The organism is Paraburkholderia sediminicola, from assembly GCF_046030555.1.
GTDB classification, from domain to species: Bacteria; Pseudomonadota; Gammaproteobacteria; order Burkholderiales; family Burkholderiaceae; genus Paraburkholderia; species Paraburkholderia sediminicola_E.
In genome coordinates this window covers 1-57,671 of the sequence record NZ_JAQQCH010000031.1, presented here as the reverse complement: position 1 = coordinate 57,671, position 57,671 = coordinate 1, and the positions used below count along the sequence as shown (strand labels likewise).

49 protein-coding genes and 1 riboswitch (1 of these 50 running past the window's edge) are annotated in these 57,671 nt (G+C 61.2%); of the genes, 29 read left to right on the top strand and 20 right to left on the bottom strand.

Annotation, left to right across the window (positions count from 1 at the left end):
* The 3 genes from PQQ52_RS30700 to PQQ52_RS30690 all read left to right on the top strand — a co-directional run.
* Window positions 1–446: the final stretch of an aminotransferase class V-fold PLP-dependent enzyme gene (locus PQQ52_RS30700; protein ID WP_408220051.1), read on the top strand. The gene continues 757 nt to the left of window position 1, outside the view; 446 of the gene's 1,203 nt are visible here — the last part of the coding sequence; its start codon lies off the left edge, out of view; the stop codon is at window positions 444–446.
* Window positions 447–604: 158 nt separating this feature from the next.
* Complete coding sequence (locus tag PQQ52_RS30695; protein WP_494478225.1) at window positions 605–1,723, top strand: porin; 1,119 nt, start codon at window positions 605–607, stop codon at window positions 1,721–1,723.
* A gap of 80 nt (window positions 1,724–1,803) precedes the next feature.
* Window positions 1,804–3,174 (top strand): GntT/GntP/DsdX family permease, encoded by a 1,371-nt coding sequence (locus PQQ52_RS30690; protein WP_408220048.1) that lies wholly within the window; start codon window positions 1,804–1,806, stop codon window positions 3,172–3,174.
* A gap of 211 nt (window positions 3,175–3,385) precedes the next feature.
* Here PQQ52_RS30690 and PQQ52_RS30685 read toward each other — a convergent pair whose 3' ends face one another.
* The 4 genes from PQQ52_RS30685 to PQQ52_RS30670 all read right to left on the bottom strand — a co-directional run bounded on the left by PQQ52_RS30685 (window position 3,386) and on the right by PQQ52_RS30670 (window position 7,996).
* Window positions 3,386–4,216 carry an alpha/beta fold hydrolase gene (locus PQQ52_RS30685; protein WP_408220045.1) on the bottom strand — a complete coding sequence of 277 codons (831 nt, stop codon included), beginning with the start codon at window positions 4,214–4,216 and terminating at the stop codon, window positions 3,386–3,388.
* 8 nt (window positions 4,217–4,224) lie between these two features.
* A complete protein-coding gene (locus PQQ52_RS30680) occupies window positions 4,225–5,817 on the bottom strand; it encodes a benzoate-CoA ligase family protein (protein WP_408220042.1) in 1,593 nt (530 codons plus the stop codon).
* Window positions 5,818–5,912: 95 nt separating this feature from the next.
* Window positions 5,913–7,511: a 3,4-dehydroadipyl-CoA semialdehyde dehydrogenase gene (locus PQQ52_RS30675; RefSeq protein WP_408220040.1), complete on the bottom strand. Its 1,599-nt coding sequence runs from the start codon at window positions 7,509–7,511 to the stop codon at window positions 5,913–5,915.
* 8 nt (window positions 7,512–7,519) lie between these two features.
* Window positions 7,520–7,996: a DUF4863 family protein gene (locus tag PQQ52_RS30670; RefSeq protein WP_408220037.1), complete on the bottom strand. Its 477-nt coding sequence runs from the start codon at window positions 7,994–7,996 to the stop codon at window positions 7,520–7,522.
* A gap of 184 nt (window positions 7,997–8,180) precedes the next feature.
* Between PQQ52_RS30670 and PQQ52_RS30665 the strand changes: the two genes are divergently transcribed.
* The 4 genes from PQQ52_RS30665 to boxA all read left to right on the top strand — a co-directional run bounded on the left by PQQ52_RS30665 (window position 8,181) and on the right by boxA (window position 13,791).
* Window positions 8,181–9,185 (top strand): helix-turn-helix transcriptional regulator, encoded by a 1,005-nt coding sequence (locus PQQ52_RS30665; protein ID WP_408220034.1) that lies wholly within the window; start codon window positions 8,181–8,183, stop codon window positions 9,183–9,185.
* Window positions 9,186–9,302: 117 nt separating this feature from the next.
* On the top strand, window positions 9,303–10,973 hold the full coding sequence (gene boxC / locus PQQ52_RS30660; protein ID WP_408220031.1) for a 2,3-epoxybenzoyl-CoA dihydrolase: 1,671 nt from the start codon (window positions 9,303–9,305) through the stop codon (window positions 10,971–10,973).
* Window positions 10,974–11,067: 94 nt separating this feature from the next.
* The gene (gene boxB / locus PQQ52_RS30655; protein WP_408220028.1) at window positions 11,068–12,495 is read left to right on the top strand and encodes a benzoyl-CoA 2,3-epoxidase subunit BoxB; all 1,428 of its coding nucleotides are present in this window, start codon (window positions 11,068–11,070) and stop codon (window positions 12,493–12,495) included.
* 57 nt (window positions 12,496–12,552) lie between these two features.
* Window positions 12,553–13,791 carry a benzoyl-CoA 2,3-epoxidase subunit BoxA gene (boxA, locus tag PQQ52_RS30650; protein WP_408220025.1) on the top strand — a complete coding sequence of 413 codons (1,239 nt, stop codon included), beginning with the start codon at window positions 12,553–12,555 and terminating at the stop codon, window positions 13,789–13,791.
* Window positions 13,792–13,876: 85 nt separating this feature from the next.
* Here the strand turns inward: boxA and PQQ52_RS30645 are convergent, their stop codons facing one another.
* Window positions 13,877–14,641 (bottom strand): TetR/AcrR family transcriptional regulator, encoded by a 765-nt coding sequence (locus PQQ52_RS30645; protein WP_408220022.1) that lies wholly within the window; start codon window positions 14,639–14,641, stop codon window positions 13,877–13,879.
* A 302-nt stretch (window positions 14,642–14,943) separates the two neighbouring features.
* Between PQQ52_RS30645 and PQQ52_RS30640 the strand changes: the two genes are divergently transcribed.
* The 8 genes from PQQ52_RS30640 (at window position 14,944) to PQQ52_RS30605 (ending at window position 24,896) form a co-directional block, all read left to right on the top strand.
* Window positions 14,944–16,224, top strand: a complete 1,281-nt coding sequence (locus PQQ52_RS30640) for a Zn-dependent hydrolase (RefSeq protein WP_408220019.1) — start codon at window positions 14,944–14,946, stop codon at window positions 16,222–16,224.
* Between the two features lie 134 nt (window positions 16,225–16,358).
* Window positions 16,359–17,708, top strand: coding sequence for an NAD(P)-dependent oxidoreductase (locus PQQ52_RS30635; protein ID WP_408220016.1), 1,350 nt, complete (start codon window positions 16,359–16,361; stop codon window positions 17,706–17,708).
* Window positions 17,709–17,801: 93 nt separating this feature from the next.
* Window positions 17,802–19,130: an NAD-dependent dihydropyrimidine dehydrogenase subunit PreA gene (preA, locus tag PQQ52_RS30630; RefSeq protein WP_408220013.1), complete on the top strand. Its 1,329-nt coding sequence runs from the start codon at window positions 17,802–17,804 to the stop codon at window positions 19,128–19,130.
* A gap of 130 nt (window positions 19,131–19,260) precedes the next feature.
* A complete protein-coding gene (locus PQQ52_RS30625; protein ID WP_408220010.1) occupies window positions 19,261–20,772 on the top strand; it encodes an NCS1 family nucleobase:cation symporter-1 in 1,512 nt (503 codons plus the stop codon).
* Window positions 20,773–20,835: 63 nt separating this feature from the next.
* Window positions 20,836–22,287 carry a dihydropyrimidinase gene (gene hydA, locus PQQ52_RS30620; RefSeq protein ID WP_408220007.1) on the top strand — a complete coding sequence of 484 codons (1,452 nt, stop codon included), beginning with the start codon at window positions 20,836–20,838 and terminating at the stop codon, window positions 22,285–22,287.
* 353 nt (window positions 22,288–22,640) lie between these two features.
* Window positions 22,641–23,423, top strand: coding sequence for an amino acid ABC transporter substrate-binding protein (locus tag PQQ52_RS30615; protein ID WP_408220004.1), 783 nt, complete (start codon window positions 22,641–22,643; stop codon window positions 23,421–23,423).
* Window positions 23,424–23,445: 22 nt separating this feature from the next.
* Window positions 23,446–24,123, top strand: a complete 678-nt coding sequence (locus tag PQQ52_RS30610; protein WP_408220002.1) for an amino acid ABC transporter permease — start codon at window positions 23,446–23,448, stop codon at window positions 24,121–24,123.
* On the top strand, window positions 24,123–24,896 hold the full coding sequence (locus tag PQQ52_RS30605) for an amino acid ABC transporter ATP-binding protein (protein WP_408219999.1): 774 nt from the start codon (window positions 24,123–24,125) through the stop codon (window positions 24,894–24,896). The genes PQQ52_RS30610 and PQQ52_RS30605 overlap by 1 nt, the downstream gene beginning before the upstream one ends.
* Before the next feature lie 527 nt (window positions 24,897–25,423).
* Here PQQ52_RS30605 and leuA read toward each other — a convergent pair.
* The 3 genes from leuA to PQQ52_RS30590 all read right to left on the bottom strand — a co-directional run bounded on the left by leuA (window position 25,424) and on the right by PQQ52_RS30590 (window position 29,158).
* Window positions 25,424–27,142 (bottom strand): 2-isopropylmalate synthase, encoded by a 1,719-nt coding sequence (gene leuA, locus PQQ52_RS30600; protein WP_408219996.1) that lies wholly within the window; start codon window positions 27,140–27,142, stop codon window positions 25,424–25,426.
* Between the two features lie 319 nt (window positions 27,143–27,461).
* Complete coding sequence (locus tag PQQ52_RS30595; protein WP_408219993.1) at window positions 27,462–28,340, bottom strand: class I SAM-dependent methyltransferase; 879 nt, start codon at window positions 28,338–28,340, stop codon at window positions 27,462–27,464.
* Window positions 28,341–28,522: 182 nt separating this feature from the next.
* The gene (locus PQQ52_RS30590; protein WP_408219990.1) at window positions 28,523–29,158 is read right to left on the bottom strand and encodes a cadmium resistance transporter; all 636 of its coding nucleotides are present in this window, start codon (window positions 29,156–29,158) and stop codon (window positions 28,523–28,525) included.
* A 338-nt stretch (window positions 29,159–29,496) separates the two neighbouring features.
* Here PQQ52_RS30590 and PQQ52_RS30585 point away from each other — a divergent pair, with 338 nt between their 5' ends.
* On the top strand, window positions 29,497–30,081 hold the full coding sequence (locus PQQ52_RS30585; protein ID WP_408219987.1) for a hypothetical protein: 585 nt from the start codon (window positions 29,497–29,499) through the stop codon (window positions 30,079–30,081).
* Between the two features lie 126 nt (window positions 30,082–30,207).
* Here the strand turns inward: PQQ52_RS30585 and PQQ52_RS30580 are convergent, their stop codons facing one another.
* The 3 genes from PQQ52_RS30580 to PQQ52_RS30570 form a co-directional block, all read right to left on the bottom strand.
* Window positions 30,208–32,082: a glycosyl transferase family 1 gene (locus PQQ52_RS30580; protein WP_408219984.1), complete on the bottom strand. Its 1,875-nt coding sequence runs from the start codon at window positions 32,080–32,082 to the stop codon at window positions 30,208–30,210.
* Window positions 32,083–32,345: 263 nt separating this feature from the next.
* Window positions 32,346–33,626, bottom strand: a complete 1,281-nt coding sequence (locus tag PQQ52_RS30575) for a DUF3443 domain-containing protein (protein WP_408219981.1) — start codon at window positions 33,624–33,626, stop codon at window positions 32,346–32,348.
* Window positions 33,627–33,672: 46 nt separating this feature from the next.
* Window positions 33,673–34,137, bottom strand: coding sequence for a DUF2844 domain-containing protein (locus PQQ52_RS30570; protein WP_408219978.1), 465 nt, complete (start codon window positions 34,135–34,137; stop codon window positions 33,673–33,675).
* Between the two features lie 460 nt (window positions 34,138–34,597).
* On the opposite strand from PQQ52_RS30570, the gene bamC reads away from it, so the two are divergent.
* The gene (bamC, locus tag PQQ52_RS30565; RefSeq protein WP_408219975.1) at window positions 34,598–35,830 is read left to right on the top strand and encodes an NlpB/DapX family lipoprotein; all 1,233 of its coding nucleotides are present in this window, start codon (window positions 34,598–34,600) and stop codon (window positions 35,828–35,830) included.
* Window positions 35,831–36,684: 854 nt separating this feature from the next.
* On the opposite strand, the gene PQQ52_RS30560 is transcribed toward bamC, so the two are convergent.
* The 6 genes from PQQ52_RS30560 to PQQ52_RS30535 form a co-directional block, all read right to left on the bottom strand.
* The gene (locus PQQ52_RS30560) at window positions 36,685–37,611 is read right to left on the bottom strand and encodes a DMT family transporter (protein WP_408219973.1); all 927 of its coding nucleotides are present in this window, start codon (window positions 37,609–37,611) and stop codon (window positions 36,685–36,687) included.
* Window positions 37,612–38,145: 534 nt separating this feature from the next.
* Window positions 38,146–39,744 (bottom strand): L-lactate permease, encoded by a 1,599-nt coding sequence (locus PQQ52_RS30555; RefSeq protein WP_408219970.1) that lies wholly within the window; start codon window positions 39,742–39,744, stop codon window positions 38,146–38,148.
* Window positions 39,745–40,148: 404 nt separating this feature from the next.
* On the bottom strand, window positions 40,149–40,664 hold the full coding sequence (locus PQQ52_RS30550; RefSeq protein ID WP_408219967.1) for a hypothetical protein: 516 nt from the start codon (window positions 40,662–40,664) through the stop codon (window positions 40,149–40,151).
* A 253-nt stretch (window positions 40,665–40,917) separates the two neighbouring features.
* Window positions 40,918–41,130, bottom strand: coding sequence for a YMGG-like glycine zipper-containing protein (locus tag PQQ52_RS30545; protein ID WP_408219965.1), 213 nt, complete (start codon window positions 41,128–41,130; stop codon window positions 40,918–40,920).
* A gap of 160 nt (window positions 41,131–41,290) precedes the next feature.
* Window positions 41,291–43,222: a phosphomethylpyrimidine synthase ThiC gene (thiC, locus tag PQQ52_RS30540; protein WP_408219962.1), complete on the bottom strand. Its 1,932-nt coding sequence runs from the start codon at window positions 43,220–43,222 to the stop codon at window positions 41,291–41,293.
* 89 nt (window positions 43,223–43,311) lie between these two features.
* A riboswitch (TPP riboswitch) is annotated at window positions 43,312–43,430 on the bottom strand.
* 154 nt (window positions 43,431–43,584) lie between these two features.
* Window positions 43,585–43,995: a GreA/GreB family elongation factor gene (locus tag PQQ52_RS30535; RefSeq protein WP_169487852.1), complete on the bottom strand. Its 411-nt coding sequence runs from the start codon at window positions 43,993–43,995 to the stop codon at window positions 43,585–43,587.
* A 538-nt stretch (window positions 43,996–44,533) separates the two neighbouring features.
* On the opposite strand from PQQ52_RS30535, the gene PQQ52_RS30530 reads away from it, so the two are divergent.
* The 6 genes from PQQ52_RS30530 (at window position 44,534) to PQQ52_RS30505 (ending at window position 49,209) form a co-directional block, all read left to right on the top strand.
* Window positions 44,534–44,986 (top strand): hypothetical protein, encoded by a 453-nt coding sequence (locus tag PQQ52_RS30530; RefSeq protein WP_408219959.1) that lies wholly within the window; start codon window positions 44,534–44,536, stop codon window positions 44,984–44,986.
* Between the two features lie 192 nt (window positions 44,987–45,178).
* Window positions 45,179–46,009 (top strand): DUF1223 domain-containing protein, encoded by an 831-nt coding sequence (locus PQQ52_RS30525; protein WP_408219957.1) that lies wholly within the window; start codon window positions 45,179–45,181, stop codon window positions 46,007–46,009.
* 44 nt (window positions 46,010–46,053) lie between these two features.
* Window positions 46,054–46,692: a cytochrome b/b6 domain-containing protein gene (locus PQQ52_RS30520; protein ID WP_408219954.1), complete on the top strand. Its 639-nt coding sequence runs from the start codon at window positions 46,054–46,056 to the stop codon at window positions 46,690–46,692.
* A gap of 42 nt (window positions 46,693–46,734) precedes the next feature.
* Window positions 46,735–47,538: a molybdopterin-dependent oxidoreductase gene (locus tag PQQ52_RS30515; protein WP_408219952.1), complete on the top strand. Its 804-nt coding sequence runs from the start codon at window positions 46,735–46,737 to the stop codon at window positions 47,536–47,538.
* A gap of 126 nt (window positions 47,539–47,664) precedes the next feature.
* Window positions 47,665–47,913 carry a pentapeptide MXKDX repeat protein gene (locus tag PQQ52_RS30510; RefSeq protein WP_408219950.1) on the top strand — a complete coding sequence of 83 codons (249 nt, stop codon included), beginning with the start codon at window positions 47,665–47,667 and terminating at the stop codon, window positions 47,911–47,913.
* Window positions 47,914–48,279: 366 nt separating this feature from the next.
* The gene (locus PQQ52_RS30505) at window positions 48,280–49,209 is read left to right on the top strand and encodes an EamA family transporter (protein ID WP_408219947.1); all 930 of its coding nucleotides are present in this window, start codon (window positions 48,280–48,282) and stop codon (window positions 49,207–49,209) included.
* Between the two features lie 102 nt (window positions 49,210–49,311).
* On the opposite strand, the gene PQQ52_RS30500 is transcribed toward PQQ52_RS30505, so the two are convergent.
* On the bottom strand, window positions 49,312–51,411 hold the full coding sequence (locus PQQ52_RS30500; RefSeq protein WP_408219944.1) for an oxidoreductase: 2,100 nt from the start codon (window positions 51,409–51,411) through the stop codon (window positions 49,312–49,314).
* A gap of 359 nt (window positions 51,412–51,770) precedes the next feature.
* Between PQQ52_RS30500 and PQQ52_RS30495 the strand changes: the two genes are divergently transcribed.
* Window positions 51,771–52,568: a DUF4397 domain-containing protein gene (locus PQQ52_RS30495; RefSeq protein WP_408219941.1), complete on the top strand. Its 798-nt coding sequence runs from the start codon at window positions 51,771–51,773 to the stop codon at window positions 52,566–52,568.
* A 243-nt stretch (window positions 52,569–52,811) separates the two neighbouring features.
* Here the strand turns inward: PQQ52_RS30495 and PQQ52_RS30490 are convergent, their stop codons facing one another.
* Window positions 52,812–52,946, bottom strand: coding sequence for an entericidin A/B family lipoprotein (locus tag PQQ52_RS30490; protein WP_007181189.1), 135 nt, complete (start codon window positions 52,944–52,946; stop codon window positions 52,812–52,814).
* A 234-nt stretch (window positions 52,947–53,180) separates the two neighbouring features.
* On the bottom strand, window positions 53,181–54,641 hold the full coding sequence (locus PQQ52_RS30485) for a sensor histidine kinase (protein WP_408219938.1): 1,461 nt from the start codon (window positions 54,639–54,641) through the stop codon (window positions 53,181–53,183).
* A gap of 256 nt (window positions 54,642–54,897) precedes the next feature.
* Here PQQ52_RS30485 and PQQ52_RS30480 point away from each other — a divergent pair, with 256 nt between their 5' ends.
* The 5 genes from PQQ52_RS30480 (at window position 54,898) to PQQ52_RS30460 (ending at window position 57,496) form a co-directional block, all read left to right on the top strand.
* Window positions 54,898–55,074 (top strand): DUF1328 domain-containing protein, encoded by a 177-nt coding sequence (locus PQQ52_RS30480; protein WP_132373772.1) that lies wholly within the window; start codon window positions 54,898–54,900, stop codon window positions 55,072–55,074.
* A gap of 121 nt (window positions 55,075–55,195) precedes the next feature.
* Window positions 55,196–55,357: a DUF1328 domain-containing protein gene (locus PQQ52_RS30475; RefSeq protein ID WP_006052455.1), complete on the top strand. Its 162-nt coding sequence runs from the start codon at window positions 55,196–55,198 to the stop codon at window positions 55,355–55,357.
* A gap of 86 nt (window positions 55,358–55,443) precedes the next feature.
* Complete coding sequence (locus PQQ52_RS30470) at window positions 55,444–56,016, top strand: ferritin-like domain-containing protein (RefSeq protein WP_408219935.1); 573 nt, start codon at window positions 55,444–55,446, stop codon at window positions 56,014–56,016.
* 398 nt (window positions 56,017–56,414) lie between these two features.
* Window positions 56,415–57,047 carry a response regulator gene (locus PQQ52_RS30465; RefSeq protein ID WP_408219929.1) on the top strand — a complete coding sequence of 211 codons (633 nt, stop codon included), beginning with the start codon at window positions 56,415–56,417 and terminating at the stop codon, window positions 57,045–57,047.
* Between the two features lie 20 nt (window positions 57,048–57,067).
* Entirely contained in the window at window positions 57,068–57,496 is a 429-nt protein-coding gene (locus PQQ52_RS30460; protein WP_408219926.1) for a response regulator, read from the top strand.
* The last annotated feature ends 175 nt before the right edge of the window (window positions 57,497–57,671 follow it).

Sequence of the window (57,671 nt, the reverse complement as noted above, 5' to 3'; positions counted from 1 at the left end):
CGATCGCCGCGCTTGAACAATGGCAGCAGCGCGACCATGCTGCGGTTCGCGCTCGCGAGCGTGGCTACCTCACGCTGTGGCGCGAGACCCTGAGCCGATGCGACGGTGTACGGGCGGAGATTGATGCCGACCCGACCGGCAATCCGCTCGAGCGTCTGAAACTGCATATCGATCCAAAGCAGGCTCGGATCACTGCGTGGGATCTTGCCGATGCGCTCGCGCGGCCGCCCGAAGGCGAGGCGCCGGTGATCGTGCGCGATCATGAAGCGGAACTGCATTTCTTTTTCCTCGACCCGTGCAACCTGCATCCGGGCGAAGAACAGATCGTCCTGGCTCGACTCATTGCTGAGTTGGAGTGCGCGCGACAGTTGCCCGAACCCATCGTAACGCCGTTTTATCAGCGAGACGCGCGCCGTATTGCCGCGCGTCGGAATTGGCCTGATTGATTTTCTCCTGCTTCATATCGATTCACCGATGACTGTTGTTTGACCGTAGCACCGGACTTCGTTTCGGTGCCGTTTTGACTTGCCCGCTTAGTACTACTTATATCGCCGGAACATCACCGTGTAACCGGCGTTCATTTCTCTATCGACTTGAGGAAACCATGATGCACAAGCAGATTCTTCGTACGGCTATCGCATTCGCTGCCGCCGGACTCGCCGCGCAGGCCGCCCACGCGCAAAGCAGCGTGACGCTATACGGCATTGTGGATGCCGGCTTTACGTTCACCAATAACCAGAAGGGTGAAAAGGCGTATCAGGCGACGCAGGGCAATGTGCAGGGTTCGCGCTGGGGTCTGCTCGGCACCGAAGATCTGGGCGGCGGCAACAAGGTCATGTTCAAGCTCGAAAATGGCTTCAGCCTCGAGAGCGGTGCATCCGGTCAGGGTGGTCGCATATTTGGCCGTAGTGCATGGATCGCGCTCTCCAACAACACGGCGGGCACGATTACGCTCGGTCGTCAGTACAACAGCGTGCAGGACTATCTGTCGAACATGCAGATCAATGGCGTCGGCGCAATGAGCCAGTACGGCAACGCGATCTACGACAACGACGATATCAACAACACGTATCGCACCAACAACGCGGTCAAGTACACCACGCCGACGTATGCAGGGTTCACCGCGAACGCAATGTACGCGTTCTCGAACACCGCGGGCGAGTTCGCCAACAACCGCGCATGGAGCGTCGGCGCAGATTACGTAAACGGCCCGCTCCACCTGGACGCTGCTTACTCGCTGGTCAATCAGCCGGCCACCGGCACTGCGGGCGCGGCACCGTCTGACAACTACTACAGCACCAGTTCGTCGATCATCAGCGGCGTGAAGCGCAACCAGGTGTGGGGCGCGGGCGGTTCGTACGTGTTTGGCCCAGCCACCGTCGCGCTGCTGTACACGAACTCGCAATTCCAGTTGCTCAGCGGCGGCAGCCTGCGTTTCGCCAACTATGAAGCCAGCCTGAAGTATCAGTTCACGCCGGCTACGCTGCTCGCGCTTGGCTACATCTACACGACGCAGAACACCAGCGGCACCACGGCCACCAATGCTCACTACAACCAGTTGAGCGTCGGCGGCGAATACTTCCTGTCGAAGACCACCGACCTCTACTTGAACGGGATCTACCAGCGCGCCTCCGGTTCGCACGCATGGGTCGAAGGCATTTCGAATCCGTCGAGCAACAACGGCCAGTTCGTGACCGTCGCCGGCATCCGCCACAAGTTCTAAGTACGCCGCCCGCGCCGCTGCTCGTACAACATTCCGCTTAACGGAAGCTGCGGCGCGGATCTTTCTCTTCAGGAGCACCTATGGCGACCGTTCAAGGAAGTCTGTTACTCGTCTATGCATTGATTGCCATCATCGCGCTGGTCGTACTGATCGCGCGCTTCAAGATGAATCCCTTCATCACGTTGATGATGGTGTCGGTGGCGTTGGCGCTGGCCGTCGGTATGCCGGCGACGTCGATTCTCAAGTCCTTCGAAACCGGCGTGGGGGGCACGCTCGGTCACATTGCCATCGTCGTCGGTCTCGGCACGATGCTCGGCAAGATGATGGCAGAGTCGGGCGGCGCCGAACGTATCGCGCGCACGCTGATCAGCCTGTTCGGGCCGAAGAACGTGCATTGGGCGATGATGTGCATCGCGTTTCTCGTCGGCTTGCCGGTGTTCTTTGAAGTCGGTTTCGTGCTGCTGATTCCGATCGCGTTCAATGTCGCCCAGCGAACGGGTACGTCGATGATTCGCGTCGGCATTCCGATGGTGGCGGGCTTGTCTGTCGTACACGGTCTGATTCCGCCGCATCCGGCTGCGTTGCTCGCGGTCACTGCGTACAACGCGGATATCGGTCACACGATTTTCTACGCGCTGATCGTCGGCATTCCGACGGCGGCCATTGCGGGTCCGCTGTTTTCCAAGCTGATCGCTCGCTTTGTCGTGCTCGACGGTTTCAACCCGATGGCGCAGCAGTTCATCGAACAGGACGCAAAGCGCTCGCATCAGGAACTGCCGGGCTTCGGCATCACGTTGTTGACGGTGCTGTTGCCAGTGTTGTTGATGCTGGTCGGCAGCTGGGCCGATGCGATCGTGCCGGCCAAATCGTCGCTGAACAGCGCGCTGCGCCTGATTGGACATCCGGACATGGCTTTGCTGCTGGCCGTGCTGTTGAGCTTCTACACGTTCGGCAAGTCGCGCGGCTTTAACCGCGAGCAGATCCTCAAGTTTACCAACGAGTGTCTTGCGCCGACTGCGAGTATCACGCTGGTGGTCGGGGCGGGCGCGGGTTTCGGGCGCATTCTGATCGATAGCGGTGCGTCGAAGGCCATCGTCGATGTCGCGACGGGCGCGCATGTGCCTCTGTTGATTCTCGCGTGGCTGGTGGCGGCTTTGATCCGTGTGGCGACCGGTTCCGCGACGGTAGCGATGGCGACGGCGGCCGGCATCATTGCACCGATCGCGGCAGCGGCGGCAGGCACGGTGGGCGGTGTGCGACCCGAGTTGCTGGTGCTGGCCACCGGTGCGGGTTCGCTCATTCTGTCGCACGTGAACGACGGCGGCTTCTGGTTGGTGAAAGAGTACCTCGGCATGACCGTGCCGCAGACCTTCAAGACGTGGACCGTTTGCGAAACGATTATTTCGGTCACGGCGCTGGTGTTGACGTTGGGGCTTTCTACCGTGATTTGAGCGGGAGGAGGTCTGATCGCGGCGTGTCTTGAGGATGCGCCGCGATGGGGTCATATATAAAACGTTCGATGCTCATTATCGCGCGACGTGCAGGAAGGCGCGCCGCTGTCCGTTGCTCCGGCAGCGGCAAAGGCGGGGCCTTACTATGCCGCATAAAAAAACTGCGCCGAGGCTGCGCAGTTGCACGGTGTTCCAATGCAGTCGTTCTCGGCTAGCGCTGTTTCGCAACGAAAGCCGCAATTGCCTCATTCAACACATCCGGTGCATCGCGATGCGGCGAGTGTCCGCAAGCGTCGAGTTTGACCAGTTGCGCATGCGGCACGTGCTCGGCAATCGTATCGATCTGCGCCATCGTGCCGTAGTTGTCGTCGTGACCTTGCACCGCGAGTAGAGGTTGCTTGATAGCGGCTAGTTCGTCGGCGATGCTCCATTCCCTGAACGCCGGATTCAACCAGATATCGTTCCAGCCATAAAACGCGGAATCGACGTCGGCGTGATAGCGGCTGAGTTTGCTGCGCAGATCCGTGGTTTCGTAGAGATCTTTGGTCTGCGCAATGCTTTCCACCGAGATATCTTCGACGAATACGTGGGGTGCAATCGCCACGGCTCCGGCCAATGCGTCCGGATGCAGCGCTGCATACAACAGCGCGATCGAACCGCCGTCGCTATGGCCGACGACCCACATGCGCTTGCGTTCTTGCATGTCGATATCGAGTGCGTCGAGCAACGCGGGCAGGATATCGCATGCTTGTTCCGTCATGAAATCCACCGGCCATTTGACCTCATGCGCACGCGGTGTCGAGAATCCGTAACCGGGCCGCGAATAGACGAGGCCACGCATGCCGAGCCGATCGCACAATGCTTGTGGCCAGTCACGCCACATTGCAATCGAGCCGAGTCCTTCGTGCAGGAAGACGGCGATGGGCGCATTGCCTGCTGCCTCATTCACCCGACGATATTCGATGCGCAACGGCCCACGCGACGCCGTGGCAGGCAACTCAGCGAAGTCGCTAACGAAGGTTGAGGTTGTGGGGTTCTGCATGGATCACCTTATGACTGCTCGCGCAGTTTGAAGCGTTGAATCTTGCCGGTAGCCGTTTTTGGCAAATCGTCGACGAATAAAATATCGCGCGGATACTTATGCGGCGCGAGCCGCTCCTTGACGAAAGCTTTCAACTCATCCACGAGTATCTCAGACGGCGCGAATTCGCGCTTCAACACCACGAATGCGCGGGTCTTCACAAGGCCGCCATGATCTACGCCGACCACCGCCGCTTCCAGCACCGCATCGTGCTGCACCAGGACCATTTCCACTTCGACGGGCGATACGTACTGGCCGCTCACTTTCAGCATGTCGTCGCTGCGGCCCGCGTACACGTAGCAACCGTTCGCCAGGCGGCAGTATTTGTCGCCACTGCGAATCCACTCGCCGAGGAACGTCGCACGCGACTTCTCGCGATTACTCCAATACATGAGCGCAGCACTCGGCCCTTTGATATACAGATCGCCGACTTCGCCGTCAGGCACCGCGTGACCGGCTTCGTCGCGCAGTTCGATTTCATAGCCGGGCACGGGGCGGCCCGTGGTGCCGTATTCGACCGCGCCCGCGCGATTCGACAGGAAGATATGCAGCATCTCGGTCGAGCCGATACCGTCGAGAATCTCGCAGCCGAAGTGTGCTGTAAAGCGCTCGCCAATTTCGCGCGGCAGTGCTTCGCCCGCCGACGTGCACACGCGCATCGCGACATCGGCGCGCGCGGGCAGGTTAGGGCACACGAGCATACTCGCGTACAGCGTCGGCACGCCGTAGAAAATGGTCGGACGGTGCCGCACAAGGCGCGTGAAAATGGCCTCGGCGGTGGGGCGCTCGGCCATCAATACAGCCGTAGCACCGACCGAAAGCGGGAACGTCAGACCGTTGCCCAGACCATACGCAAAGAACAATTTGGCCGCCGAGAAAACCACATCGCTTTCGACAATGCCAAGAATCGGCTTCGCGTACAGCTCAGCAGTCCAGTACAGATTTGCATGCGTGTGAACAGTGCCTTTCGGTTTGCCGGTCGATCCTGACGAATACAGCCAGAACGCAATATCATCGCAACCTGTCGTGGGCGCTTTAATGGCCGGCGTGGCCGCGTCGATCAGATCCTTGAGTAGCGGCGCGATTAACGGCTCGTTTTCGGGCGGCTGTGAAACGATCAGCTGGCAACCGTCATGTTCCGCCGTATCCATCGCCTGCGTCACATTCGACAGCAAGGCACCCGATGCGATCACGGCGCGCGCGTGGCTGTGCGTCAGCATGTACACATAGTCGGCCGCGGTGAGCAGCGTGTTCGCGACTACTGGCACGACGCCCGCATAGAGTGCACCGAGAAAGGCGATCGGCAGTTCGACGGTATCGAGCATCACCAGCAGCACGCGTTCTTCCGGATGGACGCCCAGGGTGCGCAATGCGCTTGCGAAACGCCGGGCCCGTTCTTCTAGTTCGCCGTAGGTGGTGGTGCCGGTGTCGTCGATATAAGCGGCCTTGGCCGCGCGCGATTCATTCAGTCGAAACAGGTAGGCTGCGAAATTAAATACCGCGGGCGGCGGTTCGACTGTCGCGGCGGGCTGACTCGCAGCCGGTTCCAGCAGGGCTTCCATATGTCTCCTCCATCGGGTGGGGGCGGTCCGGCGGTTATGTGCTCATGATCCGCTCGATGCTTGCTACCTCATTGCTTGCTGCTTATCTTGTGCGGCTACGCTGCGGGCAAATGCGTGGTTTGCGTCAATGCGGCGATTGCCACGCTCGATGCCTGAACGGCCGAGCGCCTGTGATAGAAACCCAGCGCACGCAGGCCGCCGAGCTCTTCGCCGCCGCCCGCGCGGCCCGGTCCGCCATGCAGCGACATCGGCATCACGTTGCCGTGGCCGGTTTGACTCTGCTGGACCGAAGGCGAAATCGCGTGCACGCGCCCATGCGAATCGGCGAGTTCCAGTGCGAGTTTGCCGAGATGCGCGTCGTCGTTCGAATAGATCGATGCGACGAGTGAACCCTGGCCGCGTCGCGCCAGTGCGATGGCGTGCGCTTCTGGGAGGGTGCCGTGTGCTGCTGGGGCAACGCGATAGGGCGCCACGCTTGCCACAGGTCCAAACACTTCGACGTCGTGCAGCAGCGTCGCGCTATCGGGGTCGTTGACCACGAACAGATGCGGCGCCATGCAAGCCGCGATCGTTGCGTCCGCATCGATAAGGGGTGCACCCGAGCCGTCATACGCGAGCACGGCTTCTTCGCGCAACGCGGCGATGCCGGCCAGCACGTTCTCGTACTGCTCGCGGCTCACGAGTGAGCCCATCCGTACCGCGTCGTTGCGCGGATTGCCGACGGTTATTTTCGCGAGCTTTGCTTTGAGTGCATCGAGCACTGCTTCGAGCGATGCTTCCGGCACGAACGCGCGCCGGATCGCCGTGCATTTCTGTCCGGACTTCACGGTCATTTCCCGCACCACCTCCTTGATGAACAGTTCGAAGGCTGGCGTACCGGGCGTTGCGTCGGCACAGAGAATGGCGCTGTTGAGGCTGTCGGCTTCGACATTCAGACGCGCACCGCGCTCGACGAAAGCCGGATGCGCGCGCAACATTGCGGCGGTTTCCGCGGAGCCGGTGAATGACACCACGTCGAATGCCTGAATCTGATCGAGCAGGCCCACTGAACTACCGCAGATGACGGACAACGCGCCAGGCGGAAGAATGCCTGCGTCGATCACATCGGCCACCATTCGTTGCGTGAGCCATGCCGTCGCGGTGGCGGGCTTGATGATGACAGGCACGCCGGATAACAACGCGGGCGCTGCTTTCTCCCACAAGCCCCACGACGGAAAATTGAACGCGTTGATGAAGAGCGCGACACCGCGTGTCGGCGTGAGCACATGCTGCACGCTGAACGATTGATCTTTGCTCAACGATACGGCGCTGCCGTCGCGCAGCGCATGGACGTCGCCGAGCGACGCACCGAGTTTCGCGTAGTACGACAGCGTGAAGATGCCACCGTCGATGTCGACCGCCGAATCATTGCGCGTGGTGCCCGAGTTCGCGGTCGCGATCGCATAGTAGTCGTCGCGCTTCGCTTGCAACAGTTTGACGATCTCAGCGAGACGGGTGGCGCGCTGCGCATAGGTCAACTCACGTAAAGCTGCGCCGCCGTCTTCTCGAGCGAAGCCAAATGCATGAGCGAGATCCAGGCCCTGGCTCGACACGCGCACGAGCGCTTCGCCGGTGATCGGGTCGGTTAGCGTCACACCTTCACCGCCTCCCGCGACCCATTGGCCAGCAACGTAGTTTTTCAATAGTTCGGTCATGGCGAGTCTCAGGCGGAAGGTGAGGCGGTGAATTCAATCGCGCCTTGCGGCAGCAGATACAGCACCAGCGCCTGCCCATTCGTAACGGTCGGACGATGCGCGCTGCCAGGGCCGTACACGCACCAGCCGGCCGGATGACCGTCGAAGGTGGCGCCCTCGGTGAGCGGCATGATCAGATCGATTTCGCCGTTAGGGTGAACGTGATGCGGACCGGCAATATCCTTCATATCGACTACGTCGACGGAAAAGCCGTGGGTATCCGGCAGCGCCTTGAAGATCCGGCCATAGCGAATGCCGCCGCCTTCGCGGTTGCACAGCCAGCCGTCGGCTACGCCGGTGCGGCAGGCATCGGCGAAATCGCGGAAGGTCGCGCTATCCGCGGGATAGGTATCGTTGAGCCACGTAGCCAGCGCGCCGTCGAGCGGCCGGCTGGCGAGTTGCTCTGTCACGCCAGCAATCAGGCGCTGGAACTCATGTGGGGACATGTGAGCCTCCAGATCAGCGCGCGCACGCACCTTAATTCATGCGTGTTGCCGCGCCTTCTCCGTGATGCCGTCGAAAAACCTCGACAGCGTTTGTTATTGGATCGATATTTGGCGAAAATTAACCGTTCACTCAGTGCGTGTCAAGCACTATAGTACATGTAACGCAGTCAAGAGGTAGTTAAACATGAATCAAAATTACTCTCCCGCGCCGCTGGACGACCCTGCCGATGAGGACGCAAGCCGAGCGGGCCGGACCAACCCCGGGGCCGACGGCGGGGCGGAACGTGTCGGCGAGCGTGAGGAGCGCGATCCTTTCCTGACGGCGATGGGAGATCGCGTGCGGCTGCTGCGGGCGCGCCGCGGCATGACGCGCAAGACGCTGGCGACTGAAACCGGCTTGTCGGAGCGTCATCTGGCGAATCTGGAATCGGGCGTGGGGAATGCGTCGGTACTGGTGTTGCGACAGATCGCGGCGACGCTGAACTGTCCGCTGGCCGAGGTGATCGGCGACGAAACCACCGCTTCCGCTGAATGGCTGCTGATCCGCGAACTGCTGCAAGGACGCGACCAGGCGGCCTTACAACGCGCACGCGTGGCGCTGGCCGACATGTTCGCGCAGGCGCCGCGCGACCCGCATCGCAAGGACCGGATCGCGCTGATCGGGCTGCGCGGGGCCGGCAAGTCGACTTTCGGACGGATGCTGGCGCAGGAGCGCAAGGTGCCGTTCGTCGAACTCACGCGCGTGATCGAGCAACTCGCGGGCTGTCCGCCGTCGGAGATTCATTCCCTTTACGGCGCGAGCGCATACCGGCGCTATGAGCACCGGGCGCTCGACGCGGTGATTCAGGAGCATGAGCGCGCGGTGATCGCGTCGCCAGGTGGGCTGGTGTCGGAGTCGGGCACCTTCAACGCGCTGCTGTCGCACTGTTTCACCGTATGGCTGCAAGCCACGCCGGAAGAGCATATGCGCCGCGTCGTCGCGCAAGGCGACCTGCGGCCGATGTCCGGCAACAAGGAAGCGATGGACGACCTCAAGCGCATCCTGGCGGGGCGCAGCGAGCTGTACGGCCGTGCTGACATGACCTTCGACACCAGCGAGAAAACCTTGGCCGACGCCTATTTGCAGCTGCGTGACAGGCTTGCTGCAAGGCTCGCAGCGGAATCACCGGACGAAGTACGGGTGAGCTGAAATGCAGTGCAATGTCAGGGTTTACTAGCGAACATGCATTAAAGTGCTTTACATGGGTTTGATGATGCACTATTGTTCAAAAAACAAGTTTTGCATCGTCCAGTCAGGAGACGTCCCATGTCCACAGCAGAAACCGCAATCGCGCCGGTTGACTACCGCACCGATCCCTCGCAGTACAAGCACTGGAAGCTGAGTTTCAACGGTCCCGTCGCGACCCTCGGCATCGATATCGCTGAAGACGGCGGGATCCGTGACGGCTACAAGCTGAAGCTGAATTCGTACGACCTCGGCGTCGACATCGAACTGCACGACGCAATACAGCGCATCCGTTTCGAGCATCCTGAAGTCAAAACGGTGGTGCTGACGAGCCTGAAGGACCGCGTGTTCTGCTCGGGCGCGAACATCTTCATGCTGGGTCTGTCGACACATGCGTGGAAGGTCAATTTCTGCAAGTTCACTAACGAAACACGCAACGGTCTCGAAGACTCGTCGCGTCATTCCGGTCTGAAGTTTCTCGCTGCCGTGAACGGTGCGTGCGCCGGTGGTGGTTACGAACTTGCGCTCGCTTGCGACGAAATCTATCTGGTGGATGACCGTTCGTCGTCCGTGTCGCTGCCGGAAGTGCCCCTGCTGGGTGTGCTGCCGGGCACGGGCGGCCTGACGCGCGTCACCGATAAACGCAAGGTGCGGCACGATCGTGCGGACATCTTCTGCACGGTGGTCGAAGGCATTCGCGGTGAACGCGCGAAGGCATGGCGTCTGGTGGATGAAGTCGTGAAGCCAAATCAGTTCGACCAGACGATTCAGGCCCGTGCGCTCGAGCTCGCCGAACAAAGCGATCGTCCTGCGGACGCACAAGGCGTGGTGCTCACGCGTATTGAACGCACCGACCGCGAAGACGGCCTGACCTATAAAACGCTCGACATCACGATCGATCGTGCGAAGCGCATCGCCACCTTCACCGCGAAAACCCCGCAAGCCGAACAACCCACGGATATCGACGCCATCGTCGCCGCCGGCACGAGCTGGTGGCCGCTGCAGTTCGCCCGCGAACTCGACGACGCGATCCTCTCGATGCGCACCAACGAGCTCGAAGTCGGCACTTGGGTCTTCAAGACCGAAGGCGACGTCCGTAATCTGCTCGCCGCCGACGCCACCCTGATGCAGCACAAGGACCACTGGTTCGTGCGCGAGACCATCGGCCTCCTGCGCCGCACGCTGGCACGTATCGACGTGTCGTCGCGTTCGCTGTTCGCGCTGATCGAACCGGGCTCATGCTTTGCGGGCACCTTCGCGGAACTCGCGTTCGCCTGCGACCGCAGCTATATGGCGGCGTTGCCGAGCAATGAAGACGAAGAGCCGGCGATCACGCTTTCGGAAGTCAACTTCGGCCTTTATCCAATGGTCACGCATCAATCGCGCCTCGCTCGCCGCTTCTATGAAGAAGTCGAACCGCTTGACGCGGTGCGCTCGAAGATTGGCCAGGCGATCAAGCCCGTTGAAGCCGAGCGCCTGGGTCTCGTGACCGCGTCGCCCGACGATATCGATTGGGCCGACGAAATCCGCATCGCGCTCGAAGAACGCGCGGCGATGTCGCCGGATGCATTGACCGGCCTGGAAGCGAATCTGCGCTTCAACGGCCCGGAAACGATGGAGACGCGTATTTTCGGGCGTCTCACTGCCTGGCAGAACTGGATCTTCAACCGGCCGAACGCAGTGGGCGAGAAGGGTGCGCTCAAGGTGTACGGCAAGGGCAGCAAGGCGCAATTCGACGTCTCGCGCGTTTGATCCCTTTCGACGCGCCGCAACTGAAAGCGACGCCGCCTGCCTGATACGCGCCTCTCATACTCAAGCACTGCAGTTTCCGACCAAGGAACCGACCATGTCAACGATCAACTACAGCGAAAAGATTCCGAACAACGTCAATCTCGCCGACGACCGTGCATTGCAACGCGCGCTCGAACAATGGCAGCCGAATTTTCTGTCGTGGTGGGGCGATATGGGCCCGGAAGGTTCACACGGCTATGACGTGTATCTGCGCACTGCGGTGAGCGTCGACGCGGGCGGTTGGGCGCATTTCGATCACGTGAAGATGCCGGACTATCGCTGGGGCATCTTCCTCACGCCGGGCGAGCAGGACCGCAAGATTCATTTCGGCGAGCACAAGGGTGAGGCTGCGTGGCAGGACGTGCCCGGCGAGCATCGTGCGAATCTGCGCCGCATCATTGTGACGCAAGGCGATACGGAACCGGCTTCGGTCGAGCAGCAACGGCATCTGGGTTTGACCGCACCGTCGATGTACGACCTGCGCAACCTGTTTCAGGTGAACGTGGAAGAAGGCCGGCACTTGTGGGCGATGGTGTATCTATTGCACCGCTACTTCGGCCGCGATGGACGTGAGGAAGCCGAAGCACTGCTCGGCCGCCGCTCGGGCGACGAAGACAACCCGCGCATTCTCGGCGCCTTCAACGAGAAAACGCCGGACTGGCTCGCGTTCTACATGTTCACGTACTTTACCGACCGTGACGGTAAGTTCCAGTTGTCGGCGCTCGCCGAGTCGGGTTTCGATCCGCTGGCACGCACCACGAAGTTCATGTTGACCGAAGAAGCGCATCACATGTTCGTCGGCGAATCGGGTGTGTCGCGCGTCGTGCAACGCACCGCGCAGGTGATGAACGAACTGGGCACGGACGACGTCGCAAAGATTCGCGCGGCCGGCGTGATCGATCTGCCGACCATTCAGCGTTATCTGAACTTCCATTATTCGGTGACGATCGACCTGTTCGGCGCCGATCATTCCTCGAATGCGGCCACGTTCTATAGCTCAGGTCTGAAGGGGCGCTATGAAGAGAACAAGCGCGACGACGACCATCAATTGAACGGTCAAAGCTACAAACTGCTCGACGTGCAGGACGGTAAGCTGGTCGAACGTGAAGTGCCGATGCTCAATGCCATGAACGAAGTGCTGCGCGACGACTATATTAAAGATTCGGTGGCGGGTGTTGGCCGCTGGAACAAGGTGCTCGAAAAGGCGGGTATCGATTTCCGCATGACAGTGCCGCATAAAGCATTCAACCGGCAAATCGGCACGTTCGCGAACACCCGTGTATCGCCGGATGGCCGTGTGATCAGCGAGACCGAATGGGCCGCGAACGAAGCGAAGTGGCTCGCCACGCCGGAAGACCGTGCGTATGTCGCTTCGCTGATGGGCCCCGTCACCGAACCCGGCAAGTTCGCGAACTGGATTGCGCCGCCGGCAATGGGTGTGAATCGTCAGCCGGTCGATTTTGAGTACGTGCGCTTTAACTGAGTACGGCGATTAAAAACGTGTGCGTCGTATTCACACGAATATAGGGTGGAGGAAGTCATGAACGGCCCAGTATCGATCGAAGTTCTCAGGCAGCATCTGATCGATCCGGAAATCTGCATTCGCTGTAATACCTGCGAAGAGACTTGCCCGGTCGATGCGATCACGCACGACGAGAACAATTATGTGGTCAAGGCGGATGTCTGCAACGGTTGCATGGCGTGTGTGCCGCCGTGTCCGACCGGCGCGATCGATAACTGGCGCACGGTGCTGAAAGCCGATGCGTATCCCATCGACGAGCAGTTCAAATGGGACGTGTTGCCTGAGCAGAACACAATAGCCGTGCCGGCCGCGGAAGATGCGGCGACGGGATCATCGGGCGATACACCGGCGGACGCGAGCGGTATTGACGTCGATACCGTGCGCGGGTCGGTCGTGCCGCCGTGGTCCGCGGCAAAGCCGTACGTGAATCTCTATACGCATAAGGAGCCCACTACGGCGACGGTGGTCGGCAATTACCGGCTCACCGACGGCTCGACCGATAGCGACATCCATCACATCGTGCTCGATTTCGGGTCGATGCCTTTTCCTGTGCTGGAGGGGCAGTCGATCGGCATTCTGCCGCCGGGAGCGACCGCGGATGGCCGCACCCATCACGCACGGCAGTATTCGATTGCGAGCCCGCGCGACGGCGAACGGCCCGGCTATAACAACGTTTCGCTTACCGTGAAGCGCGTTTCCCAGCAGCACGGCGACGCGCTCGATGGGGTCTGCTCGAATTATCTGTGCGATCTGAAGAAGGGCGACGTGGTGAGCGTGATCGGCCCGTTCGGCGGCACCTTCCTGATGCCGAATCATCCGAACTCGCATCTGCTGATGATTTGCACGGGCACGGGTTCAGCGCCGATGCGCGCGATGACCGAGTATCGCAGGCGGCGTCGTCTGAAAGGCGCGACCGGCAAGCTGATGCTGTTCTTCGGCGCACGCACGAAAGAAGAATTGCCGTACTTTGGGCCGCTGACGAATCTGCCGAAGGATTTCATCGATACGAATCTGGCGTTTTCGCGCACGCCGGATCAGGCCAAACGCTACGTGCAGGACGCGATGCGCGAGCGTGCGGTTGACGTCGCGCACATGCTCAAGGACGACAACACGCATATCTACGTGTGCGGGTTGAAGGGTATGGAAGACGGTGTGTTGCAGGCGCTCAAGGAAATCGGTGAACAGCATCAACTCGACTGGGACGCGTTATGGATGAAGCTGAAGCGTGAAGGGCGGCTGCATCTGGAGACGTATTGAACCGCTAAGCTTCGAGTGTGGTTCACGTTTCACGCAATAGGGCAAAGGCCCGGCTACAGTAAAAAAGCAGCCGGGCTTTTGCTTTTTATCTCGACGGGTCCGCGCCGTCTTCATGTTGCGCCGGCGACACCGCTCCACACGCCCGGATCACCAACTGCACAACCTCCTCAGTCGTTGCTTCGAACGCCTTCTGCGTCAGTGCGCGCTTGCCTCTCAGCGCGCGAATCTGCGCATCGAAGTCGGCGTAATGCTGAGTGGTTGCCCAGATCATGTACATCAGCGTTTGCGCATTCACCGGCGCCAGCAGCCCGCGCGCGATCCAGTCGTCGATGACCTTCACTCTGCTGTCCAGCCAGGGCTTTACGCGTCCGGTGAGAATGTCCTCCATATGCTCCGCGCCGTGGATGATCTCGCTCGCCCACACCTTCGAGCCCAAAGGCCGGCGGCGCGACAGTTCCATTTTTGCGCGTACGTATCCGCCGATTGCTTCGACTGGATCGTCGCTGCATTCGAACGTATCGGCCGCGCGATGCCAGTCTTCGAACAGGTCTTCCAGGACACGCCGGTACAACGCGAGCTTTGTCGGGAAGTAGTAATGCAGGTTAGCTTTAGGTAAGCCTGCGCGTTCGGCGATCATCGCTGTACTGGTTCCGTCGAGTCCTCGCTCCGCGAAAACCGCTTCGGCACACGCCAATAAATGCGCTTCATTCGACTCGCGAATGTGCGCCTTGCGCCGCCGCAAAGGTGGGCGAGTTTCGTCCCTCGTCTCTTCGTTTTCCGTGATGTCGGCAGCCACGTTGTCGTCTCTCATGTTGGCCTTCATCGGCATGTGTGCCGCGTCGCGCTTCATTCTAGTCGTTTGAGCGGCAATGGACACGCGCATTCACGGCAGCCGGCAAATGCGTGCTGCAGTGCAATGGCACGCTTCTCGCTATGTTTGTCACCGTACGAAAGGTATTGATCTGGCGGGCTTAATCGTCTACAACCTGTCCAACTGGACAGGATTGAGAGAGCGGGAGATGCCCCAGGGTTTGCCCTCTGTCTAAGAGGCGATCGAAGGTATCGAGCGTGCACCGCCGCCGTGCGGCCACGCCCCAAAACTTGCCGCCAATGCACCAGTTTCATGTCGGTTCACCGAAAGGAGCGAGACGAATGAACGCGGTATCCGAAGCGCTGAAACAAGCGGCGCCCGCTACATCGATCAAGGTCGATGGTAAGCGGCTGTGGGACAGCCTGATGACGATGGCGAAGATCGGTGCAACGCCCAAAGGCGGTGTATGCCGGCTGGCGCTGACCGACCTCGATAAACAGGGCCGCGACCTGATCGTCAGTTGGGCGAAGGAAGCGGGTTGCACGGTCACGGTCGATCAGATGGGCAATGTATTCATGCGGCGCGCCGGGCGTAATCCCGCTGCGTTGCCGGTCATGACCGGTTCGCATGCTGACTCGCAGCCGACCGGCGGCCGCTTCGACGGCATCTACGGTGTGCTCGGCGGACTCGAGGTCATCCGCAGTCTGAACGATCACGGTATCGAGACCGAGCATCCGGTTGAAGTGGTGATCTGGACCAATGAGGAAGGCTCGCGCTTCGCGCCCGCCATGGTCGCCTCGGGCGTATTCGCCGGTGTCTTTACACTGGACTACGGCCTGTCGCGCAAGGACGTGGACGGCAAAACCATCGGCGAGGAACTCAAACGCATCGGCTATGCGGGCGATGTTCCTTGCGGCGGCCGTCCCTTGCATGCGGCGTTCGAATTGCATATCGAACAAGGGCCGATTCTCGAAGCTGAGCAGAAAACTATTGGTGTGGTGACCGATGCGCAGGGTCAGCGCTGGTACGAGATCACGCTGACGGGGCAGGAGGCGCATGCGGGTCCGACGCCGATGCCGCACCGTCGCGATGCGTTGCTCGGCGCCGCGCGCGTGGTTGATCTGGTCAATCGCATCGGGCTGGACAACGCGCCGTTCGGCTGCGCGACGGTCGGCATGATGCAGGTCTATCCTAACTCACGCAATGTGATTCCGGGACGTGTGTTCTTCACGGTCGATTTCCGTCATCCGGATGACGCCGTGCTCGCGAAGATGGATGCCGCATTGCGCGAGGGCGTGGCGAAGATCACGAGCACGATTGGTCTGGAAACCGAACTTGAGCAGATCTTTTACTACGCGCCGGTCGCTTTCGACGAGGCGTGTGTGAAGTCGGTACGCGCCGCGGCCGAACGCTTTGGCTACCCGCATCGCAACATGGTGTCCGGTGCGGGACATGACGCCTGCTATCTCTCGCAAGTGGCGCCGACTTCGATGGTGTTCGTGCCGTGCGTCGACGGGATCAGTCACAACGAGATCGAGGACGCAACCTTCGAATGGATCGAAGCGGGCGCGAACGTCTTGCTGCACGCCATGCTCGAGCGAGCGTGCGAGCCGGTTTCATAACGCTATAGCGGTAGTGATAGCGGTTGCGCTTGATGCACCCGCCTCACCGTAGTGCCCATAAACATGCCGTCCCGGCTCCGCTTCTGCGCAGCCGGCAGGAACGGCTACGTCCTCACATTGAAGAAGGAACGTGTATGGCCATCAAGCAAACCGGCGATATTGCGCCTCAGCGCCTATCGGCCGATCAACTCTCGTGCGAGTTCTCCGATATCGCGCCGTTGCTCGACGCAAGTGCCGCAGCCGCTGCGGCAAGCCGCTGTCACTACTGTTACGACGCGCCGTGCGTGAACGCGTGTCCGACGCAGATCGATATTCCGAGTTTCATTCGCAAGATCAGCAACGGCAATCTGAAGGGCGCGGCGGTCGACATTCTGTCGGCGAATCCGCTGGGCGGCATGTGCGCGCGCGTTTGTCCGACGGAGATCCTGTGCGAGGGTGCTTGCGTTCGCAACCATCAGGATGCGAAGCCAGTCGCAATCGGCGCGCTGCAACGTCATGCGACCGATTGGGCGATGGCGCGGGGTGAACCGCTGTTCAAGCGCGCCGCTGAAACGGGGCGCCATGTCGCGGTGGTGGGCGCGGGGCCGGCTGGACTCGCATGCGCGCACCGTCTCGCGCTAGCCGGCCATGACGTCACCGTTTACGACGCCCACGAGAAAGCGGGTGGTCTGAACGAGTACGGTATTGCTGCCTATAAAACCGTCGACGATTTTGCGCAGCGCGAAGTGGAGTGGCTGTGTTCGATCGGCGGCATCGAGATCAAACATGGCGTGGCGCTTGGGCGTGACGTGGACCTCGAGGCGCTGCGCAAGCAGCACGATGCGGTGTTCCTCGCGATCGGTCTCACGGGCGTGCGCGCATTGGCGATGGAAGGCGAGGACCTGAGCGGCGTGATGAACGCCGTGGATTTCATCGAACAGGTGCGCACCGCGCGTGACTTCGGCACTGTGCCGGTGGGCCGCCGGGTCGTCGTGATCGGCGGCGGCAATACGGCAGTGGATGCCGCCGTACAAAGCCGCAAGCTCGGCGCGACGTCGGTGACGATGGTGTATCGACGCGGCGTCGAATCGATGAGTGCGACGTGGGCCGAGCGCGATTTCGCGCAGACCAATGGTGTCACGCTCATCACGCACGCAACGCCGATGCGTTTGATCGGAGCAGGCGGCGTGGTCACAGGAGTCGAATTCGAACGCACGTCGAGCGATGGCAATCAGGAGCGCTTCGTGGTCGACGCCGACATGGTGCTCAAGGCAATCGGGCAGACGCTGGTGCCTGTGGGCGTCGAGCGCGAATTGTTGACGCTCGACGGTAGCCGCATCGCGGTCGATGCAAGCGGACAAACCTCGCTGCCAGGTGTGTGGGCAGGGGGCGATTGCGCGGCGACAGGCGGGATCGATCTGACGGTACAAGCGGTGCAGGACGGCAAGATTGCCGCCGCCGCGATTGACGCTCAGTTCGCGCGCAGCGCCGTCAAAGCCGCGTGAGATCGCTGAAGCCGCCGAGACCACTCAAGCCACTCAAGCGACTTAAACCACGCATCACACCAAGATAAAACAGCAGTCCCCAAGGAGCCGAACATGGCCGATCTGCGCTGTACGATTGCCGGCATTACGTCGCCGAATCCTTTCTGGCTCGCCTCCGCGCCGCCGACCGACAAAGCCTATAACGTGAACCGCGCGTTCGAAGCGGGCTGGGGCGGCGTCGTGTGGAAGACGTTGGGCCTCGACCCGCATGTAGTGAACGTCAGCTCGCGCTATGGCGCGGTGCAATGGAACGGCCAGCGCATCGCGGGCCTGAACAACATCGAACTGATCACCGACCGTCCGCTCGACGTCAATCTTAAGGAAATCGCCCAGGTCAAACGCGACTGGCCGGACCGCGCGATGATCGTCTCGCTGATGGTGCCGTGCAACGAGCGCGACTGGAAGTGGATTTTGCCGCTCGTCGAAGACACCGGCGCCGATGCGGTCGAATTGAATTTCGGCTGCCCGCACGGCATGAGCGAGCGCGGCATGGGCGCGGCCGTGGGCCAGGTGCCCGAGTATGTGGAGATGGTCACGCGCTGGGTCAAGGAAGGCACCAAGCTGCCATGCCTCGTCAAGCTCACGCCGAATATTAGCGACATTCGCACCAGTTCACGCGCGGCTTATAAAGGCGGCGCGGACGGCGTGTCGCTGATCAACACCATCAACTCGATCGTCGCGGTGGATCTCGACGCGATGTCGCCGTTGCCGATGGTCGATGGCAAGGGCACGCATGGCGGCTACTGCGGTCCGGCAGTGAAGCCGATCGCGCTGAACATGGTGGCTGAAATCGCGCGTGACGTGGAAACGCCGAATCTGCCGATCTCCGGTATCGGCGGTATTTCGACGTGGCGCGACGCGGCCGAATTCATGGTGCTTGGCGCGGGCAGCGTGCAGGTCTGCACGGCGGCGATGCACTATGGATTCCGTATCGTCTCCGACCTCGCGGATGGTCTCTCGAACTGGATGGACGAAAAAGGCTACGCGACGCTCGACGACATTCGCGGCCGCGCCGTGCCGAACGTCACCGACTGGAAGTACCTGAACCTCAAATACGACATCAAGGCGCGTATCGATCAGGACAAGTGCATACAGTGCGGCCTTTGCCATATCGCGTGCGAAGACACCGCTCACCAGGCGATCATGAAAGAAAAAGCTGGCGTCCGGCATTTTGAAGTGATCGACTCCGAATGTGTCGGCTGCAATCTGTGCATGCATGTGTGCCCGGTCGAACAGTGCATCACGATGGAACGTGTGGACAACGGTGAGTACGCTAACTGGACGACGCATCCGAACAACCCGGCGCGTGTGGATGCCGGTGAAGGCGACAAGTCAGACGCGGCTGAAACCACCGAGCATGCCCACGCGGCAAAAGCAGCCTGAAACATGAGCGACCTGCAGGAAAAGGAACGGAAACGAAACGAAGCGCTTGTACTGAACCTGTAATTTTCCCTCAAGGCCTGACGCGCCATTAGAAGCCGCGCGGGCCTCAACGATCAGTGGAGATCTTTCGATGAAGCAGACAGCGCAACCCGTCGATCCGCAGTTTGCGGCCGGCGCGCAGGGCAGCAGTCTTTATAACGATGACCTTGCGCCGACCGGCGTCGCACAGCGCACGTGGAGGTGGTATCACTTCGCCGCGCTCTGGGTGGGGATGGTGATGAACATCGCCTCGTACATGCTCGCGGCCGGTTTGACGGAAGAGGGCATGTCGCCGTGGCAAGCGGTGGCGACTGTGCTGCTTGGCAATCTGATTGTGCTGGTGCCGATGCTGCTGATCGGGCATGCGGGGGCGAAGCACGGTATTCCGTATGCCGTGCTGGTGCGTTCCTCCTTTGGCACGCAAGGCGCGAAACTGCCGGCGATGCTGCGAGCGATCGTCGCGTGTGGCTGGTATGGCATTCAGACATGGCTTGGCGGCAGCGCGATCTATACGTTGCTGAATATTCTGACCGGCAACGCGCTGCACGGCGCGGCCTTGCCATTCCTCGACATCTCGCTCGCGCAACTCGCGTGTTTCCTCGTGTTCTGGGCGCTGCAGATCTACTTCATCATCCACGGCACCGATTCGATTCGCTGGCTCGAAAGCTGGTCCGCGCCGATCAAGATCGTGATGTGTATCGCGCTGGTGTGGTGGGCCACGTCGAAGGCGGGCGGCCTCGGCTCGATGCTGTCGGCACCATCGCAGTTCGTGCAGGGCGGCAAGAAGGAGGGCCTGTTCTGGGTCACCTTCTGGCCTGGCCTCACGGCGATGGTGGGCTTCTGGGCGACGCTCGCGCTGAATATTCCCGACTTCACACGGTTTGCGAAAACGCAGCGCGATCAGATCATCGGCCAGTCGGTTGGACTGCCGATTCCAATGGCGCTGCTCTCGGTGATCTCCGTGGTGGTGACATCGGCGACCGTGGTGATCTACGGCAAGGCGATCTGGGACCCGATCGACCTGACGAGCCGCATGACCGGGATCGGCGTCGGCCTCGCGCTGATCATCCTGACGCTGGATACGATGTGCTGCAATCTCGCGGCGAATCTCGTCGGCCCGGCGTATGACTTTTCGAGCCTGTGGCCCAAGGGTATTTCATATCGCGTCGGCGGCATGATTACCGCGACCATCGCCATTGTGATGATGCCGTGGAAGATTCTCGCCACCACGCAGGGCTACATCTTTACCTGGCTGGTCGGGTACTCGGCCTTGCTCGGTCCGGTGGCGGGCATTCTGATGGTCGACTATTTTCTGATTCGCGGCACACGGCTGGACCCGCGTGAACTGTTCGACGAGCACGGCGAGTACAGCTACACCGGCGGCTGGAATATCGGCGCGGTGGTGGCGCTCGCGGTCGGCGTGCTGCCGAACCTGCCGGGCTTTTTGCATACCGCGTTTCCGGCGTCGTTCCCGAATGTGCCGGCGATTTTCAACACGCTCTATACGTATGCATGGTTTGTCGGACTCGCGTTAGCGTCGATCGTATATAGCGCATGGATGAAGCTGAGCAAGGGAACAAGCGCCGGCGTGGTGCGTGCATAGACCGCACAAGAAGCGAATGAAGTACGTAGCACCGAAACCAGCAGTTCATAAGGAGGCGGCAACATGACGACCCTGATTCGCGGCGGCACGATTATCGACGCGGAGAACACGTATCGTGCGGACGTGTTGTGTGCGGACCCGGAGGATGGCGGTACGATCCTGCAGATCGGAGCGGACCTGGAGCCGCCGGCCGGTGCCACGATCGTCGATGCGGGCGGGCAGTATGTGATGCCCGGCGGCATCGATCCGCATACGCACATGGAATTGCCGTTCATGGGCACTACCGCGAGCGACGATTTCTATACCGGTACGGCTGCGGGTTTATCCGGCGGCACGACCAGTATCATTGACTTTGTAATTCCCAGTCCGAAGCAACCGTTGATGGAGGCCTTCAAGGAATGGCGCGGTTGGGCTGAAAAGGCTTCGTCGGACTATGGCTTTCACGTTGCGGTGACGTGGTGGGACGATTCGGTCTATCGCGACATGGGCACGCTGGTGCATGAACACGGCGTATCGAGTTTCAAGCACTTCATGGCCTACAAGAACGCGATCATGGCCGACGACGAAGTGCTCGTGAACAGCTTCTCGCGCTCGCTCGAACTCGGTGCGCTGCCCACCGTGCATGCGGAAAACGGTGAACTGGTGTTTCAGTTGCAGCGTCAGTTGCTTGCAAAAGGCTTTACGGGCCCGGAGGCGCATCCGTTGTCACGGCCGCCTGAAGTGGAGGGCGAGGCCGCCAACCGGGCGATTCGCATCGCACAGGTGCTGGGCGTGCCGGTATATATCGTCCACGTGTCCTCGAAAGATGCGGTCGATGCGATCGCGCGTGCCCGCAGCGAGGGCCTTCGGGTGTTCGGCGAAGTGCTGCCGGGCCATCTTGTGATCGACGAAGCGGTGTATCGCGATCCCGACTGGACGCGTGCGGCAGCGCACGTGATGAGCCCGCCATTCCGCTCCGCGGAGCATCGTGAGGCATTGTGGCATGGTCTGCAAGCGGGCCAATTGCACACCACGGCGACCGATCACTGTGTGTTCTGCGCGTCACAGAAGGCCATGGGACGCGAAGACTTTACGAAGATCCCGAATGGCTGTGGCGGCGTTGAAGATCGTATGGCAGTGCTCTGGCATCACGGCGTGAATTCAGGGCGTCTCACACCGAATGAGTTCGTGCGCATCACGTCCACCAACGCCGCGCAGATTTTCAATCTGTATCCGCGCAAGGGCGCGGTACAGGTGGGCGCGGATGCGGACCTGGTTGTGTGGGATCCTGAGGCAAGCAAAACGATTTCGGTGAAGACGCATCATCAGAAGGTCGATTTCAACGTGTTCGAAGGGATGACGGTGCAGGGCGTGGCGATGCATACGCTCACGCGTGGCGCGCTGGCATGGACCGACGGTGAGCTGCGGGCCGTGCGTGGCGCGGGGCGTTACCTGAAGCGCCCGCCGAATCCGGCTTACTTCGATGCGATCCGGGTGGCCAATAAACGGAAGGAGCCGCATCCGGTGGAGCGGTAAGCGGTTTGCAATCTGGCGGGCGGCCTCGCAGTGCCGCCCGTGCCGGTTATTTTTCACCGCTGCGCGTTCGCCGCGGCGACTCCCTCCCGCGTTTTCCCCGATGGCGCTCGACAGGCGTTCCGTGGTGCGATGCATGCCGCGTCTGTCATATCTGCTGTAAAGTCGAATTCACCGTTGTATGAGACACCTTGGCTGTCCGCTTAGCACTCAAGCGCATATTGATCGGAAACCTGATCCTTTGTAAAAACGCAGACCGTTTGCTACAGTCCGCCCACTCTGCCGGGTCTGACCGCTGGCGGAATGCCGCACACAAAACCATGCAACTGACGTAGCAAACTTTACGGAGCCACCTGATGAAGTCGATTCGTTCCATTCTGCTGATCGCGCTGCTGCAAGCGGTGACCCTGAGCCCGGCATTCGCCGCCGACGAGCTTGCGCAGATCAAGTCCGCGGGCGTGTTCAAGATTGGCACCGAAGGCACTTACGCACCATTCACGTACCACGACGAGTCCGGCAAGCTGACCGGCTTTGACGTCGAGATCGGCACGGCGATCGCGCAACGCCTGGGCGTCAAGCCGCAATTCGTCGAAGGAAAATGGGACGGGCTGATCGCCGGTCTCGATGTGAACCGCTACGACGCGGTGATCAATGAAGTCGCTGTGACCGACGCGCGCAAAGCGAAATACGATTTCTCGGACCCGTACATCACCTCGCACGCGGCGCTGATCGTGGCCTCGAACAACACCACGATCAAGAGCTTTGACGACCTGAAGGGCAAGAAGTCGGCCAATACACTGACCAGCAACTTCGGCAAGATCGCGGCCGCGCATGGCGCGGAAGTGATTCCCGTGCAGGGCTTCAACGAATCGATCGATCTGCTGACTTCGGGTCGCGTCGACGCCACCGTTAACGATTCGCTGTCGTTCCTCGACTTCAAGAAGCACAAGCCGGACGCGAAAGTGAAGATCGCCACGCTCGATACGTCGGCCGACAGCAGCGACAAGTCCGCGGTGCTGATCCGCAAGGGCAGCCCGGAGTTGCAGGCAGCCATCAACAAGGCGCTCGCCGACATCAAGAAAGATGGCACTTACGCGAAGATCTCGCAGAAGTACTTCGGTAAAGACGTCTCCCAATAAGCGCCACCTGCGAGTCTGAATCATGCCGGCATGGTTGCATTTGATGGCGCAGTCGCTGTGGCCCCTGTTGTATGCGGGGCTCGTATTCACCGTGCCGCTCACATTGGTATCGTTCGCGATCGGGCTTGCGCTGGCGTTCATCGTCGCGCTGGTGCGGCTGTTCGGGCCAGGATGGGCGGTGGCGGTCGTACGCTTCTACGTATGGCTGTTTCGCGGCTCGCCACTACTCGTGCAACTGTTTGTGATTTTCTACGGATTGCCGAATATCGGCATCGTCCTCGATCCATTGACAGCGGCGATTATCGGTTTTTCGCTGAATGTCGGCGCGTATAACTCGGAAGTGATACGCGGCGTGATCGAGTCGATACCGAAGGGGCAATGGGAAGCGGCGTATTCGATGGGAATGACGCGTTCACAGGCACTGCGCCGAGCGATCTTGCCGCAGGCGGCGCGCGTCGCGTTGCCGCCGCTGTCGAATTCGTTCATTGCATTGGTGAAGGACACTTCGCTCGCTGCGGTACTGACCGTGCCCGAAGTGTTCCAGGCGGCGCAGCGGATCGCGTCGGTGACATATGAACCGTTGATTCTGTACACCGAAGCGGCGCTGGTTTATCTCGTGTTCAGTTCGGTGTTGTCGTCGGCACAAGTGCGGCTTGAGCGCAAGTTCGGCCGTCATGCACTTTTCCAGGTGGGCAACTGATGATTCGACTGGAAAAGATCGACAAGTACTTCGGCGAGAATCGGGTCCTGAATTCGGTGGACTTGCAACTCGCGTCAGGCAACGTTACCGCGCTGATCGGCCCGTCCGGCAGCGGCAAGAGTACGCTTTTGCGCTGCGTGAATCTGTTGGAAATTCCCGAGGCTGGATCACTTGAACTTGGCGACCAGCGCCTCGAATTCAGCCGCGATCACAAACCATCGCGCGAAGCGGTGCTGACGATTCGCCGCCGCACTGGCATGGTGTTCCAGAATTTTCAGTTGTTTCCGCATCTGACGGTGCGGCAGAACGTCATGGAAGGCCTGCTGACCGTACAGAAGTGGGACAAGGAAAGAGCGCGTGTACGTGCGGACGAATTACTCGAGAAAGTAGGCATCGCGCACAAAGCGGACGCATGGCCCTCAACGCTTTCCGGGGGCCAGCAACAACGCGTAGCGATTGCGAGGGCGTTGGCGCCATCGCCGGAAGTATTGTTGTGCGACGAGCCCACATCGGCACTCGATCCCGGATTGGCCGCGGAGGTGGTGGAAGTACTCAAGCAGCTCGCCACGGAAGGCATGACCATGTTGATGGCGACACATGATTTGCGTCTTGCCGCGACGATTGCGCGAGACGTAGTCTTCCTGAACAACGGCGTAGTGGTCGAGCAGGGCCCATCGCGCGACATTTTTATGCAACCGCGCGAACGGGAGACCGAACGCTTCGTGTCGACGCTGACGCACAGCTTGCCGGACGCGTGGACGGAGCGGGGCTGACCCGAGAGAGGGCATGACGGGGAATAAAAGGAACGACGGACCACAGACCTGTCCGTCCCCAAACAGCGGCGCAGCAAAAAAGAAGAGGGGCGCAGAAGCGCCCCTCAAAAAATTCACGACAAAAAAACATACCGCTGGCTTGCTAGCAGATCCTTCCGGCGAGCACACAGTGCGAGTCGGGAAGCATGACTCCTTTGTCACTCACGCGGAATGTGCGAAAACACAGATTCCAGATGTACCACTATCCCCTCCAAGCCGGGGGACCCGCTTAAGAACTAGCGGTGTGAGCCGCTTTCTCTTGCTTACTTCTCTTTGCGGCGGCAAAGAGAAGTAAGTGCCGCCCCGCACAGGGGCGACGCTAATAAACCAATAAGAATTCAAGGAAAGGCCAAAAGCCAAAAGCCAAAAGCCAAAAGCCAAAAGCCAAAAGCCAAAAGCCAAAAGCCAAAAGCCAAAAGCCAAAAGCCAAAAGCCAAAAGCCAAAAGCCAAAAGCCAAAGAATCCAGATCAAGAAATGACCAAAAACCTCATACAGCCACCCGCTCCGCATCATCACTCAGTGCAACTTCAAAAAACCGCCCTTGGGCATCAACATTAACCCGCGCATAGGCTCGATTAACCCCACTAATCACAGCCCGAATAGAAGCCGTCACCAGATTGGCATCAATGCCAACCCCAAACGCGCTCCCGGCCACATCAGCCCCAGCCATCTCAGCCACAGCCACAGCACGAGCATCGGCACCCTGGGTCAAAGCCCGCTCTTCATAGTGCTGAATCCGCACCGGCACACCAATAGCATGCATCAGCGCATCAAGCGGCCCATTCCCTTCACCGTTCAGGACGCGCCGCGAGCCATTAATCTCGACCGTGAGCTTGATATGTTCACGCCCGTCGCGCTCAGAAAGACTATGTCCGACGTAGTGAATCGGCGCAGCACTATGCACATACTCCTGCTGGAACAATTCCCAGATCTGCGAAGGCGTAACTTCCTGACCGCTAGCGTCAGTAAATCGCTGCACAGCAGAGCTGAAATCGACCTGCAAGCGCCGCGGCAACACCACCCCATAAGTCTGCTCGAGCAAGTAAGCAATCCCACCCTTACCGGACTGGCTATTCACACGAATGACGGAATCGTAGGTGCGCCCGAGATCGCTCGGATCGATCGGCATATAAGGCACTTCCCAGACCGCATCCGGTTTCTGCACAGCAAACCCCTTCTTGATCGCATCCTGATGCGAGCCGGAGAACGCGGTAAACACCAGATCGCCGACATACGGATGACGCGGATGCACCGGCAACTGCGTGCATTCCTCAGCGGTACGTGCGACTTCGTTGATATTCGAGAAGTCGAGTTCAGGATCGACACCCTGCGTGTACAGATTCAACGCAAGCGTCACGAGATCGACATTGCCGGTACGTTCGCCATTGCCGAACAAACACCCTTCGATCCGATCCGCTCCCGCCATCACTGCCAATTCCGCAGCAGCTACGGCAGTGCCCCGATCGTTATGCGGATGCACGGAAACAATCAATGAATCGCGACGCGCGAGATTGCGGTGCATCCACTCGATCTGATCCGCGTAGACATTCGGCGTGGCCATTTCAACGGTGGCGGGCAGGTTGACGATGGCTTTGTGCTCGGGCGTCGGTTGCCAGATGTCGAACACGGCGTCGCACACTTCCTTGGCGAATTCGAGTTCGGTGCCGCTGAATACTTCCGGGCTGTATTGCAGCGTGAAGTGTGTTTCCGGTGCGGCGTCGGCGAGACGCTTCATCGTACGCGCGGCGTTTTGCGCGAGTTCTTTGACACCGCTCTTTTCGAGGCCGAACACAATGCGGCGGAATTCCGGCGCAGTAGCGTTGTACAAATGGACGATGGCGCGGGGCGCACCACGCAAGGATTCGAAGGTGCGTTCGATCAGATCGTCGCGGGCCTGCGTCAACACTTCGATCGTGACGTCGTCGGGGATATGACCACCTTCGATCAACTCGCGCACGAAATTGAAGTCGGTCTGCGACGCGGACGGAAATGCGACTTCGATTTCCTTGAAGCCGATTTGCACCAGCGTCTTGAACATGCGCATCTTGCGTTGCGCGTTCATCGGCTCGAACAGCGCCTGGTTGCCGTCACGAAGGTCGGTGCTCATCCAGATCGGCGCGCGCGTGATGGTGCGCGACGGCCACTGGCGATCCGTCAAATTGATGGGCTTGAACGAGTGATATTTGGTAGCAGGGTTCTTCAACATTTTCATCATCCTTGGGTTCGATCAACCTGGGTGTCGACCGGACGACGAAAACGCAAAGCATGGCCGCCGGTCGGAAACCGGGGCTGGGTCAGTTACTGGGGAATTGAGCGGTGCTTCGGGTGTATCAGATAGAAGCGCGCAGCAGCAGACCTAGCCCGGTAGAGCGGGCTAGTAGTAGCGATAGGATGGTCTGGGCGCGGTACATAGTGCGCAATAGGAACATATTATTAGGACGACGTCAAGCGCGGTGCGGATAAGAACCTGCCGACCGGGACTTATCCTGCCCAGGGCGCGCTGCGACCCGGGCCGGTCATGCCTGTCACCTGGGTTTCACGAAACGCAACGTCATGCGATCCGATTCGCCGATCGCCGCGTATTTCGCCCGATCGACGTCATGGCCTTCATACGTGGGCGGCAGGGACCACACGCCGTGCGGATAGTTTTTCGTGTCGCGAGGGTTGCTGTTCACCTCGCTTTGGCCGGCCAATTCGAAACCTGCCGCGCGCGCATGTTCGATGACATAGGCTTCGGTCACATAGCCGGTGTCGATGGTCTGTTGCAGAGAGGTGCCCGGCGCCGCGCGATGCTCCTCGACACCGAGGATGCCGCCCAGCTTAAGCGCCGCATAAAAGGCGCGCAGGTTCGCGTCGATCTGGCCGTCCTTGATCCAGTTGTGGATATTGCGGAAGGTCAGCACCTCGTCGACGCTGCCATCGGCCGGAAAGCCGCTGAACTGGCCCGCTCGCAGCGTACCGACCACCACATTGCCATAGACCGCCGGCGTGGCCGCGAGCTTGCGCGCGAAAGGCGCCTGGCCAGCCTGCTCCTCTGCTGCCGACGCCGGTTCCGGGCTCTCGTATTGCGCCTCGTACAGCTTGCCGCGGTCGTGCAGATAGGGCGCGAGTATTTCCGTGTACCAACCGCCACCGGGGGCGATCTCCAGCACGGTTTGCGACGGCGCCACGCCGAAGAATTGCAGCGTTTCCTTCGGATGGCGATAGACGTCGCGTGCGCGGCTCTTGTCGCTGCGCTGCGGCCCGGAGATTGCGGCGTCGAGCGAGGCAGAATCAGCCGCGGCGGAATAGGTCGATGCCGTCGGGGCGGCGCAAGCGGCCAGCAGCAGTGCCGCGCTGAGTGCCGCGAACGTGGAACGCAGCGCGCGGGCTTGGGGAGTGGGGTGCGTATTCATGGCGCCCATTATCGGCCGCGATCCGCCTGAAAATAAACCGTCAATCGCCATATTCATATGCGCCTGCGGTATTTGCCACGTCCTGGGGATGGATCACCCCACGATGTGCGCCTGTTTTCAGCGCGACCGCCGCATTACCGGGCGACTGGATCGGTGGCTCCGCGTTTGACTCCGCGTTTGACTCATTTGGCTCACATACCGAACACGATCCGCAGCGTATCGTTCTGCACGATCACGGAGATGCCGATTACCAGCAGGATCAGCGGTAGCAGCGCAGTACCGTAGCGCCGGATCGGCGCGCCCAGCAGCGGATGCTCCACCAGCCACACCGCGCCGGCGCACCACAGCCCGATCATCACGACGAACACCAGCGAGATGAAGATGCCCTCACTGTGCGAATGACTCGCGTACAGGGGCACGTAGACGGCGAGATTGTCCGAGCCGTTGGCGACCGCCACGCACGCGACTGTCCACCATGACGAGCCTGCGCCGGCCGTAGTCGATGTGCCCGGTACATTCGTGTGTGCTGTGGCCTGCGCCTCTTCGTCCGGATCCACGTTGCCGGGGCGAAAGCGTGTCCATGCCTTGGTCAGGCCCACGGCGATCGGCAGAATGCCGAGCAAACCGACATAGCCGGCGGGTAACCGCGTCAACAACGCGGCAAGCAGAATCGACCCAACGATCAAGGCCAGCGAACCGGCAAACTGCCCGGCAATTACGCGACGCCGCTGGCCGCCCGCTTCGGCAAGGAAGGCGAGCAGCACGAAAAGGTTGTCGATATTGGTGGCGGCGTAAGCTGCGACGGCGAGCAGGGCAAGGCTGAACATGCGGGAAAGCCGGTCAATGCACAGTGGAGAAACAGACCTGCGCCCGTGAAGTGGGCCCAGTTGAAGAGGCGGCAGCGCATAAGCGGCATAGCGGCCGGTCAACACGATGCCGACGTGAGGCGTTGCGGTCAAGTTGTCTTTTTGCCTTGCGCTATCGATGCGCCGGGCAGTTCAGTATGTTTACGCTCATGTGCTGTGCTGTGCTGTGCTGTGCTGTGCTGTGCTGTGCTGTGCTGTGCTGGCCCGGCCCGTGCCTGTGCCGACTCCCGTGAGCGCCGCGGCGCCGATCCGTCAGCCCGTAAGCTACAATTGCCGACAGCTTGAAAAACGGAACATCAATGAAGATTCGGATTCTCCCTATCGCCTGCATCATGACCGCTGCCGCGCTGCTGGCGGCCTGCACGGCCGTCTACAAGAACTCGGATGCATGCGAGCAGTTGATGCGAAGCAAGCTGGCTGAAACGTCGCCGGATACGCTGAAAGTCGCTCATAAGGGTGTCGGTATCGACGGCTCGCGGGTGGTCGTCGAAGGCTCGATCGAGCATGTGGTGACGGCTTCGGAGGCTGCGGCCGCCTCGGCGGCATCCGCGGCGGCTTCCGCCGCGCAGCTCGCGAATGCACCCCGCGCGGCTTCGGGTGCGCGCGCAGCGTCCGCGGTATCGGTGGCTTCCCCGGCTTCAGGCGCTGCGGCAGCCTCCGGCGTGACGGCTGGCGTGGCTTCTGCTGCTACGGCCGCCTCCGCGAGTCTTGCTGCGTCAGGGGGCGAAGCAGCTCCGCTCAAACCGGCCAAGCCGAAGAAGACCACCACGGCAGCTGCGGCTGAGTGCACGTTCCATGGTTCGGCGCTGGACGCATTCAGCTGGTTGGCGCCGGCAAAGCTCGCCACGCCGCCCAGCGGCGCTGCCAGCGAAGCTGCGGAGTAAAAACCGCATTCCCAACGAGGGCAGTCGGCTTTCGCTAGCGTTACCTCAATCTCGAACCGGCAACGAAACCGCAAACTTCAAGCCGCAAGCCGCAAGCCGCAAGCCGCAAGCCGCAAGCCGCAAGCCTCAAGCCGCCCCGTCCACGTGGCGGCTTTTGTTTTCGCGCATCAATTTCAGCACGCTTTCACCGAACGCCTCCGGCCGCCCTTCGAAGCAGCGCTGCACCGCCTGTGTATCGATCAGGCGTTGCCGCAGCGCGGTGCGCTCGTCTTGCTGGTCGATCATTCGGACGGCCGCAGCGATATAAGCCTCAATGCTGTCCGTGGTGGTCCACGACGGCATGTCCACGCGCTCGAACAGCGCGCCGTCGATCTGTTCGAATACTTCCGGCCCGCGTTTGCATACGCCGGGCAAGCCGAGCGTCAATGCATCGACGATACCGTTGGTATTGCCGAACGGAAACGGACTGAGGAACAGGTCGGACTGGTTGACGCGCGCCAGATACGCGGCGTAGTCGTGAAAGTCGTGTACGACGGCGCCCGGCACTGCACGCGTGACAACGGCGCGCAGTCGGTAGAGCGGTAGCCCCAGCGGCACACCAGTCATGAAATGAAACTCAACGGGTGTCGCGGCACGTTCGCCGATCGCGCGGCAAGCATCGAGAAAACCAGGATTGAGCTTCATCGCGCTGGCCGTGATGACGATCTGCAGCGTCTCGCGCGGCGGCGGAATCTGCGCGACGATGTCCGGCAGCGCGACGGACGGCCGATAGGGTTGCCCGTCTTTTGGCAGTTTCATCAGGCGTTCGCTGAAGCAGGCCGGGTCGCCGACATAATCTTCCTCGACGCTGATGTAATCGATCTTGTCTGAGTGCGTGGTGGCGGGGTGGCCGAGCGCGGCGATCTGCAACGGCGCGATGCGTAGATTGGACATGAACACCGTCAGCACGAACATGCCGACGCTCGGCATGTACAACACGTCTGGCTGTTCGGCCTCGGCAAAGTCGCGAATCGTTTTCATGCATTCGCCGATGTAGTCCGGCTGCTCCAGTTCGATGAAGCGATCGAAGATGTTCCGCCCCACTTCGTCAATCGCGTAACCGAAACCGAAGCCCACCACCTCGAAATGTTCGCGCGCAGCTTCGAGCGTACGCGAATGCGTGCGGTAGATCGAATGGGCGCCGCTGAACCACTCAAGCACGACCACCATCAAGGGCTTCTTGCCGCGCCGCGATTTGCCTTTGGCAGGTGTGCGCTTTGGCGCGGGCAGGTCGGTCAGGCCGAGTTGTTCGAGCTTGCGGCGCACCAGCACATTGATGTCCTGCTTGATCGCATGCCGCCGCGGTGTGTCGGCATAGCTGCAGAACATATAGGCGTTGTGCAGCACGGCCGACGGCAGATCGTCGAGGTCGTTGATCTGCTGCAGCTTGCCGGGCAGCCATTCCAGCAACGCTTCGCGCTTGCCGTGCGCGTTCGCCGAGCCTTTGAATACAGGCGCCAGCAAAGTCAGGGCGAGACAGGCGGCGATGGTTTTGTCGTATGTCCAGAGCGCGGCAAAGTCGAGTTCCAGTTCGGATTCAGTCGAATAGAGCACGCAGAGCTTTTCAACGAAAGTGTCGCCGGGCAGAAACTGTGTGTCCGCGGGGCCGCGAGGATTCAGGTGAAGGGTGACATGGTCGGTATTGCCGAACGCTGTGGTCGAGAACAGTATGCCTATCCATTCATGCAGCGTGAAGAACAGCCTGAAACACTCGGTGACAGGCTGAAAATCCGGGTTGGCGAACAACGTTGACGCTGCGCTCGCCAGGCGCGTGCAGAAACGCTGACGTTGTTCGCAGGGAGACAGATCGACCATGCCGGAGGCTTTGAAGCTGCCGTCCAGCTCGCCACGATTATGTTGAAGCAGCGCCAGCGCGGTGACAAGCTGGACCGAAGCTTGTGCGTGTTGTTGCGTATAGACGAGTTGCTCGAAGTGGTCGAGCGAAAAGGTGATTTCCATCAATAGCTATTTTAAGATATGCATGACTAACTATATTGAAGGGGAGTTAGCCGGGGCGCCGATTATCGCAGGCAGGGCGTATCAAATAATCTTGGAATGGGAATTTGGGAATTTTCTGTGCGGGAATATCTGATCGGCGCGTGGGATTTATTCTGTTTCGGCGCGAGGGCACGTGATGGCGGGGAGCTGTTAGGACACTCAGTCGAACCCGGCCAACGCAGCCGTCTGCGCCAGGCGGGCCCCGACATCGAGCCCCGGAATGCAAATCAGAACGCGTAATACGGACCCGGCCCGGCCGACGTTGCGCGCGACGCGATCGCCGTATAGACGCGCCGGCCGAAAAAGAACGGCAGGCCCCAGCCGAAGCTGTTGCCGGCGATGCCGGCCAGGTTGTTGAAGGCATTGTTCGGCGACGCGAACAGCGTGGTCGAATTGCCGATCGCAAACGACACGGTGGTCGATGCACCGTCGGTACCTACAATCGAGGCGCTCGCCGTTTGCGTCGAACTTGGGCAGTACCAGTAACCGCATTGCGGCAATTGGCTATTGCCGAAGAACAGGCCGTTCGAGCCGCTGTCGAGGTAACTCTGCGCATAAGTCTGGCCGGCGCTGCTGGTGGCCACATACCCTGTGACCTGATTCGCCTTGACCACACTTGCGCCGCCGAGTGTGTTGTTCGCCTGAGTGCCGATGCCGAAGATCATCGAGCCTGACACGCTGACCGCGCCGGCGTCGGCGATCGCCGGCAGGTCGATGACTACGCCGTTGTTGTCGAGCGCGAACTTGCTGACCGGATTGGTCACCTGCTGCGCAAGCGCTTGTGTGCGGGCGAGACAGTTGCCTCCGGCGTCGCAACCGTAATACCAGCGCGGTAGCGCGGCATTGACGCAGCCGCTGCCGCAGTCGGCCGCGAACAAGCCGACGCCAAGAATGCCGTTGGCGCGCAGGCTGGAGACGGTCAGCATTGCCGGGCCCGAACCGGCGCAGTCGGTGGGTACGTTGGGCAGGGCGGGATCCGAGATCACCTGGATCGGAATGGCTGCGGCCAATTGACCTGCCATGCGCACATCCGCGCTGCGCACAGCGCCCCACGCATAGCCGCCGCCGAATACCGCGCACTCGCCGGTGGCCCCGCTGCCTGAGCCCACCGCCGCCAGCGTGAGGCCGGCCGGCAGCGTGGACGCGAGAATTCGCAAGCCGTGCGAGCCGGTGTCGACCTGAATATTGTTGATCGTCGCGCAATTGCTGGTGCCGGGCTGGCAGACGGTGACACTCGTCGTCAGCATGTTGCGCGTCAGGCCCGGCGCGGTGGTGACCGTGATCGGCTGGACATTCGGCGTGCTCGACTGTGGCACGGAGGTGGCCGTGCTCGAAACGGCGGCTCCGGACGGCGCGCTGGCTGCCGACGGGTTTGCCGTGTTCGGGCTGCTGGCCGGGCTAGCTGAACTTGCCTGGGACGAGTCCGCCGATGTGCCACCGCCGCCGCCGCAACCGGCGAGTGCCGTGCAGACGAGGAGCAGGGCATGGAGACGAGAAGAGGGTTTCATGATGTCGGGGGCAATCGCCGAGGTGTTTTTTGTCGATTTGTGCGCGTCAGTGAAAATCGTCGGCTGTGACGCCGGACGGCAAGGCTGCGGGTAGCCACGCGCGCCCTGCGTAGCCGCGCATCGGGCCGCCGGACTCCACGATTACGTCCGGGCGAACGACCCGCGAGGCATGCAGGTTGCCGTCCGGCACCGACGCCGCGGCACCCGTTCTGTAGGAGTCGGCGTACTTTCCCAGCAGCGCGCGCAGATCCGGCATGGTCGGGCCTTGCCACGTGTAAGCGATGATCTGGCCGGTATTCGTCGCGTACTCGTTGATCATGGTATTGCCCGCATCGGTTAGCGTGCGCAGGCGTAAGGCGCCGTTCAGCAGGAGTTGGGGCGCCGCGGCCGTCGAATTTGTCTGGGTGGGCATCGTGCCGCCCAATTCGGCATGCGCGTCGGTGCTGGCACAGAGCACCGCAACCACGATCGCCGGGACGGCGAGGGCAGGTAAGAAAGAAGGATTTGGCATGGCAACCTGTCTCGCAATTGGAGCGCTCAATCTTTTATTGAGACGTCCAATTCAAGATAACACCGCGGTTTCCTGATCCTTGTCAGGAGCGGCGCGCGGCGCTTGAGGTAATCTCGAAAATGGCGCGTGACAAGAGCGGAAAGTGTCTTTTAAAACAATGATCTGACGATGAGCCAGAACCTATCTGACAGGCGATTGGGAAGTGTTGTGAACTGTTAAATCTGCTGTCTGAGGAGATGATTGCTGTCGCGAAACGAAGTACTTTTCTGCAACGTGAAGCTCGCGCCAGGCAGCGACTCATCCGTGTCCAGACCGCCTGCCGCAACCTGCGTTTTTGGCGGCCGCGCGCCGCGCAATTCGCGGGCAAACCCGGGTTTTTGCACATGTCTCGCTGGGATCGGTAAAATGTTGGGTTGATCCACGGAAACTTGCCGTGGCGTAGCGGAAGGATTCCCTGAACATGACTGATCTTCGTCTTACCAAGCGGTTTGCAGTAATGCTGATGGCAGGCGGTCTGGTCGCCGGCTGCGGCACCTCGTCGCCGACCAAAATTGACTACAAAAGCGACTCGAAATCGAAGCAGGTGTCGCTCGCCGTACCGCCGAACATGATCGATGAGACGTCCGATCAGCGTTCGTTGCCCCCGCAAGGCGGCGAAACCTCGCTGTCCACGCTCAAGCAGGTCCAGGCGCAAGCACCGGCCACCAGCACCCTGACGGTGGTGCCACAGGTCACCGGCATGCATATCCAGCGCGACGGCACGGAAAGCTGGCTCGTGATCGACAACAAGGCGCCCGACCAGGCCTGGCCGCAAATCCGCCGTTTCTGGCAGGAACAGGGTTTCCTGCTGGTGGTCGACCAGCGCGACAAGGGCGTGATGGAAACCGACTGGAACGAAACGCACGCACAGATCAACGACGGCCTGATCCGCGACACGCTGTCCAAGGCAATGGGCAACAGCTATGTGAGTTCTGAGCGCAACAAGTACCGCACGCGTCTCGAAACGGCGCCGAACGGCGGCACCTATGTGTTCATCAGCCAGAAGGGCATGCGCGAGGCGATCACCGGCACGAACAACGATTCGACCAAGTGGGAAGCCAAGCCGAACGATCCGGGCCTCGAACAGGAATATCTGAAGCGGCTGATGGCAGCGCTGGCGCTGACCGATTCACGCACGAAGTCGGCTGATACGCAGAGCGCCGAACTCTCGCCGGCGGGCGCGCAAACGGCGCCGAACGCGGCTGCGGCGGGTGCGAAGTCGGCGGCTGCGGCCACGGCTGCGCAGAACGTGGCGCTGTCGGCACAACCGCCCATGCCGGATGACGCGGCGAACAGCACGGCGGCACAGTTCTCGTCCACCGAACTCACTCTTGGCGAGCCGTATGACCGTGCGTGGCTGCGTGTGGGCCTCGCGCTCGACCGTAGCAACTTCACGGTCGACGATCGCGATGCGAGCCGCGGTTTGTACTTCGTGCGCTATGTCGATCCGAAGGATATGACCTCGGCGGAGCAGGGCTTCTGGAGCCAGGTGTTCCACGGCAAGAAGGAAAAGGTCGCCAAGCAGTATCTCGTGAACGTGCGCGCGGTGACGCCTAACCAGACCCGTGTGGCCGTGGTCGACGACAAGGGGGGTATCGATCAGAGCCCGCAAGCCAAGCAGATCATGGGTCTGATGGTCGACCAGTTGCACTGAACGAAGTCGCAGCACGCAGCGAACGCTGTTTGAAAACCCGCCCGGCGTGCAGCCCGGGCGGGTTTTTTTATGTCCGCTTCATCCTTCGAACCGCGAGACCGCGAGACCGCGAGACCGCGAGACCGCGAGACCGCGAGACCGCGAGACCGCGAGACCGCCAGCATGGCGCGCACGCGTTTTGCTTCTGTCCAGGAACACCGGTATAAACCGGCGCTCAACGGGAGATGGCCATGTTCGACGTGATTCCTTACTGGATGTGGGCGGCGAGCTTGCTCGTCCTGGCACTTGTATGCGGTGCGGCCTTGTCGCCGCGCGAGACGCGGCGGCCGGCCGTTCTGCGTGTCCGACATACGGCCGCACAGCGCACGAAATGGCCGATGTCCTGATGTTCGGCCTCGCTTCAAACGCAAGAAGCGAGGCACTGCGGCCGCCCTGTGCGGCCGCATGTTACGTGACGTTACCCCGGTGACGTAACTCGCAGAACCCTTTCCGCCGACCTCCTCAGCATGTTTTCATCGCAAAACAATCCAATAACAATCAATGGTTTGCGAACAATTTCTTGTGAATCTCCATAACTGGCACGCAAGCTGCTTTTAAAGACTCATGGGGCCGGATTCGTAACATCCGCCGTGAGCTTGCGGTGAATCTCGAATCGGCAATTCCCAGACCCTTTCGGCATCGGCGAACGAACCGATGCTTAGCCTGATGATGGCCTGCGCGCGTGGCGCGCGGCCTCGGTGGCCCCGTCGCCTATCCTCGTAGGGCGACGGTTTCGCCCGCACTCCAATGGAGTGCGGGCTATTTTTTTGGGTACTCGGGATGGGTTGCGCCGGACGTACTGCGCGCGGCGATTTTCAGGTGTCGGCGCGGCGCGGACCGCTCCAGGGCAGGCGCTTGATTACGCCGGTGGCAAGCGCGGTGCCGACGAGAATCACACCGCAGCCTTCCAGCATGCCCGGCGATACCGTTTCGCTGAGAAATAACGCGCCCCACAGAATGCCGAAGATCGGAATCACGAAGGTCACCGTAATCGCACGTGCCGGCCCAACCACCGCGATCAGGTGGAAGAACAGCATGTACGCGACGCCGGTACACGCGATACCCAGTGCGATGACCGCGCCCCAGGCGTGCAGCGAGATCGGCGCTGCCGGCCAGTAGATTGCGGCAAGCGGCAGCAGCACGATGGTGGCGCCGGTCATCGTGCCGGTCGCGACGGTCAATGCGTCGACACCGGTCAGGTGGCGCTTCGTGTAATTGGCAGCGATGCCGTAAAGCAGCGTAGCGCCGAGCGCGGCGGCGGCCGCGAGCGCAGTGCTCAACGGCGTGGCGGCCGAACCGTTCGGCGCAGCGATCTGATCCCACACCAGCATCAGTACACCGAGAAAGCCGATCACGAGACCGAGCGTGCGCAGCGCACTCAGGCGGTCACGCAGCCACAGAAAGCCGACGAGTGCGCCCCACAGCGGCGTGCTTGCATTGATGACGGACGTCACGCCCGCCGACAGCGTCAGCTCGGCATACGCGAACAGGCAGAACGGCGCCGCCGAATTCAGAATGCCGACCACGAGAAGCGGAAAGGCGCGCGTGCGCAGGATCGTTGCGGACTGACGCAACGGCCGCCGCGCGACCAGCACGACTGCAAGGAAGATCGCACCGATGCCGACTCGCAACGCCATCAGCGGTGCGACACCGAAGTCCGCGACACCGACACGTATAAACAGAAACGAGGCGCCCCATAGGGCGGCCAGGATCAGTAACTGCAACAGGTTTTTGGTATTCATTGTCGTGGCGCCGCGCGCGGTTGAGTCGAGACGCCAGCGCATCGTAGCAGCGCGATCGCGCGAAACGTTTCAGGCTGGAATGAAACGGCAAGATTCGCGAGATGAAGGGCATCTGATAGCCATCATCGTAAGGGCAGCCGAGCGCGCTGCAAAACGAGCAATTCTCACGCTAATGTGAGAAAAATTGCGATGACATTGGAGTGACGAAGGGAGCGGATGCAGGCGTGACGGGGTGGTTGCCCTGGAAGCGTGAGTTATTTTGCGGCAGTGGTATCAGTCGTATGGACTTTGGCAGCGGTGCCGCCGGCACGAACAAGCACCGTCGGCACACGGTTGAGAAGCACGAGCGGCACTGGCCGCTGACGCGGCCCCAGGGCGTGTCGAATGCATATTGTTAAAAAACGGACGTGCCCAAAAGAGCACGTCCGCCGATTTACCCCTTCGTTCGTCAACTAGCTGAGCGGACCCATCGCGCAAGCTACAGTCCCGGGAAACTGGCAAGCGCCTTCCGTTACAGCCACGATCAGGCAAACCTCAGTGCGGAATCATCCCCTGCAGGAAGTTCTGCTGCACCCACACCAGCACGCCGAGGATCACCGTCAATAGAATCGAGTGCTTGAAGGTCTTGGCGAATACGACGCCTTCCTTGCCTTTGAGTTCGGTCGTCGCCACGCCGGTCGAGATGTTTTGCGGGGAGATCATCTTGCCCATCACGCCACCCGACGAGTTGGTCGCCGCCATCAGGATCGGGTTCAGGTTCAACTGATGGGCCGCCACCACCTGCAGGTTGCCGAACAGCGCGTTGCCCGAGGTATCGCTGCCGGACAGGAATACCGCGACCCAGCCGAGGAACGCCGATACCAGCGGAAAGAACGGTCCGACGGACGCAGCACCGAGCCCGAGCGTGTAGGTGAGCCCTGAGTAGTTCATCAGATAGGCGAGCGCGACGATGGTCGCCACCGTCAGAATGGCGATGCGCGTCTGGACCCACGTATCGACAACGGCTTTGCCAAATTCGCGCACCCCCAGACCCGTCACGAACGACGTGATGATGGCGGCGACCAGAATCGCCGTGCCGGTGGCGAGCGGCTGGAAGTCCCACACCGCGCCGTATGGCGTGTTGTACAGGGTGATGTACACGGCCTTGTCGAGGCCCGGCCACGGCACCTTGACGTCGCCGATCAGGAAGATCTTGGCGACGGTCCAGACGATCACCACCGCCGAGACGATGATCCACGGATACCAGCCCTTGCCGCCGCTGATCTTGCCGCGCACCTCGCCCACGCGATCGATGTTGATCGCGAACTTTGGATCGACGGCGGGCTTCCATACACGCAGGAACGCGATCGTCACGATCAGCGAGACCATCGACGACAACACGTCGGTCAAGCTGTAGTTCACGTAGTTCGATGCGACGAACTGCGTCAGCGCGAAACTCGCGCCCGATACCAGCAGGACTGGCCACACGCGCAGCATGTTACGAAAGCCCGCATACACCCCGATCACGTAGAACGGCAGCAGCAAGGCGAAGAATGGCAATTGCCGTCCCACCATTTTGGCGAGCGTGTCGGCAGGCAGGTGCGTGACCGCGCCGAGTACCGTGATCGGTACGCCCAGCGCGCCGAACGCGACCGGGGCGGTATTGAAGATCAGTGTAAAGGTGAGCGCTTCGAGGGTGGGGAAGCCGAGCAGGATCAGCAGCGAACTGGTGATCGCGACCGGCGTGCCGAAGCCGGAAATCCCTTCGAGCAGCGCGCCGAACGAAAAGCCGATCACGACCAGCACGACGCGTCGGTCGTTCGGCAGGTTGTCGATCATCCACATACGGAAGGCCGCGAAACGGCCCGAGCGCTGCGAGATGTTGTAGAGCAGGATCGCCGCGAACACGATCCACATCACCGGCCAGCAGGCGAAGACCGCGCCATTGGCGACCGAAGCGAGCGCGAGTCCGACCGGGAACTGCCATACGAAAACCGCCACGATCAGGCCGACGATCAGTCCCGCGAGTGAAGCCTGCCAAGCCGGGCGGCGCGCCCAGCCAAGCAGTAACAGGACGACGATGATCGGCAGCGCGGCAACCAGAAACGACGGCAATAGCGCATTGCCGACGGGAGTGAGTAGTTGGTGAAACATCACGTCTCCTTCGTTGTTGTTCGAACTCGACGCGGGACTACGCACTACGGGCGCGTCGCTGTGGCAGGACGGATGGGCGTCGGCGGCGCGTGCGGGACGCGCCGGGTCGCTTATTTAAACGAGTACTGCGTGTGGCTTCCCCAAGCATAGGGCCCGATTGGAGCGCGTCAAGAAGGGAAAGTACGGGCGAAGGACAGAAGGGGCGCCGTGTCTTGCGTGGCGGGATCGTCGCGCATGGTGCGCGGGAGGCCTGCCCGGCGCGGCATGGCGCGTCCTGGCGGGCGGCATGCACCCTTTCAGGCAAAGGCGTGCGCACGACGTCGTGAGGCATGCGTCCATCCCGTGCCGCGATCGTTGCGGGCACGGGACAGTCAAAGCAGATCAGCGAGATCCGGCTGCGAGATTCAGTGCCAGTGACCGTGGCCACCCCAGCCACCATGGCCTCCCCAATAGCCGCCGAAACCGAAGCCGATCGAAACCGACGGACCATACCAGCCCGGATAGCCGTAATAAGCCGGATAGACCGGCGGTGGATAGTAGGCGGGATAGGGAGGATAGGCGGGATAGGGAGGCGCAACGTACACGGGTGGCTGGGCCACCGCGTAGGTGGGCGGCTGGGTTTGCGCGTTGGCCCGCGCCTGCTGCGCGGCTTGAGCCTGTTGTTGTTGCTGTTGCTGCGAGCTTGCCGAATCGCCGGCAGTGCCGACGTTTACTTCCTGCTGGACGCCATTGGCTGGGACCGTGCCATAACCGTAATACGGGTAGTAGCCCGGATAGTAGCCGTACGGGTAGTAGCAGCCGGACAGCGTCAGCACACAGGCCACGCCGGCCAGCGCGATGCCAGTTTGCGAAAGACGGGGCAAGCCGCGCGGCAGCCGCTGGCTGATCGCGTAAAGAGACTTGATGACGGGGGACTTCATGACGTGCTCCTGGTGACATCGGACGCCGCCATCCGGGGCGTAGTGGCTTGAGCTTACGCCGCCGCAGCGCCAACAGGATTGCAAAACCGTAACGGCTTATTTCACGTCATTGCAAAGCAATTCGCGAAGCACCCAGCATGGCGCAGGTCGCGTACGCTGTGTGCCCGCACGCTCGTTGGTGCGGGCAAGTTCGTTGCTTGCCGTTGATACGGTTGATGTCCGCGCGGGCTTCCCCTGAACGCGTCGCCGACGCTTACTTGCCGACCTGATTACCGATGATGCCGCCCGCTGCCGCACCGCCAATCGTCGATAGTGCATTGCCGCCGATCAGCCCGCCTGCGGCGCCGCCCACACCCGCGCCGATCACCGTATCGCGTTGCCGCGTGGTCATGTTGTCACACGCGGAAAGACTTGCGATAACCGCGACGATCGCAGCGAACGTACTGAGTTGACGAATCGATTTCATGATGCTGACTCCATTCATGGTGTCCGGACAATGTCAGCATGCTGCGTGCCCGCCCGCACAGAAGCGCAAAAGCCCGCCAGTGGCGGGCTTCGGTGCTGCAATACCGTGACGCAGAAGGTTCGAACGGCGGGCGCGCGCTCATGCGCCCGCGATCCCTACCTTACTGCCGCTGATAAATCTCAGCGCCCTTCTTCATGAACTCGATCGACTTCACTTCCATGCCTTTCTTCAGCGCGTCGTCGTCGGAGAGACCCTGTTGCGCGGCGAATTCGCGCACGTCCTGCGTGATCTTCATCGAGCAGAAATGCGGGCCGCACATCGAACAGAAGTGCGCGACCTTGGCCGAATCCTTCGGCAGCGTTTCGTCGTGGAATTCGCGTGCCTTGTCCGGATCAAGACCGAGATTGAACTGGTCTTCCCAACGGAATTCGAAGCGTGCCTTCGACAACGCATTGTCCCGCACCTGCGCGCCCGGATGGCCCTTCGCCAGATCGGCGGCGTGCGCGGCGAGCTTGTACGTGATGATGCCGGTCTTGACGTCGTCCTTGTTCGGCAGCCCAAGGTGTTCCTTCGGCGTGACGTAGCAGAGCATCGCGGTGCCGAACCAGCCGATCATCGCGGCGCCGATGCCCGACGTGATGTGGTCGTAGCCCGGTGCGATGTCGGTCGTCAACGGTCCGAGCGTGTAGAACGGCGCTTCGTCACACCATTCCAGTTGCAGGTCCATGTTCTCCTTGATCAGCTGCATCGGCACGTGGCCCGGGCCTTCGATCATGGTCTGCACGTCGTGTTTCCACGCGATCTGCGTGAGTTCGCCGAGCGTCTTCAACTCGCCGAGTTGCGCTTCGTCGTTGGCGTCATAGATCGAGCCGGGACGCAGGCCGTCGCCGAGCGAGAAGGCCACGTCGTACGCCTTCATGATTTCGCAGATGTCTTCGAAGTGCTCGTACAGGAAGCTTTCCTTGTGGTGAGCCAGGCACCACTTCGCCATGATCGAGCCGCCGCGCGAGACGATACCCGTCATGCGCTTCGCCGTCAGCGGCACGTATTGCAGACGCACGCCCGCATGAATCGTGAAGTAGTCGACGCCTTGTTCGGCCTGTTCGATCAGCGTGTCGCGGAAGATTTCCCACGTCAGGTCTTCGGCCTTGCCGTTGACCTTTTCCAAAGCCTGATAGATCGGCACCGTGCCGATCGGCACCGGCGAATTACGGATGATCCACTCGCGCGTTTCGTGGATGTGCTTGCCGGTGGACAGATCCATCACCGTGTCGCCGCCCCAGCGGATCGCCCAGGTCATCTTGTCGACTTCTTCGCCGATCGACGAGGTCACCGCCGAGTTGCCGATGTTCGCATTCACCTTCACGAGGAAGTTACGGCCGATGATCATCGGCTCGCTTTCCGGGTGGTTGATGTTGTTCGGAATGATCGCGCGGCCGCGGGCGACTTCTTCGCGCACGAATTCCGCGGTGATTTCCTTCAGGCCGTCGGGACCGAATGCGCTTGCGCCGAACGCCTGGCCCGGATGCTGGCGGCCCATCATGGCCGCGAGCTTTTCGCCGTTCGGGCCGCTCGTCTTCAGGCTTTCCAGATAGGCGGCGCGTTGCTGGTTCTCGCGAATCGCGATGTATTCCATTTCCGGCGTGACGATGCCCTGACGCGCGTAGTGCATCTGCGAGACGTTTTTACCGGCGACGGCGCGGCGCGGCGTGCGGTGCAGACCCTGAAAGCGGAGTTCGGCGGTTGCCGTGTCGGCGGCGCGTTCCCGGCTGAAATCGCTCGACAGACCCGTCAGCGCTTCGGTGTCGCCGCGCTCTTCGATCCAGGTTTGACGCAGCGCGGGCAGACCGGCGCGGATGTCGATTTTGGCTTCCGGATCGGAGTAGGGGCCCGACGTATCGTAGACATACACCGGCGGATTCTTCTCGCCGCCGAAGCTATCCGGCGTGTCGGCCTGGGAGATTTGGCGCATCGGCACGCGGATATCGGCTCGCGAGCCGGTGACGTAGATCTTGCGCGAATTCGGCAGCGGGGCGACAGCGGCGGCATCGACGTGGGCGTCGGCGGAAAGAAACTTCGGGTTGGCGTTCATGCGTATCTCCTCGCAAAGCAATGTGGGCCGCTAAGCAGGAGACGAGATGGAAGTTGTCGGAAATCGCGAGAGATGAAACGGTAGACCAGGTGCGAAATCCGTACGCTTCCCTGCGCTGGCATTATCCAGATCAGGTTCAAAGGGTATTTCTCACCCACGCAGCACGGACCTCCAACCTCCGCGCTACGCAGGACCCCCGCGTTAGCAGCGCACACAATACACCGCCCGGGCGGTGCTTGGCAACCCGTCTTGAAAAAGTCAGATGTCGGAGATAACGCCGGCCAGCCACGCACTATTCTTGTTGTGATAGGGCTGCCGGGAATGATGCGGCGCAGCGGTTCTGCGTCGCGAGTGCGCTTGGCTTACAGCGTGAAATCGTCGGCGGCTTCGGGCTGAAACAGGATTTTTTCGAGCTTTAGGACTTTCTCCGTGCCGCTCGGCGGCGTGAAGCGGATGCGTTCGCCGCGTTTGGCACCGAGCAAGGCGAGGCCGACTGGCGAAAACACGTTCAGGCGGCCTTGGGCGAAATCCGCATTGGGCGGATAAACGACCGTCCAGGTCATCTGCTCGCCGCTGGTTTCGTCGACCAGCGTGGCTTGCGAATTCATCGTGACGATGTTCGCGGGAATGTCGCGCGATTCGACGATCACGGCGCGTTCCAGGACGTCGTCGAGCATGTCCTGCAGTTTGGCGTCAGCGCCGGGCGCGGCCGCGTGTTTTTCAAGACGGGCGACGTCGAGTTCGGTGAGGTAACAGGTTTTCGTCTTTTTCATGACGGGTTCTCCAATTGATCTGCATATAGGGGAATTGCGTGCGAATGAGATCAGCCCGGAGCCCGACGACGTGGCTCCGGCAATGGAGGAAGCAACGTCAGATCGGGCGCCGGGCGGCGAGAAGCGGGAGCGTTCGGGACGGCTGGCCGGCGTGAGGCGCGGCTGCGTCCGCGCGCGCCCAACCGGTTGCGCGGCGGGGGCGCAAGCGGGTGAGGGCACGGGAGAACGGAGGACGCATGGGGGTAGCCGGCAGAGAGCGAAAAGTATTGGGATGAGCGCCGGAAAGAAACTTAATCGACGCAATCGAAAGGGGAATGTTAGCACGGGCCGGGCGTCCCCTTAATCGCCGCCGAGCGGTGTCGTGTGCGTAGGGTGCGGCGCGTCTATTTCACACAGGGTCGTTCAAGGCCGCCGCGGCGCTGCCGTTAATCCGCCTGTAGGGGCGGCCGTTGCCCAGCCGTGCGACCGGCGGTGGGTGGCGCGTCAATAGCGCGTCAATGGCGTGACGCGGATCGAGACGGCTTAAGGAGATGGGCTCATGAAAACGGGACTGATGCGGTTTGGGGCGCTCGGCGCCATAGTGGCGATGGCAGCGCTGGGTGCATCGCCAATGCCGGCGGTGGCGGCGAGTGGTGGAACGGTCAGTTTTTCGGGCGCGATCGTGGCGCCGCAACTGGCGATTTCGGCGGCGCCGGCCGGAGCACGCGTCGACGCAGGCGGCGGGCGGCTCGCGCAGACGGGTTCGGCGGTCACGCTAACCTTTAGCACTGCGCCGGGCGTGGCGACGGGTGCCGATGTCGCTCTTCAGGTGAACAACGGCGCGCCGGCGCGTGATGCGGTGGTCGAGCGTTTTGTCGATAGCGGTGGCCATGCGTCTCGCGCCGCTAGTGATGGACACTACCGGGTTAGCCGCGATGGCGGGGTGCTGTCGCTTGCCCCGAAGAATGCGGCGTCGGATACCCGGGTGACGATTGTCGTTAGTTACGATTGAGGCGCCTTCGCGGGGCCGGGGTATTGGGGCCGTTTGCCCTCAAGCGTACAGACACACCGCCCCCGCGGGAGTAAACCAGCATGGAACGGTCGCGACCGTAGTCGAACAACCCAGACAAAATAAAAATCAGAACTGGCTGTCATAAGCGGGCTCGTGGATCGACAAACGTGCAGATCCTGATGAGAGCACGCCATGCAAACCGCACGAACCCGCCGAGCCAACCGGCATGTCGCCCGCGCAATCGCTCTGGCCGTCGCGCTGACAACCCTGTCAGCCAGCGGCCTCGCCACCGCCGCCGGCGCCGTATGCGCGTCGCACAGCCCATCCCACCGTGTAGCGCTGGTGGAGCTCTACAGTAGCGAAGGCTGCAACAGTTGCCCGCCCGCGGACAACTGGCTGAGCCAGTGGAAAAACAGCGGCGCAACCCAAAGCATCGTGCCATTGGCCTTGCACGTGGACTACTGGAATAGCCTCGGCTGGACCGACCGCTTTTCACAGCACCGCTTTACCGAACGTCAGCAAACCCTCACTGACCTCGCCGGCGGCCACACCATCTACACACCTGAGATCTTCGTGTCCGGCCGTGAGCTGCGCAGCTGGTCGCAGCGCGACAGTTTCCAGAGCCGCATCGGCCAGGTCGTCGCCGAACCGGCGCAGGCAAACGTGGCGCTTGAACTGAAGCCGCAGGCTAAGGGCGCCTTCAATGTCGATGCGCAATTCACCAGCAAGGCGGCAGACGCAACAGGCCAGCTAAATGCTTACGTCGCGGTCTACCAGAACGCGTTGAACTCGCAGGTCAGAGCCGGGGAAAACAGCGGCGCGACGCTGCATCACGAACGCGTCGTGCGGCAATGGATTGGCCCCGTGCCACTGGTTGCCGGTCACGCGCAAATCCGCCGCGATATCCGCATCGACGATGCCGATGCCAACGCCCCGGCCGACAATTTCGGCGTAGTCGCGTTCGTCGAAAATGCCGCGACCGGCGACGTGCTGCAAGTGGGCGAACTGGCCGCCTGCAATTGATCGCGCGACGCCCCCTCAGCGCCCCCATTTCACCGGAGATTCTCATGGCAACGCCTCATGCTCTTAGCGAAATCGCTCCGCCCGTCACGCCGAAGCACGGCGCGATTCATCCGGTGTGGGTGCGCGTCACGCATTGGCTCAATGCGCTCGCGGCCATTCTGATGATGCTGTCCGGCTGGCGCATCTATGACGCATCGCCGATCTTCAAGGGTTTTACGTTTCCCACCGGGATCACGCTCGGCGGCTGGCTCGGCGGCGCGCTGCAATGGCACTTCGCGGCGATGTGGCTGCTGGTTTTCAACGGTCTGCTGTATCTCGCGCTGAACCTGGCTAGCGGGCGTTTCGTGCGCAAGTTCCTGCCGGTCTCGCCGCGCGCCGTGCTGCACGACTTCGTCGCCGCGCTGACCGGCAAGCTCTCGCACGCCGATCTGCGCGTCTACAACGCGGTGCAGAAATTCGCTTACCTGTTTGTCGTCTGCGATCTGATCGTGCTGGTGCTCTCGGGTCTCGCGATCTGGAAATCGGTGCAGTTTCCGCTGCTGCGTGAGCTGATGGGTGGCTACGACAACGCGCGCATCGTCCACTTCTGCGCCATGTCGCTGATGGCCGCGTTCATCGTTGTGCATCTGGCGATGGTGGCGCTCGTGCCGCGCTCGCTGCTGGCCATGCTGCGCGGACGCTAAGCCATTGATACCCGGATACGCAAAGCTTAAGGACATCGAATCATGAACAAGCCCGATACCAAGCCCGATCGAAAACTTGCCCTGATGGCTGGCAATAAGCTCGACCGCGAGTCGATCCTGATCGACGCCCGACGCGAACTCGCGATGCCGTCGCGGCGCCTGTTCGGCAAACGGCTTCTGACGCTCGGCGGCCTGTCGATGTTGACCGGCTGCTCGTTGACCGACAACGATTCGGTCAACGCGTTCCTGACGGCCGTGTCGCGCCTGAACGACCGCGCGCAAGCCGCACTGTTCGATCCGAAGCAGCTCGCGCCGACCTACACCGAAGCGCAGATCACGCGGCCATTCCCGTTCAACGCGTTCTACGGAATCGACGACGTCCCCGAGGTCGACGGCTCCGACTACAAGCTGAAAATCAGCGGCCTCGTGACCGGTCAGCGTGCCTGGACCTTGCCCGAGTTGTACGCGCTGCCGCATGCCGAGCAGATCACGCGGCATATCTGCGTGGAAGGGTGGAGCGCGATCGGCCGCTGGGGCGGCACGCCGTTTGCCGATTTTCTGCGGCGCATCGGCGCGGACACGAGCGCGAAGTACGTCGGCTTCAAATGCGCCGACGACTACTTCGAAAGCATCGACATGCCGACCGCGCTGCATCCGCAAACGCTGCTCACGTTTTCCTATGACGGCGAACGTCTGCCCGCGAAATACGGCTTCCCAATGAAGCTGCGCATGCCGACCAAGCTCGGCTACAAGAATCCGAAGCACATCGTCGAGATGTTTGTCACTAACACGTTCCCCGGCGGCTATTGGGTCGACCAGGGCTACAACTGGTTCGGAGGCTCCTGACGCGCGGGTCGGCGCGTGCAGGACCCAACGCGCGACCCCGGGCGGCAGAAGCTTCGGAAGTACCCCGGCACAAGGTAAAGGCCAGAAGCCGGTTCAGGTTCATCCATCACAAAACGGAGTTATCCCATGAAAAAGTTCGCAATCGCAGCAATGGCCGTCGCCCTCCTGACCAGCGGCGGCGCCGCGTTCGCACAGGCAAGCGGCGCAATGTCCAACGACGCGATGTCCAAAGACACGATGTCGAAGGATTCGATGTCCAAAGACACCATGTCGAAGGACAGCATGAAGAAGGACACGATGAAGCACGACAAGATGAAAAAGAGCGGCGACGCGATGGGCATGAAGCACGAAGCGTCGGGCGCGATGGCCAACTGAACGTTGCCGGCGATGCCGCTTGCATAGCTTCAACGTCGGTATCACGGGCGCAACAAAAGCCGGGGAAATGTCCCCGGCTTTTTTGTTGCAAGTACGCAAAAAAGTTACGATTCTTTCAGGCGACGCGGTGGGCGCTTACTGCATAATGCGATGCGCGCCAAACTTTGGGCGCGTGTCAGCCGTGGATCGATTTTTATCGACCGCCGCGGCGTTGTGGCCCCATTGGCCATCTATCGTCTTTCTGTTCCACCGACATGTCCGCCAGCCTCGCCCTTCAGACCGCATCGCCGATGCGGTGTCCGCCATCCCGACACTGGGTTTTCAGCGGGGGCGCAGCACCTCGAGCGGCATGGGCGGGTTGAACGCATGTCGCCGCAACTCCCCAGCCGTTTTCCGCGTGGTTTTCCCATCCGTTTGCCGCAGTCCCGCAACGGACAGATCGCGCTCGCGCTCGCCGTCGTCTATCTCGTGTGGGGCTCGACCTATCTCGCCGTGCACGTCGCGCTCGGGTCGTTTCCGCCGCTGCTGCTCTCGGGACTGCGCAATCTGTTTGCCGGCATAGGGCTCTTCATTTTCGCGGCGCGCCGCAATCCGGTCTGGCCGAGCGCGGGCGAAATCCGCAATGCCGGTCTTGTCGGCACGATGCTGGTCGGTTTGTCGAGCGGCATGCTGGCATACGGCATGCGCACCGTCGGTACCGGCACCGCGGCCGTGATGGTCGCGACCGTGCCGCTATTCGCGACGGTCATCGCGGCGGTGGCGGGGCGCAAGATTGGCAGAGGCGAGTGGTTCGCGGTCGGCCTCGGGCTGGTGGGCATCGCGATCCTGAGTCACGGCGACAGCGCGCCGGGATCGGCCGGCGGCAGCCTGGCGATCCTGTGCGGTGCGCTTTTCTGGGCCGGCGGCGCGCATCTGGCTGGCCGGCTGAAATTGCCGTCGGACCTGTTTCTATCGACGTCGTTGCAGATTGGACTGGGCGGCGCGATGTCGACGCTGGTCGCCTGGGTATCGGGCGAGCGAATGATGGAGGTGCATTTTCTGCCGGTGCTGGCCTTCGTCTACCTGATGCTGATCGGGACCATGACCGCCTACGTCGCGTACGGTTTTCTGATCCGGCATACGAGTCCGATCATCGCCAGCAGTTGCATGTACGTGAATCCGGTCGTCGCGGTGGCGCTCGGCGCGTTGTTGCTCGGCGAGCCGGTCACGCATTCGACAGTGATCGCGACGATCGTGATTCTGGCCAGCGTGGGTCTGTCTTTCTGGCTCGATTACCGGAAGAAGGGCCTCGCCTGAGGAGGGCGGCGGGCAGCCGTCTGCTGCCGGCCACCCGCTCCGCTGTCCGTTCTTCGCGTTCCGCTGCTGCGGAGCGCGGCGATCACTCCGCTTGCCACTGAGTCAAAGCGCCGCCGCCACTTCCGCGCCCTCGCGAATCGCGCGCTTCGCATCCAGTTCGGTCGCCACCTTCGCGCCGCCGATCACGTGATAGCGCGGACCATTCGCGCCATTCGAACTTTTAACGCTGTTTGCGCTGCCGGTCCCATTCGCGGCGTTTGACCTGTCCGCAGTTCGTGCCGCCGTCTCCGGATGCAGATCGCGCAACGATTCCTGCCCCGCGCACACGACGATCGTGTCCACCTCGAGCCATTCTTCGACACCTTCGCGCGCAATCTTCAAACCGCGCTCGCCGATCTCCAGATACGACACGCCACCGAGCATCTTCACGCCGTTTCGCGCCAACGTCGCGCGATGCACCCAGCCCGAAGTTTTGCCAAGCCCCATGCCGAGCTTGCCAGCCTTGCGCTGCAGCAACCAGATCTCGCGGAATGGCTGCGCCGGCGCCGGCGTTTTCAAGCCGCCGCGCTCCCGCACCGTGAGATCGACACCCCATTCGTCGAGCCATGCATCGCGCGGCATCGGCAGCGGATCGCCGGAACGATGCAGCAAAAACTCGCTGACGTCGAAGCCGATCCCGCCCGCACCGATCACCGCGACGCGGCGTCCCACCGGCGCACCGCGCAGCACGTCCACATAAGACAACACGTTCGTTCCGTCGATGCCCGCAATCGCGGGGCTCCGCGGCACGATGCCCGTGGCGATGATCACATCGTCGTAACCGCCTGCTGCGAGCAGGGCAGGATCGACGCGCGTATCGAGCCGCACGTCGACGCGATGGCGCTGCAACTGGCTCTGGAAATAGCGGATCGTTTCGCTGAACTCTTCCTTGCCCGGTACGCGCATCGCCAGATTGAACTGACCGCCGATCGTTGCGCTCGCATCGAACAACGTCACGCGATGCCCGCGCGACGCCGCAACAGTCGCCGCGGAAAGCCCCGCCGGGCCCGCCCCGACTACCGCAACCGAACGCACCGCCTGCGGGCTTGGAACCGGCTGGTAGATCAACTCGGTCTCACGTCCCGCACGCGGATTCACGAGACAGCTCGCGCGCTGGTTCTTGAACGTGTGATCGAGGCAGGCCTGATTGCAGGCGATACAGGTGTTGATTTCGTGCGAACGTCCCTCGGCGGTCTTCAGCACGAACTCGGGGTCGGCAAGCAGTGGCCTCGCCATCGAAACCAGATCACCCGCTCCCTGAGCGAGCAGTTCTTCCGCGACCTCGGGTGTATTGATGCGGTTCGACACGATCACAGGAACCTTGACGGCGGCCTTCAGCCGCGCACTCAGCGCTGCGAAGGCCGCTCGCGGCACGGAGGTGACGATGGTCGGCACTCGTGCTTCATGCCAGCCGATTCCTGTGTTGAACATCGTGACGCCGGCGGCTTCGAGCGCCTGGGCGACCTGTACGGTCTCCTCCCAGGTGTTGCCGCCTTCAACCAGGTCGATCAGCGAGAGCCGGTACACCACAATAAAGCGTTCGCCGCACGCCGCGCGCACGTGTTCGACAATCGCGCGCGCGAGCCGCATGCGGTTCTCGATGCTGCCGCCATAGCGGTCGCTACGATGGTTCGTGCGTGGACACAGGAACTGGTTGAGCAGATAGCCTTCGCTGCCCATGATCTCGATGCCGTCGTACCCGGCGCGCTGGGCGAGGCGCGCACAGCGCGCATAGTCGCGCACGGTCCGCGCAATACCAGCTTCCGTAAGCGCGCGCGGTTTGAACTTCGAGATCGGCGATTTGAGCGCCGACGCCGACACGACGAACGGCTGGTACCCATAGCGACCCGCATGCAGGATCTGCAATGCGATCTTGCCGCCTTCGGCATGCACGGCCTCGGTCAGCAAGCGGTGATTGCGCAGATCGAACACCGAATTCAGCGTACCGCCAAAGGGCAGCAACCAGCCTTGCCGGTTCGGCGAGATTCCACCCGTGACGATCAGGCCGACGCCACCTTTCGCGCGCTCGCGGAAATACGCGGCCAGTTTCGGGTAATTCCAGAAACGGTCCTCCATGCCGGTGTGCATCGAACCCATCACCACGCGGTTGCGCAAGCGGGTGAAGCCAAGGTCGAGTTCGGCGAGTAAGTGTTGGTAAGACATGCAGGGGGGCCGTGTAAGTATTGGGTGCGCACGAACAATACACTGCTCACCGATCCAATCTTCCGAGGAAAAATTCTAATCCCTGCAACTCGTTGCTCCGTAAGACATTCATCTGGTGCCAGAAGCCATATTGGACCCTGCGGCACACGCATTGCTGAGTTCGAGCGTCCATCGACACGGACCGCGCCGCCCACCAGAACAGGCGCGATGTGCAGCAGGGAGGGGGTGCTTCCTTTCGGAGAGCCGGCCTGAAACCGTTCCACTAACCAACGAACAAGGTTTCCAGCCGGCGCGATGCCCGAAGTGGCGCGCTCGCAAATCAACGGGTCGTGGGCCCAATATAGATAGAGGTGAGCACAATGAAAATGATCCGAACCATGACGGCTGTGGTCGCTGCGGCGTCCTTTCTGAGCGCATGCGGTGGCGGCGGCTCCAGCGACGTAGGCAAGGAGCTCGGCCTGACGAATCCGGAGATCCATTTCATCAACGCAATTCCGGGCGGCCCGGCAGTCGACTTTCTCGTGAACGGTACCGCGCCCTCGGGACAGACGAACATCAGCTATAAGGGTGTGACGAACTTGACCAATATCAACACGGGCGCAACCACGGTCGCGTACTCGAACACGGGCACGACGACCGCATTGGCGAGCGGTAGCTTCCCCGATGTTGCGAAGGGTCACGATTACACCGTGCTGGCTTTACCGGGCCTGACAGCGCCGGATATCGGCCTGATCGACGACCCGTTCGACAAGGGTCTGCTGTCCAATAGCGCGCGCCTGCGTGGATTCAACGCGTCGGCCAATGCGACCAACCTCGATCTGTATCTGGTTCAGGCAACCAGCACCGACATCACCAACGCCAGTCCGACGATGGCGGGTGTGGCGTTCAAGAACGCAGTCCCGGCAAGCGGTCAGGATTCGATCTACGTATCGGGCGGCCAATATGTGCTGATCGCGACGGTGGCAGGCAGCAAGACACCGATCTTCCAGTCGCAATCTTTCTCGCTGTCGAACAACGCCGACTGGCTGGTGACGTCGGTGCCGATCGCCGGTGCGCTGAGTCAACTCGTGCCGGGTCAGATCCATCTGCTGGTCGCGCAGAACGGCAACACCAGCACACCGAGCGTCGAGTTGACGAACACGCTGACGGGTCAATAAGCCCGCAAGCGAGCATGCGTGCATAGCATGCGGCACATACGATAAGCGACAGTCCTTGGGAGGACGGAGCGGCGATCCACGCGAGTGGATCGCCGTTTTGTTTGTGGGCCGGCTTGTGGGTCCGTTTGTGGCCGATATCCGCGCCCATAAAAAAAGCCCGTCGCGGTTTCCCGCGACGGGCTGTGGAGATCCTGCTTGGCAAGGCGCCGCGAGGCGCCAGGCAGTCGCCTGGATCTCGCTAGCTTACTTGGCCTGGTCGGCCGAATTCGTGATGGCGTTGCCACCCTTCGAAATATCCTGCCCAGCGCCCGCCATCGTGTTGCAACCCGCGAGTGCCGCCGTCCCTGCAATGAGAAGCAAAGCGATCAGTCGATTCATGAAAGTTCTCCTTGTCGAGAATGCATCGGTTGACGTGCCCATGTTGACGGCACGCGCTAGCCGGGCTAGCTGTCGTCCGACCGGGGCCTACACCAGTCGATCCGGTCTGATTGCATGTTAAAAAAAGGGCAGAGGCAGCGCTGTCAGTTGCGTTGCGATTTTGTTGTAGGCGTGCTCCGGTGTTGGCGTCGGCGCACTCCTACACGGCTTTTTGCAATGGGCCGCAAAGCCTTGCTAGACAGACGTTCGCAACGGCGTGGACGGCGGCAGATCGACTGACGGCGTTGCCGTGCTGACACTTGGCATCACCACATGGATGTCGGTGCCGCTTGGCGCGCCGCGCTGGATATCGAAGCGCCCGCCGTGCGCGGCGACGCGCTGGCGCATGCCGAGCAGCCCATGGGTGTGCGTGCGCTTCAGATCGGCGGGCGTGATGCCGACGCCGTTGTCCGCGATGTGCAGCGCCACCTGGCCGTCGCCGATCCGCAGGGCGATCGATACCTTCGAGGCCCGTGCGTACTTCGCCGCGTTCGTCAACGACTCCTGCGCGACACGGAAGAGGGCGATCTCGGTTTGCTCGTCGAGCTGGATATCGTCGGCGGGCAGGTGCGATTCGAGCATCCAGTTGTTGCGCTGCGCGGCTTCGTCGGCGAGCGTGCGCAGCGCCGTGACCAGCCCGAAATTCGTCAGCACGGTGGGCCGCATGTCTTCGATGATGCGACGCTTCAGCGCGATGCCCTGGTCGAGATTAGCGAGCGCGCGCCTGAGTTTTTCGGAGATGTCGGGGTCGCTGTCCTTCAGCTTGCGATTGGCCCAGGCCACATCCATTTTGCTCGCGGTCAGGATTGCGCCGAGTTCGTCATGCAGTTCGCGCGCGAGCTGCGTCTTTTCGTTTTCGCTGACGGCCTGCAAGTGCCAGCCCAGCGCTTCGAGCTGGCGTGTGCGTTCATTGACGAGCTGATCGAGTTCTTCCTGCTGCGTGATCAGTTGACGCTGTACGCGCGCCTGCCGATCCATCTGGATGCCGATATTGCGAAACAGCAGGATGAACAGCACGATGTTCAGCGCGGACAGCCCAGCCGCGCACAGTGTGGAGATACGCTGGTCGGCGCGGCTTGCATCGAGGGCGTGCTGCGCGCGGCGTTCTTCGTTGTCGCGCAGCAGCGTGAGCGTGCTGTCGACCAAGGTGGCATCGGCGGGACTGGCCTCGCTCGCACTGCCGCAGGTGGAGAGATCGAGCGGATGCGCTGCCACGCGTTGCAATGCAGCAGCGCCTGCGCCGATGCGCGCTTCGATCAGCGCGACGATCTGCATGAAACTCGCGACCTCGGCGCTGTCCGGTTTGCCGCTACGGTAGAACCTGCCCAATTGCTGTTCGTTCTGCCGTATCTGTCCCGCAGTCGCGCAAAAACCCTGCGCGGATGCATCCTGCTTCGTCAGAAGAAAACCGCTTTGATGCGCGCTCAGGCGGGATAGCTGGCTTGCGAGCATGCTCAGTTGCACGGTGACGTCGCGCGCTTCGAGCGCCGTTTCGTATTCCGCGGCAATCCGCTCGCGCGCGGTTTCGAGAATCACGAGTCCGCCCACGGTGATGACGATCGCGACGGTCATCGCGATCGCCCAACTGCGATTGCGCATCCAGTCGCTCAGCCGCGCTGCAGCCCCTGGATTCTGCGGGTTCGACACGTTCGGCACATTCGGCTCCTAGGATGGAACATCAGTGTAACTTCCGCCGGGCTCGGGGATGGAGTGAGTGTGTTGCCCTTCGAATCGCAACCTCCGTACACCTGGGCAACCGATGCAAGCTGCACGACGCAAGCGGCGTAACGCTGCCGTAATCCAATGTAAGCGGATTCTCACACGAAAAACGGAATGCGTCGGAATGCGCCCACCGACGCCGGTCGATAGGATGGACCTGATCGTTCATTGATTGATTCTGGAGGAAGCCATCATGCTGAAATGGGCGCTATTTTTTGCCGTTATCGCGGTAATTGCCGGCCTTCTCGGCTTTACCGGTGTCGCTGCGGGCGCGGCGGCAATTGCGAAGTTCCTGTTTATCGTGTTCGTGATTCTGTGCGTGGTATTCCTCGTGCTCGGCTTTGTGGTGACGAAGAAAATCGTCGATTAGCGCCGCTCGATGAGGCGTTTGTGTACCGTTCCCGCCGATTGCGAGGGAGCGATTCGCCTCAGGTTGCCTTCAGGTTCGCTGCAGGTCCGTCTCACGCAGACCAACAATAGGGAGAGTTGCCATGCTTCACTATGCCATCGTCTTTTTTGTCATTGCGATCATTGCCGCCGTGTTCGGTTTTACCGGTATCGCAGCGGGCGCGGCGGAAATCGCGAAGATCCTGTTCTATATCTTCCTTGTCGTGTTTGTCGTCACATTGCTGCTCGGCGTATTCCGAACATAGACGAATACCCATCCTTAAACCGGCGTATCAGGCGCGATTCGTGCGGGATACGCAATTCCCCCAATACCGGATAAAGGAGAAATTCAATGGCGAAGTCTTCTGGCGCCCAAGGCGCAGCAGCTCAATCCAGCGATCCGTTCGTGATGGACGTAAAAAAGATCCGCGACGATGCGCGCAAGCACATGTCGGATGGCGCGGTGACGCAAACTTACGGTGCGGATCGCGAGACGGTACTGAAGTTGCTCAACGACTCGCTGGCCACTGAAATCGTCTGCGTGCTGCGCTATAAACGACATCATTTCATGGCCAAGGGCATCAACTCCGAGGCCGTGGCAGCGGAATTCGCGGAGCATGCAACCGAAGAACAGGAACACGCCGACCGTATCGCCGAGCGTATCGTGCAGCTTGGCGGCGAGCCGGATTTCGCACCGGACGGCCTGAAGACACGTTCGCATTCGGAATACAAGGAAGGCGACAATCTGACCGACATGATCCGCGAAAATCTGATCGCAGAGCGTATTGCGATTGACACGTATCGCGAGATCGTGCGCTATCTTGGCGAGAAGGACGTGACGACGCGCCGGATGTTCGAAGAAATCCTCGCTGTTGAGGAAGAGCATGCTGATGATATGGCAGATCTGCTCGAAGGCCGCGAGTAACAAGGTTGAAAAGCGGGACGTCGGCGAGCGGGTATTGTCAGGCAGGCGTTGATAGGCAGACGTCTGCAAGCGGATGCGGATAAGCAGATTTAGGCAAGCGGATGTTGCCAGGCGGGCATTGATAGGCTATGTCGGCAGGCGGATCTTGCCAGGCAGACGTCGACAAGCGGATGTTACCAGGCGGATGTTGATAAGCGCTGGATGGCTTGGGCGTGAATGGTCGCTTCCGCTGCCGCGCCTGTTCGGGCGTGGCGGCCGGCGCGGGAAGGTCTGGATGATTTCCCGCACCGGCGATGTCCGCGGCTTTTGCCGCTGTGACTCTCCGTCTTCGGCCGAAACTGGGCCAGATCATTACAATGTCTGCTTTGGAGCAATCCTGTTGCACGGACACCAGACTGATGATTCGAGTGTTGATAGCTGACGACCATGCGATCGTCCGAGGCGGCTTCAGGCAGTTCGTCGCTGACGAGCCGGATATGTGCGTCGCGGCCGAAGCTGCGACCGGCGATGAAACCATTAGTCTCGTGCGGGAGCAGGCATTCGATGTGGTGCTGCTCGACATCGCGATGCCGGACAAGAACGGCATCGACACGTTGCGTGTGATCAAGCAGATTCGGCCGGAGCAGGGCGTGCTGATTCTGTCGGGCTATCCGGAGAGCCAATACGCCATCAACCTGCTGCGAGCGGGCGCCAACGGTTACCTCAACAAAGACTGCGAGCCTGAGGAGATCGTGCGGGCGATCCGCGCGGTGGCGCGTGGACATCGTTACCTGTCGGAGGCGGTGGCCGATACGCTGGCCGACAACCTCGACAAGCCGGCGGCGGGGCGGCCGCACGAAGCGCTATCCGAGCGTGAGTTCCAGGTATTCTGCAAGCTCGCGGCGGGACGGATTCCGACTGACATTGCAGAGGAATTGCATTTGTCCGTGAAGACCGTGAGTACTTACCGGGCGCGCGTGTTGGAGAAAATGCGGTTGGCGAACAATGCCGATCTGACTTATTACGCGATCAAGAATGGCTTGATCGAATAATGGACGATCGAGACACACCGATGAACAGCGAATCGAACACTGTTGAGCCAGCCAGTCGCGCGCCGTTGCGCGTGCTGCTGATCGAGGATTCGCCGCTGATCCGCAGGAGCCTTGTCGAAGCGATTGACGCATCCGGTTTGCTGCAGGTGGCCGCGTATGCGGATTCCGCCGATCAGGCGATTGCTTTGTTGAGCGACGAGACGTTTGATGCGGTGATTGTGGACTTGCAGTTGAAGCAGGGGTCAGGGGTGCCTGTACTTGCTTACTTGCAGCGCGAGGGGATGATTGATTCGATTTTTGCTGCAGTGCTGACGAATCATGCGTTGCCGGCTTATCGGGAACGGTGTGAGCAGTATGGTGTGCGGCACTTTTACGATAAGTCGTTTGAGTTTGATCGGGTTATTGATGCGTTACATGAGTATGCGTTTGCGCGGGGCGCTGGGGGGTAAGGGTTTTTGTTCGTCTGTTCGTTTTTTTGTTTGTTTGCCTAAGGTGTTGGCTTTTCTTGATTTGGTTGCTTGCGCGGCGCTTGTTGTTGTGTGCCTACGGGGTTGGCCTTTCCTTGATTTCTTATTGGTCTATTAGCGTCGCCCCTGTGCGGGGCAGGCACTTACTTCTCTTTGC

Coding starts and splice junctions, on each gene's coding strand:
- PQQ52_RS30695 (WP_494478225.1), top strand. CDS start 605: ATGATGCACAAGCAGATTCTTCGTACGGCTATCGCATTCGCTGCCGCC.
- PQQ52_RS30690 (WP_408220048.1), top strand. CDS start 1,804: ATGGCGACCGTTCAAGGAAGTCTGTTACTCGTCTATGCATTGATTGCC.
- PQQ52_RS30685 (WP_408220045.1), bottom strand. CDS start 4,216: ATGCAGAACCCCACAACCTCAACCTTCGTTAGCGACTTCGCTGAGTTG.
- PQQ52_RS30680 (WP_408220042.1), bottom strand. CDS start 5,817: ATGGAAGCCCTGCTGGAACCGGCTGCGAGTCAGCCCGCCGCGACAGTC.
- PQQ52_RS30675 (WP_408220040.1), bottom strand. CDS start 7,511: ATGACCGAACTATTGAAAAACTACGTTGCTGGCCAATGGGTCGCGGGA.
- PQQ52_RS30670 (WP_408220037.1), bottom strand. CDS start 7,996: ATGTCCCCACATGAGTTCCAGCGCCTGATTGCTGGCGTGACAGAGCAA.
- PQQ52_RS30665 (WP_408220034.1), top strand. CDS start 8,181: ATGAATCAAAATTACTCTCCCGCGCCGCTGGACGACCCTGCCGATGAG.
- boxC (WP_408220031.1), top strand. CDS start 9,303: ATGTCCACAGCAGAAACCGCAATCGCGCCGGTTGACTACCGCACCGAT.
- boxB (WP_408220028.1), top strand. CDS start 11,068: ATGTCAACGATCAACTACAGCGAAAAGATTCCGAACAACGTCAATCTC.
- boxA (WP_408220025.1), top strand. CDS start 12,553: ATGAACGGCCCAGTATCGATCGAAGTTCTCAGGCAGCATCTGATCGAT.
- PQQ52_RS30645 (WP_408220022.1), bottom strand. CDS start 14,641: ATGAAGCGCGACGCGGCACACATGCCGATGAAGGCCAACATGAGAGAC.
- PQQ52_RS30640 (WP_408220019.1), top strand. CDS start 14,944: ATGAACGCGGTATCCGAAGCGCTGAAACAAGCGGCGCCCGCTACATCG.
- PQQ52_RS30635 (WP_408220016.1), top strand. CDS start 16,359: ATGGCCATCAAGCAAACCGGCGATATTGCGCCTCAGCGCCTATCGGCC.
- preA (WP_408220013.1), top strand. CDS start 17,802: ATGGCCGATCTGCGCTGTACGATTGCCGGCATTACGTCGCCGAATCCT.
- PQQ52_RS30625 (WP_408220010.1), top strand. CDS start 19,261: ATGAAGCAGACAGCGCAACCCGTCGATCCGCAGTTTGCGGCCGGCGCG.
- hydA (WP_408220007.1), top strand. CDS start 20,836: ATGACGACCCTGATTCGCGGCGGCACGATTATCGACGCGGAGAACACG.
- PQQ52_RS30615 (WP_408220004.1), top strand. CDS start 22,641: ATGAAGTCGATTCGTTCCATTCTGCTGATCGCGCTGCTGCAAGCGGTG.
- PQQ52_RS30610 (WP_408220002.1), top strand. CDS start 23,446: ATGCCGGCATGGTTGCATTTGATGGCGCAGTCGCTGTGGCCCCTGTTG.
- PQQ52_RS30605 (WP_408219999.1), top strand. CDS start 24,123: ATGATTCGACTGGAAAAGATCGACAAGTACTTCGGCGAGAATCGGGTC.
- leuA (WP_408219996.1), bottom strand. CDS start 27,142: ATGTTGAAGAACCCTGCTACCAAATATCACTCGTTCAAGCCCATCAAT.
- PQQ52_RS30595 (WP_408219993.1), bottom strand. CDS start 28,340: ATGGGCGCCATGAATACGCACCCCACTCCCCAAGCCCGCGCGCTGCGT.
- PQQ52_RS30590 (WP_408219990.1), bottom strand. CDS start 29,158: ATGTTCAGCCTTGCCCTGCTCGCCGTCGCAGCTTACGCCGCCACCAAT.
- PQQ52_RS30585 (WP_408219987.1), top strand. CDS start 29,497: ATGAAGATTCGGATTCTCCCTATCGCCTGCATCATGACCGCTGCCGCG.
- PQQ52_RS30575 (WP_408219981.1), bottom strand. CDS start 33,626: ATGAAACCCTCTTCTCGTCTCCATGCCCTGCTCCTCGTCTGCACGGCA.
- PQQ52_RS30570 (WP_408219978.1), bottom strand. CDS start 34,137: ATGCCAAATCCTTCTTTCTTACCTGCCCTCGCCGTCCCGGCGATCGTG.
- bamC (WP_408219975.1), top strand. CDS start 34,598: ATGACTGATCTTCGTCTTACCAAGCGGTTTGCAGTAATGCTGATGGCA.
- PQQ52_RS30560 (WP_408219973.1), bottom strand. CDS start 37,611: ATGAATACCAAAAACCTGTTGCAGTTACTGATCCTGGCCGCCCTATGG.
- PQQ52_RS30555 (WP_408219970.1), bottom strand. CDS start 39,744: ATGTTTCACCAACTACTCACTCCCGTCGGCAATGCGCTATTGCCGTCG.
- PQQ52_RS30550 (WP_408219967.1), bottom strand. CDS start 40,664: ATGAAGTCCCCCGTCATCAAGTCTCTTTACGCGATCAGCCAGCGGCTG.
- PQQ52_RS30545 (WP_408219965.1), bottom strand. CDS start 41,130: ATGAAATCGATTCGTCAACTCAGTACGTTCGCTGCGATCGTCGCGGTT.
- thiC (WP_408219962.1), bottom strand. CDS start 43,222: ATGAACGCCAACCCGAAGTTTCTTTCCGCCGACGCCCACGTCGATGCC.
- PQQ52_RS30535 (WP_169487852.1), bottom strand. CDS start 43,995: ATGAAAAAGACGAAAACCTGTTACCTCACCGAACTCGACGTCGCCCGT.
- PQQ52_RS30530 (WP_408219959.1), top strand. CDS start 44,534: ATGAAAACGGGACTGATGCGGTTTGGGGCGCTCGGCGCCATAGTGGCG.
- PQQ52_RS30525 (WP_408219957.1), top strand. CDS start 45,179: ATGCAAACCGCACGAACCCGCCGAGCCAACCGGCATGTCGCCCGCGCA.
- PQQ52_RS30520 (WP_408219954.1), top strand. CDS start 46,054: ATGGCAACGCCTCATGCTCTTAGCGAAATCGCTCCGCCCGTCACGCCG.
- PQQ52_RS30515 (WP_408219952.1), top strand. CDS start 46,735: ATGAACAAGCCCGATACCAAGCCCGATCGAAAACTTGCCCTGATGGCT.
- PQQ52_RS30510 (WP_408219950.1), top strand. CDS start 47,665: ATGAAAAAGTTCGCAATCGCAGCAATGGCCGTCGCCCTCCTGACCAGC.
- PQQ52_RS30505 (WP_408219947.1), top strand. CDS start 48,280: ATGTCGCCGCAACTCCCCAGCCGTTTTCCGCGTGGTTTTCCCATCCGT.
- PQQ52_RS30500 (WP_408219944.1), bottom strand. CDS start 51,411: ATGTCTTACCAACACTTACTCGCCGAACTCGACCTTGGCTTCACCCGC.
- PQQ52_RS30495 (WP_408219941.1), top strand. CDS start 51,771: ATGAAAATGATCCGAACCATGACGGCTGTGGTCGCTGCGGCGTCCTTT.
- PQQ52_RS30490 (WP_007181189.1), bottom strand. CDS start 52,946: ATGAATCGACTGATCGCTTTGCTTCTCATTGCAGGGACGGCGGCACTC.
- PQQ52_RS30480 (WP_132373772.1), top strand. CDS start 54,898: ATGCTGAAATGGGCGCTATTTTTTGCCGTTATCGCGGTAATTGCCGGC.
- PQQ52_RS30475 (WP_006052455.1), top strand. CDS start 55,196: ATGCTTCACTATGCCATCGTCTTTTTTGTCATTGCGATCATTGCCGCC.
- PQQ52_RS30470 (WP_408219935.1), top strand. CDS start 55,444: ATGGCGAAGTCTTCTGGCGCCCAAGGCGCAGCAGCTCAATCCAGCGAT.
- PQQ52_RS30465 (WP_408219929.1), top strand. CDS start 56,415: ATGATTCGAGTGTTGATAGCTGACGACCATGCGATCGTCCGAGGCGGC.
- PQQ52_RS30460 (WP_408219926.1), top strand. CDS start 57,068: ATGAACAGCGAATCGAACACTGTTGAGCCAGCCAGTCGCGCGCCGTTG.